We start from the raw sequence: 57,671 nt of genomic DNA, 5'->3' as shown, positions 1-57,671 counted from the left end.
TACAATATATTCATCCAGAAGTGTTGTAACGCCTTTCTTTCCTTTAGCCACGTTCTTTCTGCGGTCGCTTACAAGCTTATAAAGATCTTTGATGGCTACTTTATCAATCTCATCTTCTGTATGGTCAAGATCTCTCAAAAGTTTGTGCATCTGCTCGTTGTCCGTATTATGAGAAAGAGAAAGTTTGGCAAATTGTACAGCTTCGTCTTTTTTGTTCAGCTTTGCCAGATATTCTGCTTTTGCAGCCATCAGTGAATAAGAATATGGGAAGTTGGCTAAAGCATCTTCAAGTCCGGTCCCGTATTCAGGGTTCTGAACATTTTCGTCTAAAAGGTTCAGGTACTGGATTCTGAAAGAATTTACGGAAGGATATAATTCCATATATTTTTTAAGAATTTTTTTCTGATCTTCTACCCTGTTTGATTTCTGGTACAAGCTGTAAAGGGTGTTCATAATATCAGGACTGCTCTTCTGCGCATACACATCTTCAAATTTTTTGATGGTAGAGGTCTGGTCTTTTTTATCCATATCTTCCAGTGTGGTAAAAATACTGAAGAACCTTTCGTTATTGGCAAAATCTTTTTTTAGATTCGCAATGTGCGACTTGGCTTTTTCCATATCCCTGTTTCGCATTGCTATAACTACATCGAAAAAACCACCTATAGATTTAGCTTTCGTCTTATATAAAATATCCCTGTATTTTTCAAGCTCCTGAATAGACATATTCTGAAATTTATCTCCGTCCATCATTTTCAGAAGCGGCACGAGAAAATATTCCGAATCGTTAATCTCTATATTTTTATATATTTCGTTAACCTTCTCTTTATCCTCAAGATTGTTGTAATAGGAAGCCAGAAGACTCTGTACTATCGATGATTTGGGATAACTTTTCATCATCTGGTCTATAATTTCTTTTGCCTGATCGTTCTGAGAATTGTTAAGATAGCCTGAAGTCAATAGATATTTATAGAAAAAACTATCCGGATTCTCAGCAACTTTTACTTTTAATAATTTTTCAAATTTCAGGGGAAGCTCTTTTGCCTGCAGTTGTTCGGGTGGAGTTTTCTGATATGCTTTATACGTATTAAAATACTTCAGATCAGAAACCTTCTGGTAATTGGTATCATACGGTACCACCATAAATGCAGTTTTAGCATCTTTCACATCAAACTTCAGGAGAAGCCTGTTCATCCCTTTTGGTAATAAAACTTCCACCAGATGTGATCCCAGATTTGTATAGCCATCTGTTGTGCTTGCCAGGATTTCCGTATCATTCAAAAATAACCGGAATTCCGCATTGGTATCTACTTCCAGTAAAATTTTTCTTTCAACCGGATTTTCGATGAAACTTTGTGCATACATGATCCCTCTTCCGTATTCCGTTTCGTTGATGAAAAATTCAAACCCGTCATTAGATGGAAATTTTCTGTTGTACCAGCCAACATATCCGAAACTGTTGGCATTGAAGAGTTTGTCACTTTGGGCTATATTTTCAGGTTCATATTCATTGTAAAGTCCGCTTCCGTTAAGGTTTTCAAATACCCCTACAAACTGCCATTGATCAATGCGTTTAATTTTAGACAAAAAACCGTCTGCACTTTTATAGTTATTCCTGATTCTGTCTAGTGTTGCTTTAAATTCAATAACCGATACATTTTCTCCATATAACGGATGCTGTGCCAAGAAATCAACCTTTTTGTATGAGTTATCATCAAATCCCGAGTTTTCATAATCTGCCAGAAGAAATGTTTTTTTTAAGATCGGGTATAAATATGAATCATCAAGCTTAAAATCGGCAAAATTTTTAACAAATGTTTCATCAAAAATCATCTGTCCCATTTCTTCATCTATCATTGCATCGAGAAAGAGATTTTCGAAGTCTTTTGTTGTATTGTTTTTTAAATTTTTATCATAAAAGTTTCGTGCTTCTACTCTTTTATTGTTTAGCAAAAGTTCCCAGGTTTTAGACTGTTCTTTAGATTGTGCAAATGCACCAACGGACAAAAAGTAGACCGCGGAAATTAGTATTTTCCTCATGTTCGGATTAGTTTTATTAGGAATTAAGTATGGTATTCTGAATTTTCTTGGTTAATGATTTAAAAACAAGTTCATAAGAATGATCGATAAGCTTTAGAATGAGTTCTCTTTTTAATCCATCTATCTGAACAGAGTTCCAATGGGTTTTATTCATATGATAAGCACCGGTAATCTGCGGATATTGCTCCCGAAGTTCTGCACTCCATTCAGGATCCGTTTTTACGGCGATTTGCAACGGCTGCTTTTCTAAAGACATTAAAAGAAACATTTTTTCGCCAACTTTAAGAACAAGCGTTTCGTTATCAAAAGGAAAACCCTCTGTAACACTCTTTTTAGTATTGCAATACTCTAAAATTTCGTTGGCATCCATGGTCTATGAGTAATAATTGGTAATAAATAATTTTTTATTAATGATTGATTAATGATTCTTATTTAAAGTATCTTTTATCTAACTGTTTATTGTTCCAAATTTAGTAAATTTAAGAAGCAAACAAAATTTTACAAACAACATTATTATGAAAGCTTTAGTTATTGGTGCTACGGGCGCTACCGGAAAAGATTTGGTCAACCAGCTGCTTACAGATAAAGATTTTGAGGAAATTACTATTTTCGTGAGAAAACCGGTTGCTATTCAAAATGATAAGCTGAAAGTACATGTTGTGGATTTTGATCATCCTGAAGAATGGAAAGATAAAGTAAAAGGCGATGTCGCTTTTTCCTGTCTGGGAACAACCTTAAAAGCTGCGGGAAGCAAGGAAGCCCAAAGAAAGGTAGATTTCGACTATCAATATAAATTTGCCGAAGCTGCTAAAGAAAACAATGTGGAGGATTATATTCTGGTTTCTGCATACGGAGCCAACCCGAAATCCAAAATTTTTTATTCCCGAATGAAAGGCGAGCTGGAAGAAGCTGTTAAAAAATTGCATTTTGAAAAAATCACCATCTTTAAACCGGGAATGCTGGAACGAAAGGACTCGGACAGAACGGGAGAAGTTCTTGGGAGCAGGATTATCAAATTTGCCAATAAATTAGGCCTTTTAGAAAGCCAGAAACCATTACCTACACACGTTTTAGCAAAAGCAATGATTAATTCTTCCAAAATAAAAAGCAACGGCTATTCCAGTATAAAACTGGGAAATATTTTTTGTTTTGCAGAGAAGTGACAGATGATAGATATAAAAAGACAGTGTAACAAAGTCCGGATTTGAATTGGTCCATTGTTACACTGTATGTTTTTTATATTGAAATTTAACTGAACTCTGCAGCCAGCTTTTTTTTGATGTCCGGAACACCTTCTTTGTTCTTTATTTTATTATACATTTTATTGGCTTTCTTAATCATCTTTTCGTCATTTCTGCTTTTCCCGATTTTTATTAATGAGAGCGAATACAGTGAAAGATATCCTTCGTCATTTTTATAGGTACTATACGCGTTTTCAAGGTATGGAAGTCCAGCTTCATAATCTTCTTTCATGGCATAAAGCATTCCATACATATAGATTACATCATCTTTAACCTTTCCGGATTTTTTATATATTTCCTCTGCCTGCTTAAGATTTTCCAGGCCTTTGTCATAATCTCCTATCACAATGGAGGTATTCCCGATTCCATAATAGCCTTCAGGATTATCCGGAAAATATTTTACCATTTCCTCGTACTTCTCGCGCGCTTTATCCACTTTTCCGAATCTCATAAACTGTATGGCAAGATTTTGCTTAAATATCGAAGCTTTATTTTGGGCAAGGCTGTCTGCTGCATAATACAAAACCAATGCTTCTTTATGCAGATTTTGCAGTCTGGCATAATATCCTGCAAGAAAAAAAACATCACAATATTTAGGATCTTCTTTTGCCGTTTTTAATAAAGCCATGGTTGTTGGAAGATAGAGTTTGGGAAAATTAAGAGCAGTTATTGCGCCTTCAAATATTTGTTTTGAATCTGCTTTTTCCGGTGTGCAATAATTCGTCTTTCCTAAAAAATAAGAATCCTGAGAGAATCCTTTTATGGAAAGCATTAGGATAAAAATAATCAATAGTTTTTTCATGGTCTAAAATTAAAAAAGTGGATAAAATCCACTCAATAACGATATTTTTTGATATTTATTTCAAATACTTCGTAATCGCTTCATCCGTAGGCTTGGTTGTACTTACAAATGAATCAATCAGTTTTCCGTTTTCATCAACTAAAAATTTTGTGAAATTCCAGAGAATGGTTGTATTCTTTACGCCGTTGAGATCTTTTTCAGTTAAATATTTAAAGATCGGAGCGGTATCGTTTCCTTTTACAGAAACTTTTGCTGCCATCGGGAAAGTTACCCCGTAATTTTTCTGGCAGAAAGCCCCGATTTCCTTGTTGGTTCCAGGCTCCTGTCCTCCGAAATTATTGGCCGGAAATCCAACCACAACCAATTTGTCTTTATATTCCTGCGAAACTTTTTCAAGATCGGCATACTGAGGTGTGAATCCGCATTCGGAAGCGGTGTTTACGATGAGGATCTTTTTTCCTTTGAAATCTGCAAAGTTGATCTGCTTTCCTTCTTCCAGGGCATCTACCTTGAAATCATATATTGACTTTCCCATAAGTTGATTGGTTTTGGCTTTAGATTCTTGACTTTTTTTCTGAGCACAGCTGTTGAAAAATGTAACTACCGAAAGAAACATTAAAAATAACTTTTTCATAACTCCATTTTATTATTTGATTAAAATTTGAATGTATTGTCCGGAAATACTTTATTAATATCAACCCTGCTGATCAACATTACATAGTCACCGTCTTTTTTTGCACTTGATGATTCTATCCTGAAAGGCAGCAACAAATTTCCTACCTTTTTGTAATCTGAGTATAATAAAGTTTCATCTTTTTTTACTTCTTTTACAAGCATATAGCTTTTTGCATCAAAGTAATAGACATTGACATTAACATTTTTCGTTAATTCAACTTTATGACAGTAAATATTTCCAATTTTTTCCTTTCCTAAATATTTAGCTTCAAAACCTTTGCTTTCCCAGTCGATGAAGTCATTATCAAAACTTTCGGGGCTGTAATCCGGATATTCCTGAACTTTATTGGTTGCATAGTTCATAGCATATCCTTTCTTTCCGTCGTAGCCTTCAATAGCTGTATCTTTTCCTCCGATTGTAATGACGGTTTTTGTAAGATTTGGACGCTGCTGATAAATTTTGATCGGATATTCATCTCTTACGCCTAAAATTACTTTTCCCTGAAGTATTACGGAATTTAAAAGCTTCCAATTGGTTAGTCCTCCGGATAATTCTATATTTTTATCAATGATTTCCTTTGCGGTTTGGGCAAAAATGGAATGCGAAAATATCAGGACGAATACTAAGAGTAACTTTTTCATTAATTTCATTTTATCACGCCAAATATAAGGCTTTATTAATTTATCAATGTATCAGTTTAACAATTTACCAGTTAATTAGATAATAAGTTCCTAGCTTTTTTCAGATCTTCCGGCGTATCAATTCCCACTCCTACAAAATTGGTTTCTATCATCTTGATTTTCATGCCATATTCAAGATAACGGATGCATTCTATTTTTTCCGAAATTTCGAGAGGCTTCATATCCAGTTTTGAAAACTGTATTAATGCATGTTTTCTGAAAGCATAAACGCCAATGTGCTTAAAATACTCAACATTATAGGAAATTTCACGGTGAAAAGGAATGACGGAACGGCTGAAATACAGCGCAAAACCGTTGTTATCCGTAATTACTTTAACATTATTCGGGTTTTCGATTTCTTCTTTTTCGTGAAGTTTTATTTTTAAAGATGCTAAAGAAATTTCCTGGTTTTCATCGTGATGAAAAACTTCAATTAATTGTTGTAAGGGCTCTAATTTCAGAAATGGCTCATCGCCCTGAACATTAATGACGATATCACAGTCGATATTCTGTACGGCTTCAGCAATACGGTCGCTTCCGGTTTCATGCTGCCCCGTCATTACTGCTTTTCCGCCGTTTTTAGCAATTTCATCAAAAATAATTTCGGAATCCGTAGCTACAAAAACTTCATCAAATAAACCGGTCTCCACCACGTTCTGATATGTCGTTGTGATCACGGTCTTGTCTCCTAACATCTGCATCAGTTTTGCCGGAAAACGGCTTGCTTCGTAACGTGCGGGGATAACTGCAATGATTTTCATTGTAACTTTTTATGCAAATTTAAAGTAAATAATTAACCAGAAAAATAATTCCATAGATCCAGGATAGATATAAAAAAGAGTAAAATAACCCCAAACCTAAGCTTTTCGCTAAATTTCCTCTACAGTATTTTGAGTTTTTAAAAACCAATCGTAGAGCCCGGAAAAAAATCCAGTACAGCATGGCTGTGAACAATAAAACTACAACCCAGAAAAAAATACCGAGAAAATATAAAAGAAAAACAAGAACTATAGAGATTACAATCCAGGCAATAATTGATACAATAATCCCTCCGATTCCATCTCCTAAAGCAGGTCCATCAAAATCAATACTCCCAATTTCCGGAGTTTTGTCTGACAGCTTTTTTATATTTTCTTTTGTTAAAACATGCCCGATATTATCTTTCAGTTTTAAGCCATAATATAATCCTAAGCTGATAAAAAGTAAAAATGCTGTTCCTAAAATCGAGGTTGAAATAACAGAATTTTGAAATAAGGATCTGTGAGAACTTTGTCCTGAAATCCAGACACATATAATTACCAATAAGATAATTCCTACTGTTGAGCGAGACAGTAATTTTGTATCTATAAAATATCTTTGCGGAAATTTCATTGTTATGAAATACGGATTTGGATCTCAAAAAAACGCTTCGACTCCGCTCAGCGTGACATCTCTAAAAGCAAGCTGCCAATACTAAATAATCAGAATTGAATTTGTCATGCTGAGCTTGTCGAAGCATCTGTATATTTTAAATTATTTCAAAACATTCAAAGCATTCTCTAATTTCGGCATCATGGTAGAAATTTCTTCAGTAGCCAAACCTCCAACAGAAGCTCGGAACCAAGGCTCAGATTTATCTTCTCCGAAAGCAGAGAAAGGAACCAGCGCAACACCTGCTTCATTGATCAGGTAGAAAACAAGATCAGAAGAATTTTCGATCACTGTTCCGTCCGGTTTTGTTTTTCCGATATAATCCAATTTGATGGTAAGATAAAGCGCTCCCATCGGTTCGATGCTGTCAACCGCAAGACCTTTTCCTTTCAGATCCTGAATTCCTGAGTGCAGCACTTTCAGACTAGCTTCCAACTTTCCTTTAAAATCTTCAACAAATGCATTTACTTCTTCAGGATTTTCATAATATTTTGCGGTAGCTTCCTGTTCCGGTTTTGGCGCCCATGCTCCTACATGCGTAAGAAGCGCTTTCATTTTGTCCATAATGTGAGCAGGCCCAAATCCCCATCCTACACGAACTCCCGTAGCAGCAAGACATTTGGAAATACCATCGATATATACCGTATAATCTTTCATTTCAGGGAAAAGAGAAACCGGATCTATGTGCTCCGAACCGAAAGTAAGATTGGAATAGATCTGATCGTACATTAAGTACAAAGGCTTTTCATCTTCGCCTCTTTTTTTATTTTCTGCTAAAACCAATTCGCAGATTTCTGAAAGCTGATCTTTAGTAAACATCGTTCCCGTAGGATTCAGCGGTGAACAAAGAGCCAGTAAAACAGCTCCGTCCAAGTGTGGTCTTAGATCGTCCGCTGTTGGAAGGAAATTGTTTTCAGGGGTGGTTTTTACTTCTACTGCATTTGCAGAAGTAAGATAAGCGTAATGATTATTGTTCCAGGAAGGAATTGGGTAAACCACTTTGTCTCCTTCGTCTACGATAGTCTTGTATACGGCATAGATCAAAGGCCTTGAACCGGCTGTGATCAAAATATCATTGGGAGAATAATCAAGATTCCATCTTGTTTTAAGGTCTTTGGAAACCTCTTTTCTCAAAGATAAAAGTCCGTTAGCCGGCGGATAATTTGTCAGATTATTCTGATACGCTTTCTGAATTTCCTCCTTTAGTTTGGCAGGAATGGGATAAATATTAGAATTAAGATCACCAATCGTAAGGTTGGCAATCTCCGCTCCTTTTGCCTTTAAATCGTTTACTTCATTACCAATTTTTACAATTTCAGAACCGATCAGGTTCGCCGCTAATTTTGAAACTTTCACTTTATTTAATTTAAATTTATTTAATGTAATAATTTACCAATGTAATAATATAACAGTATAACAATGTATTAAATTTAAAAATCAAATAATCATTGGTAAACTGTTAGATTGGTACATTGTTATATTTAATTGAGTTGTAAATCCCTTCTTACCTCCTGGATTTTTGCTTCCAAAGATTTTAATTTATCCCTGAAATCTGCTTCAGAAGTGATGTCATCTTTTACAGAAATATAAAATTTGATCTTAGGTTCCGTTCCGGAAGGTCTTACGCAGACTTTCGTTCCGTCCTGGGTGTAATAAATCAGTACATTCGACTTTGGGATGTCGTCCATTACCTTTTTCTCATCCTTTGAAACGATGAAATTGGTCTGTTCTTTAAAGTCCTTCACTTCTTCAACCGGAGAACCAGCTAATGATTTGGGCGGATTTTCACGGAAATTTTTCATCATATTCAGAATTTCTTCTGCTCCGTCTTTTCCTTTTCTTACCAGATTCACCAAACCTTCGTAGTACATCCCGGTTTCCTGATAAATTTCGATAAGATATTGATACATTGTTCTTCCGTTGGCTTTGCACCATGCTGCAATTTCACAAGCTAAAACAATACTTCCGCAGGAATCCTTATCACGCACGAAATCTCCGGTCATAAACCCGAAGCTTTCTTCTCCTCCGCAAATGAATTTCTCTTTTCCTTCAAAATCACGGATCATTTTTCCGATCCATTTGAATCCGGTTAAACCAACTTTACAGTCAACCCCGAATTTCTGTGCAATGTCAAAGAAAATATCAGAAGTTACGATGGTAGAACCAATAAATTCTTTTCCGGTAATTCTTTCCTGTTTTCTCCATTCATTTAAAATGTAATAAGTGAGGATCGTATTGGTTTGGTTTCCGTTCAAAAGTTCGATTTCACCGTCAAGATTTCTTACGGCAATTCCCAGACGGTCACCATCCGGATCTGTTCCGATCACGATATCGGCATTGGTGATTTTAGCAAGATCCATTGCCATTTCCAGAGCTGCAGGTTCTTCCGGGTTCGGAGAATCTACTGTTGGGAAATTTCCACTTGGAATCATCTGTTCTTTTACCAGATCAATTTTTTTGAAACCTGCTTTTTCCAGCGCTTTCGGAACAGTTGTGTAGGTTGTTCCGTGGATGGAGGTGAAAACAATATTCAGGTTTTCCTTTCCTACATTCTGATAGGTGGAATTTTTGATGCATGCATCAATGTAGACCTCATCCTGCTCCTCTCCGATCCATTCGATTAAATCATCATTTCCGTTAAATTTAATTTCATCAAACTTTACGGAATATACTTCATTAATGATCGCTTCGTCATGTGGCGGAACAATCTGCGCCCCGTCATTCCAATACACTTTGTAACCATTGTATTCCGGCGGATTGTGAGATGCCGTTAAAACAATTCCTCCATGGCATTTTCTGTCTCTTACCGTGAAAGAAAGTTCCGGAGTCGGTCTGTGATTTTTGAAAAGCAATACTTTAATTCCGTTTGCTGTCAAAACATCCGCTACAAGTTTCCCGAATTCTTTAGAGTTATTTCTTACGTCATAAGCAATAGCCACTTTGATTTCTTCACCTTGAAACTGCTTTAACATATAATTCGCAAGTCCTTGTGTAGCTTGACCTAATGTGTATTTATTTAAACGATTGGTTCCGACTCCCATAATACCTCTCATCCCTCCTGTCCCGAATTCTAATTCTCTGTAAAAAGAATCTTCCAGGTCCGGCGAATTGCCTTCAATTAATAACTGTACAGCACTTCTTGTTTCTTCATCAAATGACTCGTGTAACCAAAGTCTTGCTTTTTCTAATGTTGTCATATTTGTATTTCGTGTATGTTTATTTGCTGGATGACGGGTGCCGGATGATGGATGTTTATCTTCATTCTTTTTGACTATTCCTTGAGAAAGAAGATGTTGGTATTCTTCCAACTTCAAACTCCCAGCTTCCAGCTTATTATTATTCTTTTATCTGACTTCTAAATGCTATAATCTGATTCATAAGAAAATAACTTTCATTATATATTTCTTTAAAATCTTCTTCTGTGATGTAATTTCTATTCTTTGCTTTGTATAAACATGTTACCACTTCAGCTAAGGAACGGATCGAATATCCCAGAAACTTTTTAAATTCCAGCTTCGACTGCAAAATACTTCCTTCAGAAATATTCAGGGCAATCGAATCCGAAGCTCTTCTTATCTGTGAAACTAAATTAAACAATTCACCTTTCGGAAAATCATGAGAAATCTCAAAAATTTTCTCGCCAAATTCCATGGATCTCTGCCATATAATCAGTTTCTCAAACTTAAAACTCATGAACTAATTTTTTTTCGATACATCGTGTTTTTTAAGTAAAGGCGAAATGCTGATAAACTTCCAGCCTCCAACATCCATCACCCAACATTTAATCCAACTTTTTATTTTCTACCCTCGTGCTTTTATCAATTTTAAATGCACGAATAGGATCATTATAGTAAGTAAATTTCGCCGTATTCTGGATATGCCCTTTCAAAGAATCCTTCACATTGACTTCAGCATAATTTCCATTTTTAGATTCAATATTCAGGTTTTCGATTTTCCAGTAAGGCGCAATGAGGCTTGCTGTATCAGAGATTTTGATCACCGCATCTTTAGTCTGCCCCAAAAAGTTGGCCCTGCTCCGGTTCTGCATCTCTACTTCTGCCCTCCTTGTATTTACCGAACCCATAAATGTAGCGTAATTTTTTAAATTAAGCCTAAAATTATCCGTCTTAATTTCACTGGAAATGTTCATTTCCACCGAATCTGAAATAGCAATTTTTTCAAGATTATATTTTGAATAGATCGTAATATTGTAAAAATCAACTCCTTTCGTTCCTCGTTTCTCTTTAATCATTAATGTTTTATCATCAACATCCACATCAAGATTATCGGCAACATTGGGATAGGTTTCAATTTCTACAAAGTTTTTAGTTCCTCTAGCATAAAAAACACGAAACTTTCCTTCCAGGTCGAGATTTACAAATTCCGGAACTTCTATATCTTTTCTTTCAATATTTCCTTTCGGAGAAATTTTTCCGCAGGAAACCACCACAAGCAATAATAATGTATAGAATGTATTTTTCATTTTAGCTGCATATTTCACATTTATTGACTTTCTATTGATCCTCCATAAATAATCAAAGCAATAAAAACTGCCGATAGTAAGATTCCAATAATAAGAGGAATCCAAATTGACTTTTTATGATATTGTTCTTCATTCGGAAAATATTTAGGAAAAAAATAGTTTGCCAGAATATACCCTCCAACAAAACCCCACAAATATGCGTAAGAACTTTTGGGGTTATCAAGCATCATTCCTACTATTACCTGTACTGTTGTCAATATAACAGAAAATCCCAGAACAGTATAAGCTTCGGTTTTCTTCTTAGTTTCGATTAGATTTTTATATAGCATAACTCCACCGAAAAGTGTTGAGAAAAATATAGAAAAGCCTAAAACAGAACGCTTAGAATAGATTTTTGACAAACGATCTTCCATACTAAATCACCTCATCAATATTATAGTTCTTATGTTCCCGGTTGGTTCTGATGATCATTTCTCCTAAGAATCCGGCGATAAAAAGCAATGTTCCCATAATCATCATCGTTAAAGCAATATAAAACCACGGATTGTCGGTAATGAGATGACCATACATTCCTCTTGCCACATCAATCAGTTTTGAAACCCCGAGCCAAAGCGCAGAAAGGAAACCGACAATAAACATCAACGTTCCAACGGCCCCGAAAAAATGCATTGGCCTTCCTCCGAAACGACTTACAAACCAAAGCGTTACCAGGTCCAGAAAACCTCTGATAAATCTTTCGGTTCCGAATTTTGAAGTTCCGTAAGGTCTTGCCTGATGCTGTACTTCTTTTTCCGTAATTCTTCTGAAACCTGCGTTGGCGGCCAAAACCGGAATATAGCGGTGCATATCTCCATATACATCGATGGTTTTTACAACCTGCTTTTTATAAGCTTTAAGTCCGCAGTTGAAATCATGAAGATACACTCCCGAAACTTTTCTGGCAGCTGCATTGAACAGTTTTGACGGTACATTTTTCGTCATCACATTATCAAAACGCTTCTTTTTCCATCCGGAAACAATGTCGTAATTTTCATTGACAACCATTGAGTATAATTCCGGGATTTCTTCCGGAAAGTCCTGAAGATCGGCATCCATCGTAATAATAACATCGCCGTTGGTTCTTTCAAAAGCCGCATGAAGCGCCTGGGATTTCCCGTAGTTTTTAGAAAATTTAATGGCATGGATTTGCGGGTTCTGAACCTTCAGGTTCTCAATGATACTCCATGACAAATCTGTACTTCCGTCATCTACAAACCAGATCTCATACGATAAACTGTTGGATCTGCACACTTTATCAATTCGTGAAAAAAGCTCTTCTAAAGAAGCCTCCTCGTTCAATAACGGAATAACTATAGATAAATTCATTTAATTCTGATAAAAAATTATTCTTTAATTTCTGTTTCCTGATATATCGTTCTTGTTCTGAAAAACGCCCCGAAAAACAACGACAAAACTACATAAAATATAAGTATTGCCGCAAAATATCCTGAAAAATGACTTGCCGTAAGCATATCTTTTCCTTTAACTGCCTCCGGCGTAAAACTTTGAAGCCTTTCTTTATATTTCTGATCAAGCTCATCAATGTCTTTCTGATGTTTTAAAATCTTTCTGGCAGAAGTATATTCTTTGTCCAATTCTGATTTTTGCCTGGTGACATATTGATAGTTCAGAAGCTTTTTAGCATCGGTATCTACGAAATTCAAAAAGGCATAAATACTGAAAATTGATAAAATACCGCCAATAAACATCGGTATAAAAGCTCTTTTAAAAGCTTCTTTGAAACTTACTGTCTTGTGACTGCTCCAATATGTTTTTACAGACCAGAATGCTGCTCCTGCATAAATAATGGGCAATACGAAAGCATTGGCTTTCAATGAAATATCAAAATACTCAACTCCTGAAAAGAAGTAATACACTACAAAAAAGACGATCATTGTAGCGGCAAACAGTAAAATTCCTATTGTGGAAGGGCTTTTTGTCATATTTAAATTTTTAGAAAATTTGTGAAAATTATTGCTCTAAATCTCAGCAATTTAGCACTGATAAAGCTTTTTTCCCGTTAATTTTCTTTACTAACACTTTTATTTTTATAAAATATTCCTATCTTTGCAACGGCAAGTCCTAAACAACCAGCTCCTGAGAATCCTCCAGGGTGGGAACGCAGCAAAGGTAATCGGTCGTAGCGGTGTGATTTAGGTAGCTTGCCATTTTTTATTGGTTTAAATTGAAGAGAGGTAATTTGAAAATTATCTTTTTTTGTTTCTAAAATCTTCAGCGTTTCCAATTCTGTTTTCAAATTACCTTTCCACATTTATTTAAAATTCGAACGTTTCTCCCAATTTTGGTAAAACAAGCTCAACATTTTTGTCAGCAAAATGCTTTAATGCAGTTTCGTGATTGATTTCAATTGCAGGAAATGTATCAAAATGGCATCCGATTACTTTTGGTGTCTTCAATAATTCTGCTGCTGCAAAAGCTGCCTTTCTCGGACACATTGTGTAGTGGCTTCCAATTGGAAGTATAGAAAGATCCAGGTTTCCGTATAATCTCGGAAAAAGCTCCATATCAGCCATTACTCCCGTATCTCCTGCCATATACAGATTTCTGCCTTCAGGTAGCCTAAAAATATAGCCTACCGGAACACCTCCGTAGCTTCCGTCTGGAAACGAACTTGTATGATGGGCCGGAACCATGGAAATTTTAAGATCGTCGATTTTTGCTGACCCTCCTAAATTCACGTCATCCGTATTTTTTGCGTTTTTAAAATATCCGCAAATTTCTGGAACCGCGATGAGCGTTGCTTCAGGATGATGCTGTAATACTTCTTCCACATCTGCAATATGATCTCCGTGAGCATGTGTCAACAGGATATAATCGATTTTCTGTGCAGCAATATCAAATCCTGATTCCACTTTTTTGTAGTTGTAAAAAGGATCCGATAAAATCGTTTTGTCTTTATAAGTGAACAAAAAACAGTTTTGTCCTAAGAATTTTATTTTCATTTTAATTTATTTGAATATTATTTAATCGAGATGCTTCGACAAGCTCAGCATGACACCAATACTTGCTAATTTTATCTTAGTGAAAAAAGTTAAGCCCTAAAGCAGTAAGGACAGCCATCATAAAAGTCATAATTCCTACCTGTTTTAAGAATGGATCAAGCTCTCTCGGATTTTTAACAGCCATGATCTGTCTTCTGATTTTCATTAACGGGAGCATCAGAATCATCACGATAAAAACATAATAATTCTGAGTCTGAAAAAATCCGTTTACCGCTAAAAACATCAATATCAAAATTAAAGGAAGCTGTAAGAGAATCATTTCGTAAATCATTGCATTCTTAAACCCGATTCTTAATGCAAAGCTGTTTTTTCCTGATAATTTGTCACTTTCGATGTCTCTCATGTTGTTTAGATTCAGGACAGCCATGCTCATCATTCCGATTGCCGTTCCGGGCAAAAGCATATCCCAGCTGAAAGATTTTGTAAACAGGAAATAACTTCCGCAAACAGAAACCAGTCCGAAAAATATGAATACAAAGATATCCCCCAATCCCATGTAACCGTACGGTTTTTTACCGATTGTATATCCGATGGCTGCCAAAATACTTGCAACACCAAGACCGATAAAAATATAAAATTCATTCATGTAATCCGGGATGAACGCTACATAAAGCAATGCAACCGTTGCTGCAAAAGACAGAATTGAAAGTATAATCACGGCATTTTTCATCTGTTTTGCCGTAATTCTTCCCGAGGCTACCGCTCTTGCTTCTGCTTCGGTTACTCTTTTGGCATCGGTTCCTTTTACCCCATCGCCATAATCATTGGCATAGTTTGATAAAACCTGGTACAGCAGCGTTACTAAAAGTGCCAGCGCAAAAATTCTCCAGTCCCAGGTTCCGCCTTCACCGTACAATCTCCATTTGGCAATGAAAGCGCCCATGATAATTCCGCTTAAAGAAAGCGGCAACGTTCTAAGCCTTGCGGCTTTTATCCAATCAGTCATATTTTATAATTGATAAGTGATAATTAATAAATGATAAGTGATAATCAATCATCATCTATCAATTATCATTTATATTTTTACGATATCCATTGATCTTCCCCGAAATTCGGCTTTCTTTTTTCGAGGAATGCATTTCTTCCTTCTTTTGCCTCTTCCGTCATGTAGGCAAGACGTGTTGCTTCACCGGCAAAAACCTGCTGGCCGACCATTCCGTCATCGGTAAGGTTCATGGCGAATTTCAGCATTCTGATGGAAGTTGGTGATTTAGCTAAAATTTCCTGTGCCCATTCGTAAGCGGTATCTTCCAGCTCGGCGTGAGGAACCACTTTGTTGACCATCCCCATTTCAAAGGCTTCCTGAGCAGAATAGTTTCTTCCTAAAAAGAAAATTTCACGGGCTTTTTTCTGTCCTACCATTTTTGCCAAATACGCAGAACCGTACCCTCCGTCGAAACTTGTCACATCAGCATCCGTTTGTTTGAAAATAGCGTGTTCTTCGCTGGCTAAAGTTAAATCGCACACTACGTGTAGAGAATGCCCTCCGCCAACAGCCCATCCCGGAACCACCGCAATCACTACTTTCGGCATAAAACGAATCAGTCGCTGAACTTCAAGAATATTCAGACGGTGCCTTCCGTCTTCGCCAACATACCCCTGATGTCCTCTTGCCTTTTGATCTCCACCACTGCAGAAAGCCCAGCCTCCGTCTTTAGGACTCGGTCCTTCTCCCGAAAGCAGCACAACGCCTATTGAAGGATCTTCATAAGCATCATAAAAAGCATCGTACAATTCTGATGTCGTTTTTGGTCTGAAAGCATTACGAACTTCCGGTCTGTTGAAAGCGATTCTTGCGACACCATTACTTTTTTTATAGGTAATATCTTCGTATTCTTTGGCGGTTTTCCACTCAATCATTTTTGTAAAAATTTTTCCCAAAGATACGGAATTGCCTAGAATTTTAACATTGATTTCGGATGATAATCATGGGAAATATGCCTTTTCCCTGAAAGTTTATACTGCTAGATCATGGATATAAAAAAAGACGCCTGATCCAGCGTCTTTATATCGTTAAATACTTTATCGTTAAAGCATTTTAAGATTATTCACCTCCAATTCTGTAAGAATTCTCCAGTGTCCTCTTTTGATGTTCTTTTTCGTAAGTCCTGCAAACATTACCCTGTCCAATGCTTCCACTTCATAGCCTAATCTCTGGAAAATTCTTCTGATGACACGGTTCCAACCGATATGGATTTCTATTCCGACTTCATTTTTAGGTTTTCCTTCGATAAAAGAAATCTGATCCACTACTGCCACGCCTTCATCCAAACGAATTCCTTCAGCAATAAGTTTCATATCTTCGTGTGTTAGTTTTCTATCTAAGGTCACGTGATAAATCTTCTTTGCATCAAAAGACGGATGGGTAAGCTTCTTGGTCATATGCCCGTCATTCGTTAAAAGGATAACTCCTGTTGTAGAACGGTCGAGTCTTCCTACAGGAAATAAACGGTATGGCGAAGCATTAGCTACAAGATCCATTACTGTTTTTCTGGCCTTATCATCTTTGGTGGTTGAAATATATCCTTTCGGTTTATTTAAAAGAACATATACCGGTTTTTCAGGGGTAATATTCTGTCCGTCAAATACCACTTTATCGGTTTTCTGAACCTGATATCCCATTTCGGTAACCACTTTTCCGTTCACCTCAACCAATCCTTGCGTAATCAGTTCATCCGCTTCCCTTCTGCTGCAAATTCCTGAGTTGGCAATATACTTGTTAAGACGGATGGTATCTTTGTGGATATCCTTATCAATTTTCGTTAACCTTCTTTTTTGTACAAAAGATTTATTTTTATCCTCGCGGTTTTCTGTTCCCGGTCTTTTTCCGTATTTCAGGCTGCCTCTTTCGTATTTATCTCTGGTATCAAAATTATTGGGTCTGCTTCCTCCTCTTTTCGGAGCAGACTTTCCGAAAGTATTTTTTCCTTCACCTGCACTGGTAATAAAGGGTTCCTGTTCCGTTTTTCCGTATTTCTTATCCATTCGGGCCTGGTAACTGGTGTCACCGCTTCTCCTCGATTCTGAATTTCTCTCTCCTGCTTTCGGAAAAGACTTTTTAAAAGGTTTTGATTCTGAAGAATTTCCAGATCTGGAAGCACGAGAATTATCAGAATTTTTCTTGGTTGAAATTCTTGGTCTCTTTGGTCGTTCTGAATTATTATTATCTCTGCTCATTCTAAAAATTTCTGCAAAGATAGTATATTTAATAACGAGTTAAAAATTAAGAATCATAACTTTGCATATCGTGATACGATAACATAAAAGAAAATCTCAAAATGATAACAATATTAAATGATAATTTTTCACAGCTCAACGATTTTTTAAGTACGAGATCATTCAGTAAAATTTTCATCCTGGTTGATGAGAATACGCATGAATATTGCCTTCCTGTTCTGTTGGGAAACCTGGAAACGGATCTGGCATTTGAAATTCTTGAGATAGAACCGGGCGAAGAAATGAAAAATATTCAGACTGCCAATCAGCTTTGGGAAATTCTTACGGAAATGCAGGCAGACCGTAAAGCTCTGGTCATCAATCTCGGTGGTGGCGTAATTACAGATATGGGTGGCTTTGTTGCATCTACCTATAAAAGAGGTATTCCTTTTATCAATATTCCTACAACTCTTTTATCGATGTGTGACGCTTCTATAGGCGGAAAAACAGGAATCGACCTGATGCATTATAAAAATATGGTGGGAACCTTTACTTTCCCGGAGCAGATTTTCGTTTATCCTAAGTTTTTAGAAACACTTCCTTATAAAGAACTGCGAAGCGGTTTTGCAGAAATGCTGAAACACGGGTTAATTGCCGATGAAAAACATTGGGAAAACCTTATCCATATTTCTAAACTTGATGCGGATACTGTTGTTCCTCACATCGAAACATCAATGGAAATCAAGCAAAGCGTTGTACAGCAGGATTTTCAGGAGAAAAATATCCGTAAGACCCTAAATTTCGGGCATACGATAGGACACGCTATAGAAAGTCTTTGCCTCAGCCAAGGAAATCCTATTCTACATGGAGAAGCTGTTGCTATGGGAATGATTACCGAAACGCATCTGTCCTTTTCAGAAAGTCTGATCTCCGAAGAAGACTGTACTATTATTATTGAAAATATTCAGAAATATTATCCTTATCTGGATATCAGTGATTTTAAGGATGAAGACATCTTTGCTCTGCTGATCAACGATAAAAAGAATACGGACAGTAAGATCAATTTTTCATTAATTTCGGGAATCGGATCCTGCACTTTTGATTATCAGTGCAGTAAAAAAAAGATCGCTTTATCCATAGAATATTATAGAAAATTGAACGATGCTTAACTGTAATTTTAATTAATAATTTACTTTAAAATTCATTTTTTTCGACAAAATTGTCATTTTAAATTATTTCTAAACGCTTGTTAAAATTGTTTTATAAAAATTTAATTATCAGACAGATAAATAACGAAGTATTTTATAAAAAAAGAGCTTTATATACTGACTTTTATCATGCTTTTATTTTTTGGCAAGCAATTTGAAAGATACTCCCCGTCAAATTAGTTTGACAGTAGTAAAATTTAAAATTAAAAAGTAAATTATTAAAAATTAAAGTTATGAAAAAGTTAATTTTAGGAATAGCACTTACAGCTGGTTCATTGGCATTTGCCCAGACGACGACTACCACTTCTACTTCATCTGCTTCTCCTGTAGCTTTTGGTGTTAAAGCAGGAATGAACGTTTCTTCTTTAACCAATGAATCAGGATTAGATGATCAGGGTTCTAAAATCGGTTTTAACGCTGGTGTTTTTGCCAACATCCCTGTAGCTACTTCATTCAGCATCCAGCCGGAGGTTTTATACTCTCAATATGGAGATAAGTATGATCAGACTATTGCAGGAACACGTTATTCAAGTGCAAGACATTTAGACTATATTACAGTTCCGGTAATGTTCCAATACAATATCATTCCAAATCTTTATTTAGAAGCAGGACCTGAATTCGGTTTCATGGTAAATGCTAAGAATAAATTAAAGAATGAAACGGATAATAATACAATTGATGAATCCGGAGACTACAAAGACAGCTTAAATAAATTCAACTTTGGTATCGGTCTTGGTGCAGGATACTATTTCACAGATAATATCGGTATTACAGCGAGATACGTTGCAGGTCTTACTGATATCGCTAAAGACAGACCAAGCAATTCTGATGCAATCAGAAACAATGTATTCCAGGTTGGTTTAGCTTTTAAATTCTAAAACAATTTTGATTTCAATACGAAAAAGGTCAGGTTTCAATGAAACCCGACCTTTTATTTTTACTATTATGAGATTAATTAAATAATTCCACTTCTTCTCCTTTACCTACAGGATATTGTTCTGTAAAACATCCGAAACAATGGTTGGCAGAACCCAAAATCTCTTTCAGGTTTTCAACACTTAAAAACTCAAGAGAATCTACACCCAGATAATCTCTAAGTTCAGCAGTTGTCATATTTGCTGAAATCAGATCATCTTTCGAAGGGGTATCAATTCCTAAATAACAAGGAGCAATAATTGGCGGAGAAACACTTCTGAAGTGTATTTCCTTCACCCCGGCGTCTTTTAAGATTTTAACCAGTCTCTTAGACGTAGTACCGCGAACGATAGAATCATCAATGATGACCACTCTTTTGTCTTTAATCTCGGAAATAATCGGATTTAATTTAAGGTTTACCACTCTTTCTCTCATTTCTTGGGTAGGAACGATAAAGCTTCTTCCGATATATCGGTTCTTGATTAAAACAGGACGGAAAGGAATCCCCGAAGCTTTGGCAAAACCAATAGCAGCCGGAACTCCGGAATCCGGAACTCCAATAACAACATCTGCTTCTACCGGAGCCTGATGCCAGATCTTCTCTCCCGATTTTTCCCTGATTTCGTATACGTTTATATTTTCTAAGGAAGAATCCGGTCTTGCAAAGTAAATATATTCAAATGAACAGATTCTCTGTTTTCCTTTTTCTTCATCGGCCATATAAGAATGAAGCTTTCCGGGCTCGTTTTCATTGGTGTAAACAATTTCGCCCGGTAAAATATCACGAACATACTGAGCGCCTACTGCATCCAATGCTACAGATTCTGATGCAACCACATACGATTTTTCATCTATCGCTCCCAATACAAGAGGCCTGATACCGTTGAAATCTCTGAAAGCAAAGAATTTATTTCTCGTCATTCCCACTACGGAATAAGCACCTTCGATCTTTTCCATCGTCACCTTAATTGCTCCGCGCAGTCCGAGGTCAAGATTTTTCTGGATAAGTCTCAAAATTACTTCAGAATCGGAAGTTGCCCTGAAAACCACGCCTTCCGCTTCAAGTTCCGCTTTCAGTTCTTTTGCATTGGTAAGGTTACCGTTATGCGCAATGGAAAGGATGATCTGGTCATATTCATTCTTTGCGAAAAAAGGCTGGAAGTTGTATTTTTTCTTATCTCCTGCAGTGGTATAACGGGTATGCCCGATTGCAGAGTTTCCCATAAAAGTTTCCGGATCCGGAATTTCTTTATAAACATCCAAAACCAGTCCCTCATCTTTCATGTTGGTGATTCTTCCGTTCTTCAGAACAGAAATACCACATGCTTCCTGGCCTCTGTGCTGTAGTGCAAAAAGCCCGAACTGTGAAAGCGAAAACGTGTCGAGGTCATTATCAGAATACATCCCGAAAATCCCACACTCCTCATTAGGAGCATCCAGTCTTTCTTCTTCCTGCGTCCTGAAAAGATTTCTTCCGTAGGTCTGGGTTTCAAACTGCTTTAAATATTCACTTTTATGAATGTCAAAACTTTTCATTTCTATTTTTTCTAATCTAGATTTTATTGGGTAGATCTTTTAATTAGATGAAAAATTAAATATTATGTTAAATAAAAAACTTACATCTCATTAGCGTCCGGAATTATTTACCAAGCGCTTCTTTCAGTCTGTTGTAGATCTCAACGTATGCTTCCGTAACTTCACCAAGATCTCTTCTGAATCTGTCTTTGTCCAGTTTCTTCATAGTATCCTTATCCCAAAGTCTACAAGTATCCGGGGAGATTTCGTCTGCTAAAATGATTTCGCCATCTGAAGTTTTTCCTAATTCGATTTTAAAATCAACCAGGATGATATTCATTTTGTCGAAAAGATCAATCAGGATATCATTAATATCAGAAGTCAGCTCGTACATTTCATCAAGCTCTTCATAGGTTGCAGCTCCTAAGAAAACCGCATGGTGATCATTGATCAGCGGATCTCCCAATTCATCTTTTTTGTAACAGATATCGAAAATGGTAACCGGAGATTTGATTCCTTCTTCTACTCCCAGTCTCTGAGCCATGCTTCCTGCAGAATAGTTTCTTACCACCATTTCAAGAGGAATAATAGATACTTTTCTTACGAGTTGCTCTCTTTCGTTCAGTTGTTTTATAAAATGAGTTTTGATTCCTTTTTCATTCAGGTATTCAAAGATAAGCGTAGTGATTGCGTTGTTCATTTCCCCTTTCAGATCAACAGATCCTCTCTTCTGAGCGTTGAATGCGGTAGCATCGTCTTTGAAACGCACGATTACGTGATCAGGATTGTCGGTAGCAAATACCTGTTTTGCTTTCCCTTCGTACAACATTTCTAACTTTTCCATTTTCTAAAATTACTTTTTATTAGATTTATATTATTTAATTAAAATTCCTGTTAAAACTGCCAGTCCAAAACTTAAAAGCGTTCCGATCAACACATACTCTGTTAACTTTCTCTGTTTTGCCTGAGCAAGGTCGCTAAATCTGAAAACAGACTTTGCAGCTACCATAAAACCTACCCCTTCCCAATGATTCACTATAATAAAGGTGAATACTAACAAACGTTCTAAAATCCCAATATATTTCCCTGCATTTGATAAAGATTCGGTCTGGATATTATTGGTTGTTTCCGGAACGGGTGTCCAAGAAGACAATAATATTTTAATAAAAATCGAAGCGGGCGCCGTTAAAAACAAAGCTGCCATTACAATTTTTAACAATTCCTGGTTTTGAAGAAATTCAAAATCAAATTCATTAAAGTAGAATGAAACTCCTGCGATCACCAAAACATGCAAAGTCTGATCGATAAAAAACCAGTTCTTTTTATTTTTATGAGTTTGAAAACTCAACTTTGCAGCATCTATGATAAAATGCGAAACCCCTACCAAAATAGCGACCCACCAAAGTTGTAAATCCCAAAGAAAAGCAAAGTTTAAAACCGTATGAATCAAAATATGAATATACAGATATATGCTTTTCAGTTTTTTGCTTTCTTTATCTGCAACCCATGAATCCGGCTGAAGAATAAAATCCCCGAGTAAATGTGCCAATATGAGTTTAATAAAAATCATGATTAGAGTTCTGAAATTTTCTTTCTGAAATATTGATTGGTTTCTACGATGAGTTCGTAATTGGCACGCTTCAGTCTCTGGCTTACCGAGGACTGTGAAATGGCAAATTTCTTAGCAAGATCTTCCTGTGTGATTTCTTTATTCATAATCATTTCATGAATAATTTCAGCAGTAGCCATCGTCCAGTTATCAAAATCTTTTGAAGACCACTTAAGCAGAATATTAAGATCCCTGTCTACAGAGTCGTTTGAAGTTTTTACGGAAACAGTATGTCCGTCGTTTTTAAGGTCATTGAGTAATCTTCCTGAATGAACATAAGCGGTTCCGTTGGATTCGGTGATTTTATTTGAGGAGAAATTTTCTTCGCCGATACCTATGGCAATTCGTACGTCTAAATTTTCCTGACTTTTGATGAGAGATTTTATCGCTAAAAAACGCCAGAATACATCATCAATATTGCATTTGAACTGAAATTCGTCGCCTCTGTAAATTTCCCATGTGTTGGGAGCACTTCCCCAATTTTCGAGAAGATTTTTCAGTCTGGTAATCCAAACTTTCGTATCCGCATGTTGTGAATTAATAATATCTCCGGTAATGACCGCTATCATTCTGCAAATATAAGCATAATTACTTATAAATAAAAAATATAAGCCGATTGACTTATAGATATTGCATATTGCTGTATCTGCTTATATCGATTGTATGGTTTTCCAGGATAATTTTTGGAGAAAAGTGATTATTATGTGATTAGCATAGCCCTGATTGAGCGGCATGTGTGAGCTCTTTTCTGTTTTCGGGTTGCGGCGGCTTCGCCGCCGCAACCCGAAAACAGAAAAAGCGAGTAGCGAAAGCAGGATAAAGCTCCAAAAAAAAGCTTTCCCAAATTTTTTGCTGAAGTTTTTATGATTAAGAATCTTAAGTAATTTACCTTTCAGATCTTCGCTGCGCTCAGAATGACAAAGCGGCTTTTTAAGGCTGTTCTTTCATTTATTCCTGAACTTTATTTTTTCTATTGATAAAATAATACACCGGCAGCCCGAGTAAAACCATCAGGAATCCCGGCCAGGTGTACTGCTGTTTGTAAATCAGCAGCAGAATACAGAAACCGGTTCCGATCAGAAGATAGATAACAGGCGTCACAGGGTACAGCCAGGTTTTATAAGGTCTTTCAAGTTCCGGTTTTTTAAATCTCAGATAAATGACTCCGAAAACGGTAATCATGTAGAACAGTACAATGACAAATGAGATCATATCCAGAAGATTTCCGTACTGGCCGCTGAGACATAATATTGAAGCCCAGATTCCCTGCATCCATAATGCATTTTCCGGAACTGCATTTTTGTTATTTTTTTCTGCCTGTCTGAAGAACATTCCATCTTTTGCCATGGTCTGAAAAACCCTCGCTCCGGCAAGAATCAAACCGTTGTTGCATCCAAATGTGGAAACCATAACAAGAACCGCGATGATGGCCGTTCCCGCACTTCCGAAAATAAAATGTGAGGCCGCAACCGCTACCCTGTCGTTTTCTGCAAATGCGATAGAATCTCTGTCGAGAGCGTTAAGGTAAACATAGTTTACGGCAATATATAAGATCATAACGGCCGTTGTTCCGTAGATCATTGATCTTACCACATTTTTCTTGGGATTTTCAATTTCTCCTGATACGAATGTAACGCTTTCCCATGCAATAGAGCTGAACACGGAACCGACCATTGCTGCGGCAATTCCTCCTAAAAGGGTCATTCCGCCGATGGGTTCCCAGCCTTCTTTTAAAAAATTCCCGAACCTGTCTGTGGTAAGGTTGCTAAATGATTCATATCCAAAGCTGAAATTTTCTGCCAAATGAGAAATGTCTACCAAAATAAATCCAGCTGCAATTAATCCTACCAATGCTATAATTTTTGATCCTGTAAAAATATTCTGCAACAATTTTCCGCTTTCCACTCCTCTTGTATTGATATAGGTGAGCAAAAGGATAATAGCGATGGCGAGCATCTGAATCCAAGTAATTTTGAATTCACCACTCTGGAAAATAGGTGCTGCATCATTGAGTGCCGGAACCAGATAAGCGGTAAATTTTCCGAATGCTACCGCTACAGCGGCAATGGTTCCGGTTTGGATCACCGTAAAAAGACCCCATCCATAGAGAAACCCCATTCTTTTTCCAAAGATTTCTTTAAGATAGGTGTATTGCCCACCCGCTTTTGGAAACAAGGCTGAAAGTTCGCCGTAGCTTATCGCTGCAGCTACTGTCATGATTCCTGTGATGACCCAGACGATAATCAGCCAGAAGCCTGAACCGAGATTCCGCATCATATCTGCGGTTACAATGAAGATTCCGCTTCCGATCATCGACCCCATTACCAACATAATGGCGTCCCAAAGTTTTAGTTTTTTCTGCATAGTGAAGTATAGGCTCCAAATATAATAATTATAGGATTAGTTTTTATTTTGTTTTGAATTAAAGATGAAATGTGCATCTTTTAACGCAACGGTCGCAAGGGTTTTATTGAATAACTATGCAATTATTTTTTGAGCGCGAAGGCATTTTATTCAGCGAATGATAGCACTGTGTAATGCAAGATGCTTTGGCGAATGGATGATGCAGCATCATGGATTAATTTTATTTTCTGGTGTTGCATTATAAGTTGAAAATATTCTTTTTTTTAACGCTAAGGTCGCGAGGGTTTATTGAATGATCAAGAGGCATTTATTGTTTTAACACGAAAGGAGCACTAAGGTTCATTGAATAACAGGGAGCATATTTTCGGTGCAAAGTCGTTCATTCAGTAAAGGCTTTACGTATAATAAGCTGCTATCATTTTGCTGAGTGAAACGCCCTTGCGAACGAACTATCAAGGATGACTGCCTATTTCCTTGCACATGTTGCGTTTAAAAATTAGAAATTTACCATTCGAAAAATGGCCTGCTTTTTATCAAGTTTACCGTCGTTTTGTCATTCAGATTTTATTAGTACTTTTGAAAAAAAATCAATATGAAATTCAAATCATTATTATTTGCAGTAGCAGTAAGTGTTTCAACTGTAGCTTTTGCCCAGGAATCAAAAAAATCCGGTCCACCGGCTGGAAGTGCTGTTGTAGGTGATGTTTACGGAGGTGGTGTTGCTTCTAATGCAGAATCTAAAGCAATTTCCGTAGATAAATTAAGTAAAAAATTAAAAAAAAGCGACAAGAAAGTTGAAAATGTTGCCGTAAAAGGTAAAGTAACCGACGTTTGTGATAAAAAAGGCTGTTGGCTGACGATCCAAACGGAAGATAACACCCAGTTTTTTGTAAAAATGAAGGATTACGGATTCTTCGTACCCACTGCACTGAAAGGGAAAAATGTTGTGCTTGAAGGTTCTGCCGAAAGAAAAGTAACTTCGGTAGACGAGCAAAAACATTACGCAGAAGATGCTAAAAAACCACAAGCTGAAATAGATGCCATCAAAACACCGAAAGAAGAAATCAGATTTGTAGCGAACGGAATTAAGGTGGTTAATTAATCACGATATCAATAATTAGTTGATTCTCCAATAAAAACATACATCAGCGGCGGAACCAAAGGTTCCGCCGCTGATTTTTAATCTTCAATGAAAAAATTTACTTCCGCATCAAGTTTGGGATATTTGGTCGGGCAAATAAACTTTTTGTTTGTACAGTCTATTTCTTTCCATCCTTTTCGTTTTTTAACATCGCCTACTTCCATAACATATGGGATAAAAGAAATTTCATCCCTACCTTCTTTTTTAAATTCCCGATACTGAACTGCAATATCCAGAACACATTCATAATCCGTGTTCAGCTTTACATTGCGGTAAATGATGTCATAATGCGTTTCTTTATTTTCAGGAATTTCCAGATAAGCTTCCCATCCATCCGTCCCGGAATTCAGTTCAGTTATCGCACTTAGTGCATAATAAAGCGCGATGGTGTAATATTTCCGGGTTCCTGTTCTTATGTAATCGTCTATAAAATGTCCGCCTTCAAAAAGAATAGTTGGCATTCCGGCCTTGATAAAATTATCTCCGGTAGAAGCAGGATAAAACTCATCAGAATATCTTCCGATCTGGTTTGGTATCATTTCTTTCAGCTTATCGTAAACAGAAGCTATTACGGCCATACATTTTTTTCTGTTTTCAGTGATAGTCCGTTCAACATTTTCCGATGGGGCCAGAAATGAAAGCGTAGCAGGATGAATTCCGTCTGTGGTAAAAATCGTTCTCTGCTCATGAAGATTTAGTGCGTAATCATATTTCTTCTCTGCAACAGCTTCTTTTAATAATTTGATTTCTTTACTCGCTTCATTATGAAAATCCCTGTTCAGATCAATATCCGATGCATTAAGCCTGGTCCATCTTTCGGATCCGTCAGGATTAAGCATCAATATAAAATCAAGCTTTATTTTGCTGAACAAATCAGCTTTTACATCGGGATTGTTATCTAAAGTCGTAAGAAGATCAAGCATGGCATGCGTTGCATTGGATTCGTTTCCATGCATCTGCGACCAAGCAAGAACATTGATTTCTCCATTTCCTATAGTCAATTTATAAACCGGTTTCCCCAAATAAGACGTTCCGATCTCATGAATATAACCGCTGAGGTTGGTCTGTAGGTACGAAAATAATTTTTCGGGAGCAATATAACGATTTGGGAAATTAGGATTTTGCTGGTAAAGCTTTTCAAAGTTCATTATGTAATAATTTACAAGAGTCAAAATTAGCAAAAATTTTACGGATAAATTAAATTAACATTTGTAATATTGCTAAACAAGTAAAATTGCCATTTTGTCTGTGGATAAAATTGTGGATTAACAATAATTTAATTACAAACATTCAAAAAACTTAAAATCAGTATTTTACAAAATCTAACTAAATTTAAATTTGAATTATGCTTTAAATACTATAAAGTGTAGTTATCTACATTTGCTTGTAATTCTATTAAACAAATATTAGTGTGGAAAAAGATCAAATTCTTTCAGTATACAAATGTGAATTGTTGATAATGTAGAACTTTAAACTGTCAAAAAAGACAAATTTTTATGACCATTTAAAAATGTAACTTAATAAGCCGACTATTAAAACAGTATTGAATAATTTATTTTCAGTACTGTTTAAGATCTTCGTGATAATGGCACCTACTGAAGATATAGGTGTTAAATGAGAGCTATAATAATGTGGTTTTTACTTATAATCAGATATATATTGACTCTACTCTATCTTTCTGGTATTTTAGTCATAAAAAAGCTTCTTATAGCTCATGAATACGAAGATGATTGGCCGTATCTGATATGAAAATCAACATTACTCCATTTACTTCATCTATTACTTTAAGTTAAGAAATTTATTTGATCATATGTGGAAAATATGTTAAATAAAAATTCTTGCATTTAATAAGAATAATTGTAATATTCTATTAATCAATAGTTTATAAGTTTACATTTGTATACTATCAGTTCGAGAAATAATTTACTTTTGCATTTGTCAATTGTAAATTTAATCTTTACATTTGTAAATCAATTAAAAAGTTTGTTATATGAGTTTAAATGAAAGAATTTCTAAGGTTATTGAGTATTCCGGGTTAACTCCGTCAGAGTTTGCCGACGAAATTGATGTACAGCGCTCTTCCATTTCACATGTGACTTCCGGAAGAAATAAACCCTCCCTGGAATTTATCATCAAAATAAAATCCCGTTTTCCTGAAATTCTTTGGGATTGGCTCGTTACCGGTGAAGGTCAGATGCTGAAATCAGAATTACCTGAAATTCATGAAACCGAAATGAAAGCTCCCGAATTCAATGAAGAGGAAAAATCTAAGCCTACTTCACTTCCGGATCTTTTTACCATGATGAATGAAGACGAAGATTTTGGTGCAGAAGAAAGTGAAATTAAGAGTCCGAAAGAAACGTCCGGAGAATCATTTGTACCTCTCACAAGTCAGGCACAGGAAAAAATAAACGATTCTCAGCGATTAGAAAATTTCATCCCGCAGAATACGAATCAATTTGCTGAAAATAAAGGAGTTGCGATTAAACGTATTGTTATCTTTTATGAAAACGGGAAATTTGAAAGTTTTGAGCCTTAAATAAAATAATCGGGCATAAAAAAAGCCTTACAAATTGTAAGACTTCTTATTTATTTTTAATGAAAATTACCTCCCGGCTTTTCTTCTTTCCAGTTCTTTTTTAATAAGGCCGAGTTCCCTTCCGGTTTGCCCTGCAACAGAAGTATTCTCCTGGGCTCGTCTTGTAAGATATGGAACAACGTCTTTTACCGGTCCGTATGGAAGATATTTTGCAACATTATAGCCTTTATCTGAAAGATAAAATGTAATATTATCACTCATTCCATAAAGCTGTCCGAAATGCACATGCTCATTTCCGTTTTCAAGATTTTTAGCCTTCATTTTGTCCATTACCAGCTCAGAAGAAATTTCATTATGGGTTCCGAAAAACGCCGAAACTTTATCAAGATGATTCATCACAAAATCAATACCTGCATTATAATTTTTGTCTGATGCCTCTTTTGTTGGCTGAATCGGATCCGGATAACCTCTTTCTGCAGCTCTTGCCCTTTCTTTTTCCATGTAAGCGCCACGAACAATCTTATAACCGATAAAATATCCCTTTTCCTTTGCTCTCTGTACATGCTCCTCCATATATTCAAGCCTTCCGGTACGGTACATCTGAATGGTATTCCACACAATAGGTTTTTCCTGATTGTATTTTTCCATCATGTCTTCACAGAGCTTATCTGCAGCATCCTGCATCCAGGTTTCTTCTGCATCCACCATTACTTTTTTGTCATTTTCGTGACACAATTTGCATACTTCATCAAATCTTTTCACTACCCTTTCCCATTCTTCTTTCTGGCTTGAAGTAAGCTCATTATTTTTTCCGACGGATTCATATAAATCAATTCTTCCAAAAGCGGTAGGTTTAAAGACAATAAAAGGAATTGCCGGGTTTCCCACAGAAAATCTTACGATGTCTTTAATCTCTTTGCAAACGGCATCAAAAGTTTCTTCATCTTCTTTGCCCTCAATGGAATAATCAAAAATACTGCCCACCCCTCTTTTAAAAAGCTGTTTTACCACTTTCATACTTTCTTCACGGGTTTCACCGCCGCAAAATTGTTCAAATAAAGTATTTTTGACGATTCCGGTAACGAGAGGGAAATTGTTATGAACGGTAAAATTAAGAAGAGAAGTTCCTACTTTTGTGAGTGAAGGCTGCTCAATCATCTTAAACATCCAATACGCTTTTCTTAACTGTGAATCAGATTTATCCGCAAATGCGATTTTAGTATCGTTGAAAATGGGCATTACTTATTAGATTTATAGTTCTGCAAAGGTAAGGATAAGGAAAGGTTTTTTAAAGAAATTTTTCTACAATTTACCTTCCAGTCCGCTAAGAAGCATGGCTATAATTCCCGCAAAAACCCAGAATCTTAAAATATTAATAATGAAAAACTTATTGCGCCTTGTATTATTGATAATGAGATAGATACATATAATGAAAACGAAAAGTCCTGCTGCAAAATAATAAGCCATAAATCCTGCAATGCCAGTTCTGGTAATTAATTTCATGGAAACAGCCATCGTGATAATCAGCAAAGAAATAATAATCCTGTTTACACTCTTAGACTCAAAATAATTAGGGATCGTAATATACCCGAAGGTCTCATCTACTCTTTTTGTCAGTGTATCTTTCACAATGTCAATACATAACAAAATAAGGAAAAGAAATACAGCCATTAAAAGAACTTTCTTTGAAAAAGTCTGATAATAAACCATCATGCCGAAAAAAGGATACAGCGTAAGACTTACAAAAGTCAGGTTATTGAGAATTAAAATCCGGCTCAGCTTATGGCTGTAAAACCACATGAAAAACTGATAAATAATGAAAAAAATAAATACATTATGAGAGATCATCCATGCAACACCAAGAGAAATCAAACTTAAAATAAGATAAGCATACAAAAAATATTTCTGCTTGATAAAACTCTGAATTCTTGTCCTGAAAGGCTTTACAAGATGATCCTTTTCAAAATCGTAAAACTGGTTGATAATTCCTCCTGCCAGAATTGTTAAAACGGTACAGAAAATAATTCCGTGCACTTTAAAATCAAAGACAAATTTCCTGAAGCTTTCATCCTGATTAAAAAGAAAAAAAGTAGAAACATAAAGGGCTAAAGTAAGGAGTGCAGCAACAAAAAAGCGAGCTCCCAAAAGAAAGCCCACAAATTGTGAAAATCTGTAAATCAAAGATTTTTTAGTATAATTTTTCTCCTGGAAATTTTCTTTTTCAGAATTCATTTCCAAGTCTTTAGAATCTGTAAATGACTTCTTTATTGAAGCCTTCAAGCATTTTTTCCGCTTTGTCGTAATCTTTGGTGAAACCTAAAATATAGCCGCCGCCACCGCTTCCGCAGAGTTTTAAATAATAAGCATTAGAATCAAGGCCTTTTTTCCATACGTTAAACAAACTTTCCGGGATCATTGGCCTGAAATGCTCATATGCCCAATGAGAAAGCTTTTTTAGATTTCGGAAGAAAGGATTCATATCTTTCTTAAGGAAAGCATCGATACAAGCATTGTTGTAGCGAATAAATTCTTCTTTAAGCGTTTTTCTGAAACCTTCGGTTTTCATTTTTTCGAAGAAAATCTGAACCATTGGCCCGGTTTCGCCAGTCATTCCGGAATCGATCAGAAAGATAGCGCCTTTTCCTGCTTCGCTTGCAGGAATTGCCACTTTATCAACACTTTCCTTACTTTCTATCAGGATAGGAAGATTCATATAGCAAATCAATGGGTCAATTCCCGAACTTTTACCATGAAAATAGCTTTCCATTAATCCAAAAACATATCGAAGATTTTTCAATTCATCTTTAGATATATTTTCAGGATTATGTTTGGAGATTGAATAGCGTTCAAATATGGCGGCAACCAGTGCGCCTGAACTGCCTACTCCGTATCCCTGAGGAATATTGCTGTCAAAAAATAATCCTGATGAAATTTCTTTCTTAAATGTTGATACATTAAGCTCAAAAGTTTCAGGAAGTTTCAGATCTTCAAGATAATCGGCGTATTTCTTTAGGTGTTCATTAGACTTTTTTTCAAATTCGGAATCTAATGATGAGAACTTGAGGGTACCTTTATAAAAGCTATAAGGCAATGTCAAACCTTGGGAATCTTCAATGATTCCGTATTCTCCGAACAAAAGAATTTTTGCGTAAAATAATGGGTTTGTCATTTAATTAAATAAATTTTTTTGCAAATGTAAAATTATTCTTCTGAATACAAGCAAAAGTTGAGCCGAATTCTGACTATTTTTTACATCTGTCATTAAAATAATTTTTAAAATTTCGAAAAAACGGCTTTCTTTTATTAAAGTTAATAAAAAAGCCTGAAATAATCAGGCTTTCATTATAAAATAATTAATTATTGTTTTATTAATTTTTTGGTTACTTTTTGTTTTTCCGTTTCTACTGTTACCACATAATTTCCTGTTTGCATGGTCGAGATATTAACGTCTAATCTGCTTCCTTTTAATGAGGATTCAGACTTTATCAACCTTCCTGCTTCGTCGTAAATTTTGAATGATTTCAAAGTTTCTTTAGAAGATATGGTTATACTATTTTTTGCGGGATTAGGATAAATGCTTACGATATTGTCTTTCGTATTAATATCTTCAACAGCTAAGACAGAACATGAGAAATTTGCTTTCCAGCCGATATCGTTTATTGCTTCATCTGACACAAATCTAACGGTAATAGCTCCGGAAGGATGTGTAGAAGCAAATGTTCCGGGTAAGGTTGTTCCTGTTAAAGCATTTCCATTGGCAAATAACGGAGAGCTTGTAGAAGGTCCGTTATAGATATATATAAAATCATAATCTTCTTCCAGACCGAATTCCGTAAATGTCATTGATAATGCTCCGGAAGACGGGTAAAAAGTTTTTACGATGGTCTGGTTGTCTCCATAATTTCCCGCTGTTCCTCCGGTATCTGTGAAAACAGCAGCATTACACCAGTTTCCATCGGTCATAAAAAGCTGAGTTCTCTGGTATGCTGCAGAACAGTCTGTTCCTACGGATAACAAATAATACGTTGCAGGTTGAAGATTTGAAAAATTTAAAGACTGGGTGGAACTATTGCCGCTGGCAATGGGTGTTCCGTCAAATTTCGTCAGTTTGTATTTCCATGAAATTGATGTAGCATCATTAAAAGTGGCACTGGCAGAAGTCTGAGTGATATTTGAAACGGACAACCCCGAAATTGTAATGCTGCAAACTGTTATACAGTTCGTACCCAGACACGCCTTTGAATCTACCGTATTTCTGATCAACGCGGCAGGCTGAGGACCAAAACCATTGGCAAAATTAATTCCCACTCCTGAAACCAAATGGCAGTAGCTCATAATTGTTCCTTTCACACTTGGTGCAGGAATCGGACCAGTAGGACATGTTCCTTCAGGATATCCGGCTACTGTTCCGCACCCGTCGATTGCCGTGGAATTTCCGTTCCATGCGCAAGCATGGGTGTGGGGAGAACCTAAACTATGTCCCATTTCATGGGTCATTGCTTCTATTGTCCACGAATAGACAGGAACGTTGCTGTAAGTCTGGGATGCTCCCGAATAAGCGTGTCTGCTTGTTGTACAAAGTGAATTTACATATGCCACACTTGTAGTAGAAGGCTGATTTACCAAATGCGCGAGATCACCGTTAAAAGATTGCCTGTTTGCCCTGAAACTTGCGAGGTTGGCGCTCGGAGTACCGGTATAGGGGTCTGCTGAAGTCCAGACAAAAACCTCATTCAGTGCAATTTTTATATCGTCGTTGTTATAAAGTGTAGCAATATTGTTGTGAATGGCAGTAAGCCAGTTTGTTGTAGTGGTAACACTAGAACCGTTGTTTACAAAAGGTGTATAACATATTTCATAATATATCCTTACGCAGTTTTGCGTCATTACCTTCCCTGCATTTTTTTGTACATTCGGGTCAAATGATATTTTCTGATTCTGATTCTCTGCCAATTCATCTACGCCGCATACGAATGGATTGATTCCTGTAAGCTTTGAATCTGAATAACTTACAAAGTCTGAAGAATTTTTTGCTTTCCCCACAACAATATTTCCCAGTTCAGGAGTAGAGGCAACCCCCACAATATCAGCATCAAAAAAACTGAATGCAACCACCGACTGGTTATCTCCCTTTACAATTCCCTGGTAATACACTCCCGGAGTATAATCTACTATTTCTCCTTTGCTGGTAGTAACTTTGAAGTCTTTAGTGAATATTTCATTTTTATAAAGCTCCATGGTGATTTGTTTTCCGTCAAAGGGAAAAGATACTTCCAGGAATTCCGGTTTGTCATGAACCAGCTTTTTAAGTTGTCTGCCATCTATATTCAGGACAGAAATATCTGTAGCTGCCCTTTTATATTCAGTAAGTTTTTCTGAATTATTATTAAGGGTAAACAGATCATATTTTTCAAAAGTTTTTTTCTGACTGTGGTATTCAGAAACTTTCGCTGCAACAGGGCGAAGACTCTGAGAAAACCCCAATACCGCACATTGCAAAATGCAGATCGCTAGTAGCTTTTTTATCATCATTCTAATAGATTTAAATAATTTGCAAATAAACGAAAAAAAACGCATAATTAATGTTAATATGACATGTATTATATAATAATCACTCTAATTAACATAATTGATGTATTAAAAAAGACACTCTCTTGTAAGTGTCTTTCTATATTTTTATTTGTATTAATCGTTTTTAGGAGGATTGAGTTTCAAAAATCTTATGAGAATTAATCCTACAAAGAAAAAGATTGCCATTGAAAAGGCTGCAAACCTCATCCCGGAGGCAGATGGAAGCATCACATCAATTTTAGCAAAGATAGACCGTAAAGCATCATACTTATCAATAAATAATGCAAAAACAAAAGTTCCTACAATAATGGCAATTTTTTCCAGTACATCATAAAAGCTGAAAAATGTGGTATTCTCCATTGAGTTTTCCGGTAAAAGCTTTGAATAAGTGGATCTTGACATGGCCTGAAGCCCTCCCATTACAAGTCCGACAACCCCTGCAACACCATAGAACTGGTATTCAACCGTAGGATTTTCCTTATTAAGAAAGTATGCCCAGATACAGGCCACAATCCACAAAACCACGGCAATTGATATTACATTTTTATTGCCGATTTTTCTTGATAATCTTGAGAATATAACTGCTCCTATAATGGCTTCAATCTGAATAATGAGAAGTGTTCCTATAAGTTTATCCTGAGGAAGGTTGATCTCACTTTTTCCAAACAGGGTCGCCATCAGGAAGATCGTCTGCATCCCTACACTGTAGAAAAAGAAACTGGACAGGAAAAACTTAAGGTTTCTGTGTTTAAACAACTCCTTTCCTACTTTAAATAGTTCATTAAAACTTTCCTTCCCAATATCCTTATAGAAGCATAGATTATCTTTCAGCACTTCAAAAAAACCGCCCTGCTCTTCGTGTTTTTTAAAGATGTTTTTATAATTTAATAATACAAGATCTTTCGGGAGCTTTTCTTTAACGTCACCAAACTGAGGCAAGTGTTTAAAGGTGTATTGTGAGAAACCAAACCACCACGCTCCTGTCAGCAGGAAGCTTACTCTTGTGAACAAAAGCTGTTTTGCAGGATCTCCTTTTGCCACCACCTGTATTAATAATAAACAGATGATAACCAGCACCACAGAACCTATATAGCCATAAACATATCCTTTTGCGGAAAGTGCATCCTGTTTATCTCTTGTAGCGATATCCGGAAGGAACGAATTATAAAATACAAGACTGCCCCAAAATCCGACACTTGCCGTAATGCTGAACAGAAGTCCGAGGAAGACATTGTGCATCCCGGTAAACATGGCTAATCCCATACAAGAGGTTGCTCCAAGATAACAGAAAAACTGCAGAAAGGATTTTTTATTCCCGATCGTATCTGCCAATGAAGAAAGAAACGGAGACAGCAATACCACGATAAAGAAAGAAATCGTTAAGGAATATCCGTACACGGCGTCCGGCTGGTATTCTTTACCGAAAATGGTAATCATGTGTCTTACCGGAACATCAATCCAGGACTTTGTTTCTTCCACATATTCCTTTTTCTCGTACGCTGTGGTAAGAATGGAATAGTAAATGGGGAAAATGGTAGAGGTAATAACCAGAGAGTATACTGAATTGGCCCAGTCGTACACCGCCCAGGCTTTCATAATCTTCGGGTTATTCTTTATGTTTTGAGTTTCGTGGTTCTCAATTTCAGACATTTCAAATAATATTAGTTGCACAAAAATAGGAAAACGATCGAATATTTGCAGGTTTTTATTTTGATTGGTAGAAATTTTATTATTGTGTTAAAACTAAATTCTCTCATACCCTTTTACTGTCACTGTGAAAAGTATTTTTATCGCTAGGATAAACAAAGAATGTTTTATTGTTTTGAATGTTTTTAAAGATAAACAATGCCACTACGTTTAGTGAATTAATACAAAGTATGGTATCCTTGAATATTGTCAAAGATTGAATAACTGTCAAAACCTAGCCCTGATCGAACGGCATGTTTGAGCTCTTTTCTATTTTGTGTGGGGTTGCGGCGGCTTCGCCGCCGCAACCCCACACAAAATAGAAAAAGCGAGTAGTGAGAGCGGGAATAAGCTCCTAAAAAATGATAAAAAAACAGTCTCACAAAATCGAAAAATTACATCAAAAAATCCGGAAGTTTTTGCTTCCGGATTCTGAATTGTATCAATAAAAATAATTATTGTAGATTTTCGATAACGATTGCAGAAGCACCCCCACCACCGTTACAGATGGCAGCAGCACCGTATTTTCCGTTATTCTGCTTTAAAACGTTGATTAACGTAACAATAATTCTTGATCCTGAGCTTCCAAGCGGGTGACCAATAGCCACTGCACCACCGTTTACATTCACTTTAGCAGCATCCAGCCCTAAGATTTTATTGTTTGCCAAACCTACTACAGAGAAAGCCTCATTAAATTCGAAGAAATCGATATCTGTAAGCTCCAATCCTGCTTTTTTAAGAGCGATCGGTAACGCTTTTGAAGGAGCCGTAGTGAAATCTTCCGGAGCCTGAGCCGCATCTGCGTAAGAAATGATTTTTGCCAATGGCTTGAGTCCCAGTTCTTCCATTTTCTCTTTAGAAACGAGGATCAAAGCAGAAGCCCCGTCATTTAAAGTAGAAGCGTTTGCTGCTGTTACCGTTCCTTCCTCTTTTTTGAACACAGTAGGAAGCGTTGGAATCCTGTCGAAGTTTACGGTTTTGTATTCTTCATCTTCAGTAAAAACTACAGGTTCTCCTTTTCTCTGAGGAATTTCCACAGGAACAACCTCATCTGCAAATTTTCCTTCGCTCCATGCTTTTGCTGCTCTTTTATAAGATTCAATGGCAAAATTATCCTGTTCTTCTCTTGAAATGCTGTAATCTGCTGCACATTTTTCTGCACAAACTCCCATGTGAACTTTATTATACACGTCGGTAAGCCCGTCCAGAACCATTCCGTCCTGCATTTTAACGTCCCCTAATTTGGTGGCGTTTCTGGCGTTATAATAATGTGGTACTGAAGACATGTTTTCCATACCTCCGGCTACGATTACATCTGCATCGCCCGCTTTTATCGCCTGTGCTGCCATGGTTACGGCCTTCATCCCTGAAGCACAAACTTTATTAACCGTAGTAGAAGGAGTTTCATTTGAAAGACCGGCTCCCAAAGCAACCTGACGTGCAGGTGCCTGTCCTTCTCCAGCCTGCAATACATTTCCCATATAGATTTCCTGAACCAGTTTCGGGTCAAGATTAATTTTATCTAATGCGCCTTTTACGGCAACAGCTCCAAGCTTTGTAGCCGGAACAGCTGATAAACTTCCGAGAAAGCTTCCCATTGGGGTTCTTACTGCGGAAACAATGAATACTTCTTTCATTTTTATAATTCTATTTTTATTCTAAATATACTTTACAATTTTACATTTTTAAAATTTATGCCTGTGTTTGTATGAATCATTATTATCATAAGAATCAATCATTTATTTTTTGCCGGATGCAAAAATGATTATAAAAGCTCCTAAAAATTCAACGATCCATCCCCATTTCAGTTTTACAATACCGGCGAGCTTATCCTGCCAAGATTTAAAGGGCATAAAGCTGAAATACTGCGACGCCTGAAATTTAACCGCAAAAAGGGTAAATAAAAATAACAGAACCAAAAGTATGGCAAAAATTCTTGCTGTTTTGGTACTGTTGTTGACAATACCGAACAGCGTTCCAGCGGCAAGAACCCAACATGCAATGGCCAGAAAATGGTCGAGCTTCCAGTAGTTCCAGTTACCGATCACGGGAACGTGCACCAACGGCAGAAAACTTCCCGCCACTACCAATATTAGCCCTAATAACTGAATATTTTTCATAAATCTTAAAGTGCCAAAATACAAAAAAAAACACACTTACAATAAGTGTGTATTAAAAGTAAATTTTATCTAACTATCATTCATGAATGATAATACAATTAATAAAAATTTAACTATTATGTAATATAAAATCAAAATCATTATATAATTAAAAATTTATATTCATTACTTCTATACCAATCTGAAGTCCGTATTTGTGGGTGAGGGTTGTATTATTGTTAAATGCAGGTGTAAAATCTTTCTGAACAAAGATGTTGAATCCTCCATATCCTATTCCTAATTTCGCTCCGAAAATCAGATCATTAACCCCGTGATTGATCGTTTCTCTTTCTACAATTCTTTTGCTGTACTCATTGGAGTAACGGTTATAAATATTGCTGGCAACCCTTACTCCACCATATACTCCGGCAACGACAGTGAACTGATTGGCTTTGTTGTCCAGATATTGGGTCCCATTATACTCCACATATTTAGGGTTAAGTACAAACTTTAACTCTACAGGAACAAAAATATAGTGGTTGTTGATATGCGTATCTTTAAGATTACCTTTTGTGAAATCTTTGATATCTAAGATTTTACTTTCCTGGGTAAAAGTTCTTCCGTACTTAGCTTTCGACTGATCCCAGCGGTAACCCAGTCCGATACGATAAAAAAACGGACTTTTGTAGTCACCGAGCTGATTTTCGTAGCGTACGAGATATATTCCGGAATTGAAAACCGTATTTTTAAATTCTGAGCTGTTATTCAAAAAAGCAAAAGGCTTGTCTTTCGTGGTATAGCTTGTTCCGACAATGGCAACGGAATATTCCCATGATTTCAGATAATCGGCAGGTGTTATTTTATCTTCGGACATTCTTATTTTTATTCCTCCAAGTCCCATCATTATTTGATTTTTATCTTTTCTCAGCGAATCAATGGGTCTTAAAACGGCTTCTTTTACCATTTCGCGGGTTGCCTCTTCAAATTCCGTTTTTCGGGCGTCTATTTTTTCATTGATGGATTGTTCATATTTTGAAGCAATATCAGCTTTGAGCTTCTGTTTTTCATCTGCCCCGATTTTATTTTTTTTAAAGTCTTTATCCACCTCATCCAGTTCCTTGTTCATTTTTATTTTCTCAGAAACCACAATGCTGTCGATTGTTCTGGAATATAGTGTTAAGGAATTCTGTTCGGACTGATTTTCCTGTGAAAATACATAAGAAAACGCCATCAAAGCAGCCATTAAAGCAATTTTTGTTTTCATATAATTGATTATTTTTAAGCATTATTTTAGCGCTGGACATTTTCTGACCAGTATCTATTTATAAAAAGATGATTATTTTATTTTGGATCTACGTAAACGGTTACTCCGAGAACGGTTACATTTTCCACTTTAGGTTTGGGCTTTTCAAAATTAAAAATCCCAAGTTTGATATCATTTTTCTGAGAAGTTTCTCTTGCCTTATCAAATTCTCTTCCCAGTAAAAGTTCGTTTGAATTGATATAAGTTGGCTTACCCGATTTTTCCTGCGCAATTACCGGTATATGGTTTTCTATTTTGGCAGATGTAATATCTGTTTTTATGTCTTGTTCCGCAGCTAAATGTTCTAGTCTGACCTCTGTAGTTAAGGTTTTAAACTTTTTCTCTGTTGTTGTTTTATCTAAAGATGAGTCCGATTTCTTTTTCTGATATCGGGTAATCTTAACTTTGTTTGCTTTACTATTAATTATTGTCTCAGATTTATCAGAACTTACTTGGTTTTGCAATTCCGGATTGATAGGATTTACCGTTTTTTCCAAACCTTTCTTTACAATATAATCCGTCTCCTTATAGTTAAAACTCTTTTTTTCGGTGTTAAAATAAAAAACAATACCTACGGAAACGAAAAGCAACAATACCGCCGCATATTTCCACCATTGAAGGGATTCTTTAAAAACTCCTTCCGGCTTATTCCCTAGTTTATCGTCCAATCTGCTCCAAAGATCGGAAGAAGGTTTTATTTCAAGATCTTCGTAGTGGGATTTTAATTTATTTAGCATATTGTTTTTCATCCTTTTTCTGTTTTAAAAAATCGGTAATCCATTTTTTGGATTTGCTGAGCTGACTTTTGCTTGTGCCTTCAGAAATATTAAGAATTTCCGCTATTTCATAATGTTTTTTTTCTTCAAAAACATAAAGGTTAAAAATAATCCTGTAGCCATCCGGCATTTTAGAGAAAATTTCATCGAGATTGATATCCTGTACTTCTTCGTTCCATTCATCGTCCTGATACTCGATTTCACTAATCTCCACGTCCGAGTACAATATATTTTTTCTTTTCCTGATAAAATTGATGGAATTATTAACTACTATTTTTCTCAGCCAGAATGGAAAACTTTTCCACTCCTTACATTCTTCAATCTTTGAAAAGCAGACAAAAAAAGAATTCATTACAATGTCTTCTGCATCATGGATATTGCTGACATATGAATTTGCAATGGCGAGCATTTTTGCTGAAAACATTTCGTAGAGGGCCTTCTGGCCTTTCCGGTCATGTTTTTTTGCCTGTTGGAAATTCTTTTCTAAATGCTTCATGTATCTGTTTCTATCTATAAGACGGAACCTGTCTAGAATAGTTGCCTGAAAAATAAAAAAAATTGCACTTTTTTACAAAGTGCAATCTAATATATTCATTGTCAATACTATAACTTTAATGTTTTATTTTTGAAATTTCCTGCGGGTTATGTTTATGTTTAAATAACACCGCAAATAAAACAGCAAGGATTAGTGCATATGCTGCAAATGAAAGCCAGATATTGTGCCAGTCTTTCACCATTACCACTGATGAAAGTGTTCCGTCCGGGTTTACTGCTGAATTAAAACTTTTCTTTAAAATTTCAAGAAATGTAGGGTTGTCCGGAGAAGTCTCAAGATAAGTTGATAATGAAGATGCCGTGGTAAATTTGTGGGTAAAGAATTTATCGATTGCCCATCCTGCAGCATAGCTTCCGAAAACGGCTCCAAAACCATTGGTCATCATCATAAACAATCCCTGAGCAGAGGAACGGATTTTTTTATCTGTGGTTGTTTCCACGAAAAGTGACCCGGAGATATTGAAAAAGTCGAATGCCATTCCGTATACAATACAGGAGAGTATGATTAAGCTTAGCCCAAATCCTTCAGGAACACCATATGCAAAGAATGCAAACCTTAATACCCAGGCGATCATAGACATAAGCATTACCTTTTTAATTCCGAATTTTTTTAAGAAAAACGGAATTGCTAAAATAAACAATGTTTCAGACACCTGAGATATCGACATAATAATGGTTGAACGTTTTACAACGAAAGAATCCGCATATTTTGGAAAATGTTCAAATTCGCTTAAGAAAACATCACCATAAGCATTGGTAAGCTGTAGTGCCGCTCCCAATAACATCGAAAATAAAAAGAACAATGCCGTCTTATAATCTTTAAATAATTTAAAAGCGTTCAGTCCCAACTGTTCTGTTACCGGCGCATCTTTATCAATTAATTTCTGAGGTGGACATTTCGGAAGCGTTAACGCATAAATTCCAAGAAATACCGCAACTCCGCCTGCAATGTAAAATTGTCCTTCCGTAGCTTTACTTCCGGTAAGATTGGTAATCCACATGGCCACGATAAAACCTATCGTTCCCCAAACACGGATTGGTGGAAAATCTTTCACCACATCCAGATCACTGTTTTTAAGAACCGTATAGGAAATAGAATTGGCTAATGCAATTGTAGGCATGTAAAAACACATGGCTAAAAGCATGACGTAGAAAAACGAATCAGGGTCTGCTGAATGCGGTAAAAAGAAAAGAACAATTCCATAAAGAATATGCAAAGCTGCAAATATCCGTTCTGCATTCACCCACCGGTCCGCAATAATACCGGTGATGGTAGGCATAAATATGGAAGCAATTCCCATAGTCCCGAAAACGGCTCCAAATTGTGCTCCATCCCAGTGTTTTGTCCCAAACCAGAAATTGGCCATTGTAATAAGCCAGGCTCCCCAAACGAAGAACTGAAGAAAACTAAGAATGGTAAGTCGTAATTTTAAATTCATCTTTTATATAAATAGCTCTTAATCGATTTTCTTTTTCCTTCTTTTAATTTCTTCCTGAATTTCCAGCGCGGTATCGTAATCTTCTTCTTTCACAGCTTCATCCAGCAATTTTTGCAGTTCCTCCATGGAAACTGACCTCAGGCTATCTTCCGTATTCACTGTTTCCGAGAAGGTCTCTTCTTCTTTGGACACATCTTCCAGTTCCAGAAGAATCCCTGCTTCATTGAGAACCTGCTGTGTGGTAAATATAGGCGCATCAAATCTTACGGCCATTGCCACGGCATCAGAAGTTCTTGCGTCAAGAATAAGCTCTTCTTCCGTTGTTTTATTTTTAAAATTAATATTAGAGAAGAAAACGCCGTCCACAATCTGATAAATGATAACGGAAACGAGTTCGTAATTGGCAGAAACTATAAATTTTGTAAATAAATCGTGTGTAAGAGGGCGAGGCGGATGTATGTCTTTCTCAAGACCCAGAGAAATGGATTGTGCCTCGAAATTTCCTATAACAACAGGTAATTTTATATGTGTTTCTTCATGTTCCAATAATAATGCGTACGCCCCTGATTGGGTCTGGCTGTACGATATTCCGCGAATAATTAGCTGCTTATAATCCATAAGTACAAATATAGATTAATTTTTGAAAGTTTTTTTTACTTTTTAGACAAAAATAAAAGCCCGAAAGGGGCTTTTATAAGTGAATAGTGAATAACTTCTTGTCAATTTTGCTTCGCAAGTGAATTTCTAAAATATTCTTTTAAAAATTGACGAGTAAAACGGGATTGACCATTGCCAATTCACTTTTTTATCCTTTTATGGCTTTGATTTTTTCCGTTAATGCAGGGATAATCTGGAAAGCATCTCCAACCACACCGTAATCAGCCGACTTGTAGAATGGTGCTTCCGCATCGCTGTTAATTACTACGATTGTTTTTGAAGAGTTTACTCCAGCCAAGTGCTGAATGGCTCCCGAAATACCTACTGCAATGTATAAATTCGGGGAAATCGCTTTACCTGTTTGTCCAACGTGTTCTGTGTGAGGTCTCCATCCGATATCAGAAACAGGCTTGGAACATGCTGTAGCAGCTCCTAAAACGTTTGCCAGATCTTCGATCATTCCCCAATTTTCAGGACCTTTCATTCCTCTTCCTGCAGAAACTACGATCTCTGCTTCTTTAAGATCCAGTTTTCCGGAACTCTGCTCGTGAGAGATCACTTTCGTATCTTCATTGGCAACAGAAAGATTTTTCACTTCTTCTGTTCCTGAAACCGGGTTTTCTTTAACCCCGAAAGCATTTTGCGAAACGGTAATGATAACACCCGCCGATTCAGCTTTTGCATGCATGAAGCCTTTTCCTGAGAAAGCTCTTCTTTTCACCTGGAATGGCGAAAGGCTTTCCGGAGCAGACAATACATTGGTAATTAAAGAATGACCGTTCATTACAGCCAGCATAGGAGCAATAGATGAAGCATCAGTAGTGTGAGGGAAAACAATGATATTGCCGCCTGCCACTTCACTTACTGCCTGAGCATAAGCTTTTGCCGAGAAATTTTTAAGACCTTCGTCTTTGATGTTAATTACATTGGATGCTCCATATTTATATAACAAATCTGAAGAATCTGTTGGGTTCACAGAGATTGCCGTTACGGTATCTCCAGCCTGGTCTGCAACAGCTTTTGCGTAAGAAACTGCTTCAAAGGCTGCTTTTTTGTAAACTCCGTTTATATTTTCTGCGTATACGAATACTGCCATTTTAATTTTGTTTAAGGTTTAATGTTCAAGATTCAAGGTTTTAATATATTAAGTGCTGAAATAAACACTTTGTTTTGAAAACAATTTTCCTGAATCTTTTTACTTTTTACTTGGTTCTTACTAAATTACTTTCGCTTCTTCGTGAAGTAATCTTACCAGCTCGTCAAGATTGTCCGGAGATACCATTTTTACGGCAGCTCTTGGCGGAACACTGTCAAAAGAAACACCCTGAACTTTTACTTCTGATGAAGAAGGTTCTACTACCTGCAAAGGTTTTGTTCTTGCCGACATAATTCCTCTCATATTCGGGATAATCAGATCTTTTTCATCTACCAATCCTTTTTGTCCTGCGATTACTGCAGGAAGCTTCACAGAAATCGTTTCTTTACCTCCTTCAATTTCTCTTACAGCAGTCGCCTCGCTTCCATTTACGTCAAGTCCTACGGAAGCATTTACAAAAGGTTGATTTAATAATTGAGCAACCATTCCCGGAACCGAACCACCATTGTAATCGATAGATTCTTTACCGCAAAGGATTAGATCATAGCCGCCATTCTGAGCTACAGCAGCGATTTCTTTAGCTGTAGAGAAACTGTCTTTAGGATCAAGATTTACTCTTACCGCATCATTTGCACCGATAGCCAATGCCTTTCTTATAACGGGCTCGGTAGTGGCATCCCCTACATTGATTACCGTTACTGTTGCGCCTTGAGATTCCTGTAATTTAATTGCTTTTGTTAATGCAAATTCATCAAGCGGATTGATCACCCACTGAATTCCGTTTTTGTCGAATGCGGACTTATCCGCCGTAAAGTTAATTTTAGAAGTAGTATCAGGAACACTACTAATGCAAACTAATATTTTCATATGTTGTTTTAATTTTTTTATTACCCTGAAGCCTTAAAGTTTCAATCGCTAATATAATTAAAAAATATATTATGCATGCATAATACTTATTAATTTATTATTCAGCGCATTAGATGTATTTAATTGGCTGGTTTTGTTGCCCTAAATTCGATCTTGCTTGGTAAAACCCTTGAATTCATACTTAAAATATCAATAACAAGGTTCCCCATATCTTCCGGCTGGATCTTCCATGAATCTTTCTCGGAAGGAATATTACCGTTGAAATGAGTTGCCACCGAACCCGGCATAATGACAGTAGATTTGATATTATATTTTCTGAGGTCGATCATGGCGGCCTGTGTAAATCCTACTACTCCAAACTTGGAAGCATTATAACCTGCTCCGTTCTCAAAAAAGTTAGCTCCTGCCAAACTTGAAATGGTAATATAATAGCCTTCCGTTTTTTTCAGTTCCTCCACAGAAGCTTTTAATGTATAAAAAACTCCCGTTAAATTCGTTTCGATCATATCATTCCATTCTTCTGCTGACAACTTATCTACAGGTTTGAAAACACCAAGTCCTGCATTAGCAATAACAAAATCCAACTGCCCGAATTTTCCAACCGTATATTTCACGGCTTCCTTTTCGCTTTCGAGGCTTCTTACATCAGAAACGATTCCGAGAACATTTTCAGAGTATTTTTTTAATTCCTGTTCCGCTTTTTCCACATCGTCTCTTTTTCTCCCTGAAAATGCAACAGAAACACCGTTTTCGAGTAAAACTTTTGCAATTCCGAATCCTATTCCTTTGGTTCCGCCTGTAATATAGGCCACTTTATTTTTTATCATATTTTTTGATTTAGTTCTTAAAAATAAGAAAAACGCCCCGTTTGGAGCGTTTTATGAATACTAATATTTGTCAGTATATTTATTTTTTGATGAATTTTTCTGTGACAACACCATTAACTGTTTCTACAGAAAGAAGATATGTTCCTGCTGAAAGATGTTTCACATCAACAGTGTTACCGTTCAATTTAACCTCAACTTTTCTTCCAGTCATATCAACCACAGAAACTGCATTGATTTTTGAGTCTGTTTTGATGTTTAAAATGTCAGATGTTGGATTAGGAGAAACAGATAATAAAATATTATTGTGAATAGTTTCTTTGGTTCCTAAAACAGATGTTAAACTTACATTGTCTAGCCTCAATGAGGTTGAAGTAGTTACAATTGGTGTTTCATTACTAAAGATTAAATAATAAGTACCTGCTGACGGTGCAATAAAATTTCTAGATTGCTGAACATATGTAGTACCAGTAACTGTAATTGTAGAGCCAATTAAAGTTGCTCCCGTTAAAGACGGTGTCGTATTATAGTACACTTTTAATGTCTGTGCAGTTCCAACAGCAGTTCCTAAACGAGTCCAGAAATTAAATGACACATTTTCTCCCGTTGATAAATTAAGGGCACGAGAATATAATTGAGCATTAGTGACTGCAGTAGTACTTGAATTTGAAAAATAATATACTGTTCCATTTTGGGCTCCTCCTGTTGCATTTCCAAGAGACCATGTTGAACTACTAAAGCCATTACCATAATCAGGAGCTTCAAAACTATTAGAGAATGGAGCAGCTTTTGCTAAGAAAATTGAGAAAGGTCCAGTCCAACTACTTTGAGTAGCTCCGCAATTACTTCTTACATAATAGCTATGATTACCTCCTGAAGGTAATCCTGATAGAGATGTATTAATTGTTGTTGTGTTTTTTATAGTTCCTGTTCCTAAAGAAAAACCACTAGGACCATGTTGTACATCATAAGAAGAAGGACTACCAATTGCTGCGGTCCAGCTAACCGTTGCTGAATTAGCTGTGATATTTGATGCTGCATTTATCGAGAAGTCATTTGGTTTAATACATGTTGGCGCAGTAAAATTAAATGTAAAATCAAAACCTAAAGAAGAATATGCATTATCCCACACAATATAATACGTTGTTCCCGCAGAAACAGGAAAAGTAATCGATGAAAGATAGTTTGTACTAGAAATGTCATCATTTCCATTATAACATGATAAAGCACTACAAGCACCAGTAATTATAGAAAGACTTGTATCATCACTTTTTGTTACCCCATCATTTTGGGGCAGGTTTGATGATATTGTAACCTCACCATTTACGGTAGGAGTATAAGAATACCATATCGCTTTAGGGGTAGTTGCTGGTGCACTACCAGCACAAGTTCCTACATAGGTACCTGTTAATGTAGGACAAGTTAAAGTTCCATTTCCGGTGATTACTGTAGGTGCGGCACAGGATAACTGTCCGAATGCATGGGAGCTTGCCATAAAAAGGAAAGACAATAGAATTTTTTTCATAATATTTTTATTTAAATTAATTTCATGTAAATATAAATTTTACTCTAAAAATAAGCAAGCATTATTAAAAAAATAAAAAATCCCCAAGAATAATATCTAAGGGATCTATTTTTATCATTTTGAATAGTTTTCAAAAAATTGTGGTATGCTTTCAATTCCCTTATAAAAATTGAATAACCCGTAATGTTCATTTGGTGAGTGAATCGCATCAGAATCAAGCCCGAATCCCATCAATACAGATTTTGCTCCCAAAACCTGCTCAAACATTGCGGTAATAGGAATACTTCCTCCCCCTCTGTACGGAAGAACTTCTTTTCCAAAAGCAGATTCCATAGCTTGTTTTGCAGCTAAAAATTCTTTTGTATCAGTTGGCAAGACATACGGCATTCCTCCGTGATGTGGCGTAACTTTTACTTTTACATTTTCCGGAGCAATTTTTTTAAAATAATTTGTGAATTTCTCTGTAATTTCTTCAGGAGTCTGATAAGGAACAAGACGCATCGAAATTTTAGCAAAAGCTTTTGATGGAATTACCGTTTTGGCACCTTCGCCTGTATATCCGCCCCAGATTCCGTTACAGTCTAATGTTGGGCGAATAGATGTCCTTTCCAGGGTTGTATATCCTTTTTCGCCTTCCACACCGTTCAGTCCGATTGATTTTTTAAATTCTTCCGGATTGTCTTTCAATTTGTTCATCTCTGCTCGGTCAGCATCCGAAACAGTTTCTACGTTGTCATAAAAACCATCTATGGTGATGTGTCCGTTTTCGTCAATAAGATTAGCAATCATTCTTGAAAGTACATGGATAGGATTTGGAACCGCACCACCGTACAATCCTGAATGCAGGTCTCTGTTTGGCCCCTCCACTTCTACTTCCACATAACTCAGCCCTCTTAAACCTGTAGTAACCGTTGGCTGCTCATTGCTGTAAATATGGGTATCGGAAATTAAAATACAGTCGCAGGAAAGTTTTTCTTTATTTTCGTTTACAAAATCTCCAAGACTTACCGAGCCTACTTCTTCTTCCCCTTCCAGAATAAATTTAACATTGCAAGGAAGCGTATTGGTTTTCATCATAGCTTCAAACGCTTTGAGATGCATGAAGAACTGTCCTTTATCATCGGCAGAACCTCTGGCAAATATTGCTCCTTCCGGGTGAAGTTCCGTTTTTTCAATATAAGGTTCAAAAGGTGGTTTTGTCCAAAGCTCTAAAGGATCAGCCGGCTGCACATCATAATGTCCGTACACCAGAACAGTCGGCAGGTTTTTATCTAACATTTTTTCTCCGAAAACGATAGGATATCCTTTTGTCTGACAAACTTCTACATTGTCGGCTCCGGCATTTTTAAGGTGTTCTGCCACAACATCTGCACATTTTAAAACGTCATCTTTATACGCCGGATCTGCAGAAATAGAAGGAATTCTCAGTAATTCAAACAATTCATCCACGAAACGCTGTTTGTTTTCATTGATGTAATTTAATGTCTCTTGCATTGTAAAATATTATTTCGTTAAAAGTAAAAAATTTGCCCCGCCGGAACAAACAAAAAGATATAATTTTCCTCAGGTCTAAAGTAATCCTACAAGAATTTCATTTGGAAAATTAATTACGAATTAATGAAACAATCTATTGTTGTTTTTAGAGTTACGGCGGCGGCTTTGCCGCCGCCGTAACTCTAAAATTACTGAAAGTAAATAAAAAATGTCCCACAGAAATGAGGGACATTTTTTATTTCGCCTAATAAATTAGTGTTCAGCTTTTGGATTCTGAGAACCTTCGGGTATCGGAGTAGCATCAGAATGCTTATTATCTTCTTCTTTATGCTTCGGAGCACCGGCTGTATCTGTTTTTACAGGAGTTTCATGACCGTCGTGTGCATCGCCTCTGTATTCAGAAAGATTATCCTGTTCGCCGCTTGTCTGTTCGTCATCAGAATATCTTTCCACGCCTTCCTCAAGTTTGATAACTTTTTTGTTACCACCTGCCTGGATCTTTTTACAGCTTACCGCAACAGTAGCAAGGGCTAAACATATAACTAATTTTTTCATATGGAAAATTTATTTTTTAAAGGTATATGAAATCGCATTATTGCAGCTATTTACCTTATTTCAGCCGTCAGCGATTGCATGCTTATTTTTTTAATTGCCCAAAATTAAGAAATCTTGCATTTTACAGCAACATTTTTATACTGATTTTAATATTATTTTCCCTTTTTTGGATTGCGTAAAAATAAGGTAATTTTCACCTCCGTCTTTTATGCTGTACTTTTTCTTGATCTCTTCCGGTTTCAGGGGATAATTTTTTGAAATAATGTTGTACTGGCTTTTCTTTTTAATGTTTTTAGCATCAATACTTTCCATTTCAAATATTCTTCCAGGAAAATCCTGCATCAATGAATCTGAAGTATAAATATGAGTGTTAGGATGAAGCTTTTTCAATCCTGTTTTCTGTGAAATAAGATTAAAAATCCCTGCTTTTAAAATAGTATTATTAGGTATATAGATATATTTTTCCGGCTCCCCATATTCTGCAACGGCATTTTCTTCATCTCCAAATATAAATTCAAAAACCGGATCATCGCTTTCGAGGTTTATGCAATTGCAGAAAATTCTATTATCTTTTTGATTGGATAAAAAAATCACAATTTCTTTTACATCATTTTTAACGGCAATAATATCGATCCTAAAAATAGAAGGTACAACAGATACCAGATATTTTATATCTATTAAAGGAGATAGTTTAATGACCACTTTATCAGCGGACGAAACTAATTTCTCCTGAATGGCAAGAATATCCGGCGATAGGTCTTCCAGCAGGAAAACCTTGTTTTTATTGTTATCTCTGCGAGCCGGATCCATGTAAATTACGTCAAATATTTCGTTATTTTCTTCTAGAAAGTTTTCAAGTTTTTCGTTGATGAATGTCGCTTTTTTCCCTAAAATATTCCAGTTATTACGAACAATTTCCAGAAGATCCGGATTTTGCTCGACAAGTGTAATTTCATTAAAATTTTCAGATAAATAATAAGCATCAATTCCAAATCCTGCAGTAAGATCGATAAATTTTTCACCCTGCAGAAGTCTGGATTTATATTGAGCTGTTTTTTCTGACGATGACTGCTCCAGATTCAGCTGTGGTGGAAAAACGATGCCTTCCTTTAATAAAAAAGAAAACTTTTTCAGTGCAACCTGTTTTCCTTTAATCTGCTGTACAATCTCGTGCATGGAAACTTCCGGAAATGGCGATTTTTTCAATAACAAAGCATGTAAATCTGTATTGAGATTTGCATTGATATAGTCCTGAACTTTTATATTTAATAATTTGTCTCCCACAGATTTCTCAGATCGCCCAGATTTTATTAGCTAATATTTCCGTTTATTTTTCTGATTATACTTTTATCAATATAATCTGTATTAAAATTAACTAATAATCCTAATTTAAGACCTGTTAGTTTTAGATAAGTTAATAATTGTTTGTGATGAACATTACTGATCTCCGGAATTGATTTTATTTCAACAATTACTTTATTTTCAACATTAATATCGGCAATAAAACTTGTATCAATAACAAAGCCTTTATATTCAATGGGAATTTGGACTTGTGTTTTAACAGCTAAGCCATTATTTTGTAATTCGTAAGTCAAAACTTTTTCATAAACCTTTTCCAAAAGTCCTGGTCCAAGTTCATTATAAACAGAAAATATAGATTTTCTGATGTAAAAACTAATTTCATTTTCATTCATTTGTGTATGCAGTACTATTAATTTGTGTTATCTGTGAGATCCGTGGGATAGATTAAAAACTATCTTTTATAAAAAATATAATCCGTTAAGATTGGGTTTATTCCGTTTTGCTTCAGTAAAGAATTGATTTGTCCACGGTGATAGGTAGAATGATTGATGGCCTGAAACAGCATTTCAAAAACGGTATTTTCAAAATTTGTTTCCTTCGAGTTCTGATAGTTGACTTTTTGATCCGCATCAAAATTTTTGATGATTTCAATACTTTTCTTAAAATTGCTTTGATTGATCTCCTCCAGCATTTCAAAAGGATTGATCTGCCATACTTCAAATGGCTGTTCTCCTGAAATTCTTGAATTCCAGATTTGCTGAGCATTTAAAATATGATTGATAAGACTGATAGTCTTTTCGTCAACTTTTTCAATATTTTCACCAATAACTCTGATCATTTCACTATTAAAGTGAAGAGTATACTCAAATAAATCAATTAATTTTTCTTTCATTACTCAAACATCTGAGCCCAACGTACCGGTTTTATTTCGCTCTCATGATAAAGGTCTTCTGCAGATTTTTTAACTTCTAATTTCGGGTACAGATTAACGCCAATCAGTTTTATTTTGCCCTCTTCCACCCACTTTTGTTCTTTCAGGGCATGATCATAAACCTGTTTCTGGATCATTCCTTGTTTCATAAGTTCAAGATAACCGCCAGCTTCCTCGATTTTAACAAAATAATTCCAGGATTTTTCTGCGATCTGACGGGTGATATCTTCTATAAAATAACTTCCGTTTGAGGCATCTTCAAAAACATTGATGATACTTTCATAAGCAAGAACAATCTGCTGCTTAAAAGAAATTTCTTCGGAGTTTTCTGTTGATCTGTCTACCAGATAATTATTGCTGAAAACTGCATCTGCTCCGCCAATCATTGCCGCAGCGAGCTCCAGGGTAGAGCGGATCAGGTTATTTTCATTATCTGATACTGCTTTATTTCTCAAGGATGTTTCTGCGAAAATATAAGGAATTTCATCGGCATCATATTCTTTGGAAAGCTGGTTAAAAACAAGCTTAAAAGCTCTTAATTTAGCCATTTCGAAGAAATAATTTGCTCCTATTGCCATTCTGAAGATCAGTTTATTTACAATTTCGGGACCGTACCGTTCAATCAGTTCTTTGGTTTTGGCCAACGCAATTCCCAATTGCTGATAAATGGCTGCTCCTGCATTCTGATGAAGAGATATATCAACGCATATATTTCTTCTAAATTGTTTTGCCAGTAATTCTTTAACCAACTGATCATTAATCACTGTCTCTTTTTCATCAAAAACATCAATTAAAGAAAAGTATTGATCCTCTTCTTTAGGACTGATATGTCCTGCGAGATCAGCATTATCAACAAAAATAGTCTTCTGTAAAAGGTTTTCCACATTATGATCCAGAAGAAATGCATATACATCTTCTTCAACGCTTTCGTGATATCTTGCCACAAGATGGGTATTTTCTTCAACTTTCGGAAGGTTGATCAATGGCTGCGGAATTTCATCGTAGAAAGGTTTCACGGTGATTCCTTCTAAATTTTCTTTAGTAAGAACAGAATAGATATCTTCGGTTTTAAGTTGTTTCTTAACTAAGTTTTCCCAAGCTATGTTTGACATGGATAATGAATTGGATTATTTTGAATGATCAATAGTGAATTTAACTTGACAGCAAGGCGAATTGACAATTCACATATTGATTTAAAATTATTTTTTAGCAATATTTGTACTGTCTACCACGAGAATAAAAATCTCTTCATTCGGTTTTTTCATGAAGTAATTTTCCCTGGCGTATTTTTCTTTTTCAGATTTGTTGTTCATCAGCTTTTTATAAAAAGCGTCATTTTTCTCATATTCGGTTTTATAGTACTGAAGCTGTTCTTCATATTTGTTGATCTCGCCATTCAGTTCATTAATTACCAAAAATGAAGTTTTATCGAAAAAAATCATCCAGACCAAAAACAGACAGATCGTAATGGTATATTTATTCAGCAGATATTTCTGAATGAATTTAAAGGTTTCCGATTTCGGCTGAATATCTTTGATAAGTTTGCTTCCTTTCATTTTATTAGTGTTTTCTCAAAGAATTTTTTATCACAGTCGTTAAAAAATCAATCGCTACGGAATTCTGCCTCATATTAGGGATAATAAGATCCGCTTCATTTTTTGAAGGCTCAATGAATTCCTGATGCATCGGTTTAAGTGTCGTCTGATAACGGTGAAGTACTTCATTAAGATCCCTTCCTCTTTCCTGAGTATCTCTTTTTATCCTTCTGATCAGTCTTTCATCGGAATCGGCATGTACAAACACTTTCAGATCAAATTCCTTTAAAAGTTCTTTATTCGTGAGAACAAGAATTCCTTCCACTACCAATACGTTTTTAGGTTCTACCGTAACGTGATCTCCGGTTCTGGAATGCGTTACAAAGCTATAAATCGGCTGCTCAATAGGTTCGTTGTTCTTTAAAGCTTTTACATGTTTTATCAGTAAATCAAAGTCGATGGACTTCGGATGATCATAATTTAAAGCTTCTCTTTCCACTAAGGTAAGATTATGATTATCATGATAATAATTATCCTGGGAAAGGATGTTCATTCCTTCAATATCAAGCTGCTGTATTATTTTGTCAACAACCGTAGTTTTGCCGGATCCGGTGCCTCCTGCAATTCCTATTACAAGCATTCTGTTTGTTTCTTTATAGTTTTTTACAAATATACTATTTTAGTTGAATGCAAATAAAATAATGCTCCCTGAAATTATTCAAAACAAAAATCCGATGTACAATGACACCGGATTTTGATTTTTATTTTTTGATGAATTTTGTTGATAATTCCAAACCTTTTATCCTCAGAATATAGTCTCCAACTGCCAAATGAGAGACGTTGACTGTATTCCTTCCGTTGGCAATGGTTGTTTCCATTACTTTTCTTCCTTCCATATTATAGATTTCAACTTTTTCTTCTTTGCTGATTTTCATGGAAATATGTAAAATCTCTGAAACCGGATTTGGATAAATGGCAATGATTTCTTTTTTAGAAAGATCCTCTACACTTAACTGACATGAGTAAGCCGGCAATGTATATCCTGCAGCTGTAAATTCTGCCGTGATCTGGTCAATATCATTACAATTAAATCCAAATGTTCCCAGCATATCAATTGCAGCCTGTCTTACGGCAATCGCAGCATTTTGCTGATTGGTATTGGAAGTAGTGAGGCTGAGCCCTTCCAGAAATGCTCTGTCTGTTTTTTGTTTTCCGATGGCATCATAAATCCGCATCAATGCAGATGCCCAAATTTGTCCGTTTGTATGAATAGAACTGGTTAATCCGCTTGGATATATTGCAGCATAATCTGTAACTCTTCCATTCCAGAAAGAATTGTGACCGTCCCAATTGAACATCCACTGGTAAGCAGCATCAGTGGGCTGCCACTGATTAAGGCTTCTACTGTATGACTGCGCCCAATAGTCTCCGCAACCTTCGCTCAAACCGTTAACCTGTGAAAGATTTCCGTTGGTAAGCCAGTCGTGAATTCCGTGACCCAACTCATGCAGGATAACATCGGCATCTTCAGCGTCGTCAACCCCTCCTTCCCCGAATACCAAAACCTGGCTGTTGGGATCATAGTGAGAGTTGTCGGCACCGTTTTCTCCATGAGGATCAAATGCAAGAACACCATTATTCATAACCGGAATGCAAGGAATTCCCAGTGTTAGATTAATATAGCGAAGATTGTTGTCAAGATGCCAATACGCATTGGCGGCTTCAAAACCATCCTGATTTCTGTTGAATAAAAATTGGTTGCTAGTCTGGGTGAACAGTCCTTTGTTAGGCGCTTCCAATTCCTTAATCTCTACATAGGTACCTTTTAGCTTGTATACACCTGCTGTCAGCTCCAATTCGGGGATGGTAACCAACGTTCTCGCCGCATCCAGACTGGCGTTTGTAGCATCATTTCCGTCTACATATTGTCCGCCGTATGCAACCTGCATTTTGGAAAGAGGATCGGGATTAAAGATATATGCAGAACCTGTTACCAATACATTTTTTTTAACTTCCTTCTGTTTTTTGTTTTTTTCGGGTTTTTCTTTCTCTTTGTGTCGAAAAGAAATATCTTTCACACTGATTACTTCACCCGTTTTTGCGTCAATGATGGTTTGCCAGCTTCCCGGATTTTCATAAGAATTTGTCAGGGCACGGTAAACCAGCTTTGTTTGACCCTGCTCTGTAACATACACATAAATTTTGGCTTCTTCAAAAGTAACATCTCCTTTAGAATGCGAGGCAAGATGCGCTTTTTTGAGAGCATCAACTGATGAAATGACAGGATCAGTGTTTATCTGCTGAACATTTTTTTTGAAACTTTCAGTAGCCGTATAGCTTATCTGTCCACTTTTATTGAAATGCATCACAATTTCTGATTGAAAGACAGGCACATTTCCTATCATCTGCTGAAAACGAAGCGTTTCTCCCGAATTTCCTTTTCTCACATAGTTTAATTTCAGTGTGGTGAAATCCTGAAGTCCAATACTTCTTGAATTTTGAGTGATCCAGTTTCTTGCAGAATTTTCCAGTGATGACTGCTGACCATATAAAGCCGTGCATGACATTAAACAGCCAACAAACAAAGAGGTAATTTGTAATTTCATCTAAATAATTATAATTAGCGGCAACAAGTTACAAATTTTTAATAAATTTTTATGGATCTGGCAAAAAATCTATAGATTTTTATAAAAGAAGAGCTTCGGCATTTGCTGAAGCTCTTCTTTTATACGATTTCACTGGTCAATTCTCTTGAAAGCAGCTTTTCATGCATCGGTTTCAACAGATCCATAGACCCTGTTTTTACAGTACATTTACCTTTAAAATGAACAAGAATGGTACACTGTTCTGCCTGTTCCTGTGTATGTTTGCAAATTTCAATCAGGCAATCAATTACATAATCGAAGGTATGAACGTCATCGTTATGTAAAACCAATTTATACACTTCATCCGTATCATCCAGCACAAGCACCTCTTCTTCATACTGTCGTTTCGGATCTTCGTAATCTCTGATGCTGTTATAAAAAATCATTACAATTTATTTAAATTAGATCAGACCTCGCCTATTTTTTCAGCGAGATCATGGATATTGTTAGGTTCTTCATATACCAGTTCTACTAATTCCACACTTTTATTATTCATTTTTAATATTTTAAAATGATAACTTTCAAGATCAAATTCCTGGTTTTCTTCCGGGATATCTTCTAAAGCATGAAGAATAAATCCTGCAAGAGTATTGTATTCGCTTTCTTCCGAAAGAGGAAGTTTTTTAGGTATGAATTCATTGATTTCGTCAAGTGGCTGGGTAGCCTGTACCCAATAGGTATTCTCTCCTATTTTATCAACAATTTTTTCTTCATCATCCTCTTCATCCTGAATTTCACCTACCAGTTCTTCCAGAATATCTTCAAGGGTAATAATTCCTTCTGTACCTCCGAATTCATCTATCACAATGGCAAGATGCTGTTTTTTCTGCTGGAAAATTTTAAGAAGGTCTGAAATCTTTTTACTTCCCACTACAAAAAATGCATCACGCATCAATTCTTTAAGATCATCATGGCTGAGTTCACCTTTTCTTTTAACAAATTCCCTGATAATTTCTTTGGTGTAAAGAATACCAATCACATTATCGATAGAATCAACATAGACCGGAATTCTGGAATACCCACTCTCCATAATTTTATTGATGATTTCATTCACATCTTCTTCAAAATCGATAGAGGTAATATTTTGTCTCGGCACCATGATCTGTTTGGCGGAGTGATCCGTAAAATCGAATGCATTCTTAATGATCTCATAGTTTTCCTCTTCAATTTCTCCACTGTCTGCACTCTGTTTTACCAAAAGCTGAAGCTCTTCAGTAGAGTGTATTTCGTGTTCGGAAGCAGGGTGAATTTTCACCAATCTTAAAAAAGTGTTGGACATTAGGTTCATTAACCAGATAAATGGCTTAAAAACAGTATAGAACACTCTTAAAGGAATAGCCGTTGCCATTGTGGTAGATTCCGATTTCCTGATTGCAATAGATTTAGGAATAAGTTCTCCGAAAACAATATGCATAACGGTGATCAAAACGAAACTGGTGATTACGGAAATTGAGGTAACCGTTGTTTCTGTAAGATCAATATTAAGTGAGCTGAAAATATTTTCAACAATATGATGCAATGCGCTTTCTCCTACCCAACCAAGAGCAAGGGAAGCCAAAGTAATACCAAGCTGTGTTGCAGACAGATATTCATCAAGATGTTTGATAATATGTTCTGCCTGTTTCGCCATAGAGTTTCCTTCTGCGGCTTTTAACTGAATTTGTGAGTAACGTACTTTAACAATTGAAAATTCTGCGGCTACGAAGAAGCCATTTAATAAAACAAGTAATAAGGCCAGCAAAAGCCTGACTATGTCCGAATCCATTTAGAAATTGTATATAATTTATTGATACAAATATATACAAAATAAAAATAACAAAAAGAAGCCGTCTCACAACTGAGGCGGTTTTTTTTATTAAAAAAAGTTGTAATATTAGCGAGTATTTTGTATATTTATCTGGTAATCAGTCATATATATGGGATTTAGACATTATAATCAAAATCAGCTGGTTTTGTTTCCGCACACTTTTGAG

The 57,671-nt window shown here is 36.2% G+C and carries 56 protein-coding genes and 1 other RNA gene (1 of these 57 running past the window's edge); 6 read left to right on the top strand and 51 right to left on the bottom strand.

Annotated elements, in window-relative coordinates:
- Both BUA76_RS00285 and BUA76_RS00280 read right to left on the bottom strand, forming a co-directional pair.
- Window positions 1-2,037, bottom strand: the 5' portion of a protein-coding gene (locus BUA76_RS00285) for a transglutaminase domain-containing protein (protein ID WP_083573120.1). Its footprint begins 1,716 nt before the window's first position; the window shows 2,037 of its 3,753 coding nt (coding positions 1-2,037); the start codon lies at window positions 2,035-2,037; its stop codon lies off the left edge, out of view.
- 16 nt (window positions 2,038-2,053) lie between these two features.
- Window positions 2,054-2,407, bottom strand: a complete 354-nt coding sequence (locus tag BUA76_RS00280) for an MmcQ/YjbR family DNA-binding protein (protein ID WP_072882484.1) — start codon at window positions 2,405-2,407, stop codon at window positions 2,054-2,056.
- A gap of 145 nt (window positions 2,408-2,552) precedes the next feature.
- Here BUA76_RS00280 and BUA76_RS00275 point away from each other — a divergent pair, with 145 nt between their 5' ends.
- The gene (locus tag BUA76_RS00275) at window positions 2,553-3,200 is read left to right on the top strand and encodes an NAD(P)H-binding protein (protein WP_072882481.1); all 648 of its coding nucleotides are present in this window, start codon (window positions 2,553-2,555) and stop codon (window positions 3,198-3,200) included.
- 85 nt (window positions 3,201-3,285) lie between these two features.
- Here the strand turns inward: BUA76_RS00275 and BUA76_RS00270 are convergent, their stop codons facing one another.
- From BUA76_RS00270 to BUA76_RS00215, 12 genes are all read right to left on the bottom strand, one after another.
- Window positions 3,286-4,080, bottom strand: a complete 795-nt coding sequence (locus BUA76_RS00270; RefSeq protein ID WP_072882479.1) for a tetratricopeptide repeat protein — start codon at window positions 4,078-4,080, stop codon at window positions 3,286-3,288.
- Window positions 4,081-4,135: 55 nt separating this feature from the next.
- Window positions 4,136-4,714: a glutathione peroxidase gene (locus BUA76_RS00265; protein ID WP_072882477.1), complete on the bottom strand. Its 579-nt coding sequence runs from the start codon at window positions 4,712-4,714 to the stop codon at window positions 4,136-4,138.
- A 20-nt stretch (window positions 4,715-4,734) separates the two neighbouring features.
- On the bottom strand, window positions 4,735-5,397 hold the full coding sequence (locus BUA76_RS00260) for a histidine kinase (RefSeq protein ID WP_072882474.1): 663 nt from the start codon (window positions 5,395-5,397) through the stop codon (window positions 4,735-4,737).
- Window positions 5,398-5,468: 71 nt separating this feature from the next.
- Window positions 5,469-6,197: a 3-deoxy-manno-octulosonate cytidylyltransferase gene (gene kdsB, locus BUA76_RS00255; protein WP_072882472.1), complete on the bottom strand. Its 729-nt coding sequence runs from the start codon at window positions 6,195-6,197 to the stop codon at window positions 5,469-5,471.
- Between the two features lie 19 nt (window positions 6,198-6,216).
- Window positions 6,217-6,807 carry a hypothetical protein gene (locus BUA76_RS00250; protein ID WP_072882470.1) on the bottom strand — a complete coding sequence of 197 codons (591 nt, stop codon included), beginning with the start codon at window positions 6,805-6,807 and terminating at the stop codon, window positions 6,217-6,219.
- A 141-nt stretch (window positions 6,808-6,948) separates the two neighbouring features.
- Window positions 6,949-8,202, bottom strand: coding sequence for a pyridoxal phosphate-dependent aminotransferase (locus BUA76_RS00245; RefSeq protein WP_072882468.1), 1,254 nt, complete (start codon window positions 8,200-8,202; stop codon window positions 6,949-6,951).
- Between the two features lie 125 nt (window positions 8,203-8,327).
- Entirely contained in the window at window positions 8,328-10,043 is a 1,716-nt protein-coding gene (locus BUA76_RS00240; RefSeq protein ID WP_072883345.1) for a phospho-sugar mutase, read from the bottom strand.
- Between the two features lie 139 nt (window positions 10,044-10,182).
- Window positions 10,183-10,539, bottom strand: coding sequence for a four helix bundle protein (locus tag BUA76_RS00235; RefSeq protein WP_072882465.1), 357 nt, complete (start codon window positions 10,537-10,539; stop codon window positions 10,183-10,185).
- 88 nt (window positions 10,540-10,627) lie between these two features.
- On the bottom strand, window positions 10,628-11,329 hold the full coding sequence (locus BUA76_RS00230) for a GIN domain-containing protein (protein ID WP_072883344.1): 702 nt from the start codon (window positions 11,327-11,329) through the stop codon (window positions 10,628-10,630).
- A gap of 20 nt (window positions 11,330-11,349) precedes the next feature.
- Window positions 11,350-11,742, bottom strand: coding sequence for a hypothetical protein (locus BUA76_RS00225; protein ID WP_072882463.1), 393 nt, complete (start codon window positions 11,740-11,742; stop codon window positions 11,350-11,352).
- 1 nt (window position 11,743) lies between these two features.
- Window positions 11,744-12,694, bottom strand: coding sequence for a glycosyltransferase family 2 protein (locus BUA76_RS00220; protein ID WP_072882461.1), 951 nt, complete (start codon window positions 12,692-12,694; stop codon window positions 11,744-11,746).
- Between the two features lie 17 nt (window positions 12,695-12,711).
- Window positions 12,712-13,311, bottom strand: a complete 600-nt coding sequence (locus BUA76_RS00215) for a DUF4199 domain-containing protein (protein ID WP_072882459.1) — start codon at window positions 13,309-13,311, stop codon at window positions 12,712-12,714.
- 130 nt (window positions 13,312-13,441) lie between these two features.
- Between BUA76_RS00215 and ffs the strand changes: the two genes are divergently transcribed.
- Window positions 13,442-13,539: signal recognition particle sRNA small type (gene ffs, locus BUA76_RS00210), an RNA gene on the top strand.
- A gap of 105 nt (window positions 13,540-13,644) precedes the next feature.
- Here the strand turns inward: ffs and BUA76_RS00205 are convergent.
- The 4 genes from BUA76_RS00205 to BUA76_RS00190 form a co-directional block, all read right to left on the bottom strand.
- Entirely contained in the window at window positions 13,645-14,331 is a 687-nt protein-coding gene (locus tag BUA76_RS00205; protein ID WP_072882457.1) for a metal-dependent hydrolase, read from the bottom strand.
- Between the two features lie 76 nt (window positions 14,332-14,407).
- Window positions 14,408-15,337: a 1,4-dihydroxy-2-naphthoate octaprenyltransferase gene (menA, locus tag BUA76_RS00200; RefSeq protein WP_072882455.1), complete on the bottom strand. Its 930-nt coding sequence runs from the start codon at window positions 15,335-15,337 to the stop codon at window positions 14,408-14,410.
- Window positions 15,338-15,414: 77 nt separating this feature from the next.
- Window positions 15,415-16,251, bottom strand: a complete 837-nt coding sequence (locus BUA76_RS00195) for a 1,4-dihydroxy-2-naphthoyl-CoA synthase (RefSeq protein WP_072882452.1) — start codon at window positions 16,249-16,251, stop codon at window positions 15,415-15,417.
- Between the two features lie 168 nt (window positions 16,252-16,419).
- The gene (locus tag BUA76_RS00190; protein ID WP_072883343.1) at window positions 16,420-17,376 is read right to left on the bottom strand and encodes a pseudouridine synthase; all 957 of its coding nucleotides are present in this window, start codon (window positions 17,374-17,376) and stop codon (window positions 16,420-16,422) included.
- A gap of 293 nt (window positions 17,377-17,669) precedes the next feature.
- On the opposite strand from BUA76_RS00190, the gene aroB reads away from it, so the two are divergent.
- Complete coding sequence (aroB, locus tag BUA76_RS00185) at window positions 17,670-18,716, top strand: 3-dehydroquinate synthase (protein ID WP_072882450.1); 1,047 nt, start codon at window positions 17,670-17,672, stop codon at window positions 18,714-18,716.
- A gap of 272 nt (window positions 18,717-18,988) precedes the next feature.
- Complete coding sequence (locus tag BUA76_RS00180) at window positions 18,989-19,633, top strand: porin family protein (protein WP_072882447.1); 645 nt, start codon at window positions 18,989-18,991, stop codon at window positions 19,631-19,633.
- 73 nt (window positions 19,634-19,706) lie between these two features.
- Here the strand turns inward: BUA76_RS00180 and purF are convergent, their stop codons facing one another.
- The 5 genes from purF to BUA76_RS00155 all read right to left on the bottom strand — a co-directional run bounded on the left by purF (window position 19,707) and on the right by BUA76_RS00155 (window position 25,158).
- Complete coding sequence (gene purF / locus BUA76_RS00175; protein ID WP_072882445.1) at window positions 19,707-21,206, bottom strand: amidophosphoribosyltransferase; 1,500 nt, start codon at window positions 21,204-21,206, stop codon at window positions 19,707-19,709.
- Between the two features lie 103 nt (window positions 21,207-21,309).
- The gene (gene purC / locus BUA76_RS00170; protein WP_072882443.1) at window positions 21,310-22,029 is read right to left on the bottom strand and encodes a phosphoribosylaminoimidazolesuccinocarboxamide synthase; all 720 of its coding nucleotides are present in this window, start codon (window positions 22,027-22,029) and stop codon (window positions 21,310-21,312) included.
- A 30-nt stretch (window positions 22,030-22,059) separates the two neighbouring features.
- Window positions 22,060-22,755, bottom strand: a complete 696-nt coding sequence (locus BUA76_RS00165) for a DUF3307 domain-containing protein (protein WP_072882441.1) — start codon at window positions 22,753-22,755, stop codon at window positions 22,060-22,062.
- Between the two features lie 2 nt (window positions 22,756-22,757).
- Entirely contained in the window at window positions 22,758-23,363 is a 606-nt protein-coding gene (locus BUA76_RS00160) for a SatD family protein (protein WP_072882439.1), read from the bottom strand.
- Window positions 23,364-23,742: 379 nt separating this feature from the next.
- Window positions 23,743-25,158 carry an APC family permease gene (locus BUA76_RS00155; RefSeq protein WP_072882437.1) on the bottom strand — a complete coding sequence of 472 codons (1,416 nt, stop codon included), beginning with the start codon at window positions 25,156-25,158 and terminating at the stop codon, window positions 23,743-23,745.
- A gap of 592 nt (window positions 25,159-25,750) precedes the next feature.
- On the opposite strand from BUA76_RS00155, the gene BUA76_RS00150 reads away from it, so the two are divergent.
- Window positions 25,751-26,260 (top strand): DUF4920 domain-containing protein, encoded by a 510-nt coding sequence (locus BUA76_RS00150; protein ID WP_072882434.1) that lies wholly within the window; start codon window positions 25,751-25,753, stop codon window positions 26,258-26,260.
- Window positions 26,261-26,337: 77 nt separating this feature from the next.
- On the opposite strand, the gene BUA76_RS00145 is transcribed toward BUA76_RS00150, so the two are convergent.
- Window positions 26,338-27,447 carry a M14 family zinc carboxypeptidase gene (locus tag BUA76_RS00145; RefSeq protein ID WP_072882432.1) on the bottom strand — a complete coding sequence of 370 codons (1,110 nt, stop codon included), beginning with the start codon at window positions 27,445-27,447 and terminating at the stop codon, window positions 26,338-26,340.
- A gap of 842 nt (window positions 27,448-28,289) precedes the next feature.
- On the opposite strand from BUA76_RS00145, the gene BUA76_RS00140 reads away from it, so the two are divergent.
- Entirely contained in the window at window positions 28,290-28,838 is a 549-nt protein-coding gene (locus tag BUA76_RS00140) for a helix-turn-helix domain-containing protein (protein ID WP_072882430.1), read from the top strand.
- A 66-nt stretch (window positions 28,839-28,904) separates the two neighbouring features.
- Here BUA76_RS00140 and BUA76_RS00135 read toward each other — a convergent pair whose 3' ends face one another.
- The 27 genes from BUA76_RS00135 to BUA76_RS00005 form a co-directional block, all read right to left on the bottom strand.
- A complete protein-coding gene (locus BUA76_RS00135) occupies window positions 28,905-30,077 on the bottom strand; it encodes a proline dehydrogenase family protein (protein ID WP_072882428.1) in 1,173 nt (390 codons plus the stop codon).
- A 63-nt stretch (window positions 30,078-30,140) separates the two neighbouring features.
- On the bottom strand, window positions 30,141-31,070 hold the full coding sequence (locus tag BUA76_RS00130; RefSeq protein ID WP_083573119.1) for a UbiA family prenyltransferase: 930 nt from the start codon (window positions 31,068-31,070) through the stop codon (window positions 30,141-30,143).
- Between the two features lie 10 nt (window positions 31,071-31,080).
- Entirely contained in the window at window positions 31,081-32,007 is a 927-nt protein-coding gene (locus tag BUA76_RS00125) for a mevalonate kinase family protein (protein ID WP_072882424.1), read from the bottom strand.
- Between the two features lie 188 nt (window positions 32,008-32,195).
- On the bottom strand, window positions 32,196-34,370 hold the full coding sequence (locus BUA76_RS00120; protein WP_228408430.1) for a T9SS type A sorting domain-containing protein: 2,175 nt from the start codon (window positions 34,368-34,370) through the stop codon (window positions 32,196-32,198).
- Window positions 34,371-34,523: 153 nt separating this feature from the next.
- Window positions 34,524-36,059: an MFS transporter gene (locus tag BUA76_RS00115; protein ID WP_072882422.1), complete on the bottom strand. Its 1,536-nt coding sequence runs from the start codon at window positions 36,057-36,059 to the stop codon at window positions 34,524-34,526.
- Between the two features lie 491 nt (window positions 36,060-36,550).
- Window positions 36,551-37,732, bottom strand: coding sequence for an acetyl-CoA C-acyltransferase (locus tag BUA76_RS00110; RefSeq protein ID WP_072882419.1), 1,182 nt, complete (start codon window positions 37,730-37,732; stop codon window positions 36,551-36,553).
- Between the two features lie 102 nt (window positions 37,733-37,834).
- The gene (locus tag BUA76_RS00105) at window positions 37,835-38,215 is read right to left on the bottom strand and encodes a hypothetical protein (protein ID WP_072882417.1); all 381 of its coding nucleotides are present in this window, start codon (window positions 38,213-38,215) and stop codon (window positions 37,835-37,837) included.
- 148 nt (window positions 38,216-38,363) lie between these two features.
- Window positions 38,364-39,458 (bottom strand): hypothetical protein, encoded by a 1,095-nt coding sequence (locus BUA76_RS00100; protein ID WP_072882415.1) that lies wholly within the window; start codon window positions 39,456-39,458, stop codon window positions 38,364-38,366.
- A gap of 77 nt (window positions 39,459-39,535) precedes the next feature.
- The gene (locus BUA76_RS00095; protein ID WP_072882413.1) at window positions 39,536-40,246 is read right to left on the bottom strand and encodes a hypothetical protein; all 711 of its coding nucleotides are present in this window, start codon (window positions 40,244-40,246) and stop codon (window positions 39,536-39,538) included.
- Window positions 40,224-40,769 carry an RNA polymerase sigma factor gene (locus BUA76_RS00090; RefSeq protein WP_072882411.1) on the bottom strand — a complete coding sequence of 182 codons (546 nt, stop codon included), beginning with the start codon at window positions 40,767-40,769 and terminating at the stop codon, window positions 40,224-40,226. Before BUA76_RS00090 ends, BUA76_RS00095 begins: the two co-directional genes overlap by 23 nt.
- 115 nt (window positions 40,770-40,884) lie before the next feature.
- A complete protein-coding gene (locus BUA76_RS00085) occupies window positions 40,885-42,267 on the bottom strand; it encodes a nucleoside permease (protein WP_072882409.1) in 1,383 nt (460 codons plus the stop codon).
- Between the two features lie 18 nt (window positions 42,268-42,285).
- The gene (locus BUA76_RS00080) at window positions 42,286-42,885 is read right to left on the bottom strand and encodes a bifunctional nuclease family protein (RefSeq protein ID WP_072882407.1); all 600 of its coding nucleotides are present in this window, start codon (window positions 42,883-42,885) and stop codon (window positions 42,286-42,288) included.
- Between the two features lie 187 nt (window positions 42,886-43,072).
- Entirely contained in the window at window positions 43,073-44,020 is a 948-nt protein-coding gene (locus BUA76_RS00075; RefSeq protein WP_072882404.1) for an electron transfer flavoprotein subunit alpha/FixB family protein, read from the bottom strand.
- A 120-nt stretch (window positions 44,021-44,140) separates the two neighbouring features.
- Entirely contained in the window at window positions 44,141-44,887 is a 747-nt protein-coding gene (locus BUA76_RS00070; RefSeq protein WP_072882403.1) for an electron transfer flavoprotein subunit beta/FixA family protein, read from the bottom strand.
- A gap of 119 nt (window positions 44,888-45,006) precedes the next feature.
- Window positions 45,007-45,714: an SDR family oxidoreductase gene (locus tag BUA76_RS00065; protein ID WP_072882401.1), complete on the bottom strand. Its 708-nt coding sequence runs from the start codon at window positions 45,712-45,714 to the stop codon at window positions 45,007-45,009.
- Window positions 45,715-45,793: 79 nt separating this feature from the next.
- A complete protein-coding gene (locus BUA76_RS00060) occupies window positions 45,794-47,236 on the bottom strand; it encodes a T9SS type A sorting domain-containing protein (protein ID WP_072882399.1) in 1,443 nt (480 codons plus the stop codon).
- A gap of 114 nt (window positions 47,237-47,350) precedes the next feature.
- Entirely contained in the window at window positions 47,351-48,730 is a 1,380-nt protein-coding gene (locus BUA76_RS00055) for a dipeptidase (protein WP_072882397.1), read from the bottom strand.
- A gap of 252 nt (window positions 48,731-48,982) precedes the next feature.
- Window positions 48,983-49,285: a hypothetical protein gene (locus BUA76_RS00050; protein ID WP_072882395.1), complete on the bottom strand. Its 303-nt coding sequence runs from the start codon at window positions 49,283-49,285 to the stop codon at window positions 48,983-48,985.
- A gap of 135 nt (window positions 49,286-49,420) precedes the next feature.
- The gene (locus BUA76_RS00045) at window positions 49,421-50,569 is read right to left on the bottom strand and encodes a class I SAM-dependent methyltransferase (RefSeq protein WP_072882393.1); all 1,149 of its coding nucleotides are present in this window, start codon (window positions 50,567-50,569) and stop codon (window positions 49,421-49,423) included.
- 26 nt (window positions 50,570-50,595) lie between these two features.
- Window positions 50,596-50,979 (bottom strand): GxxExxY protein, encoded by a 384-nt coding sequence (locus BUA76_RS00040; RefSeq protein ID WP_072882391.1) that lies wholly within the window; start codon window positions 50,977-50,979, stop codon window positions 50,596-50,598.
- Window positions 50,980-51,038: 59 nt separating this feature from the next.
- On the bottom strand, window positions 51,039-51,479 hold the full coding sequence (locus BUA76_RS00035; protein ID WP_072882389.1) for a DinB family protein: 441 nt from the start codon (window positions 51,477-51,479) through the stop codon (window positions 51,039-51,041).
- Window positions 51,479-52,630, bottom strand: a complete 1,152-nt coding sequence (locus tag BUA76_RS00030) for a methylmalonyl-CoA mutase family protein (RefSeq protein WP_072882387.1) — start codon at window positions 52,628-52,630, stop codon at window positions 51,479-51,481. Before BUA76_RS00030 ends, BUA76_RS00035 begins: the two co-directional genes overlap by 1 nt.
- A gap of 87 nt (window positions 52,631-52,717) precedes the next feature.
- Window positions 52,718-53,074, bottom strand: coding sequence for an FtsB family cell division protein (locus BUA76_RS00025; RefSeq protein WP_072882384.1), 357 nt, complete (start codon window positions 53,072-53,074; stop codon window positions 52,718-52,720).
- A 4-nt stretch (window positions 53,075-53,078) separates the two neighbouring features.
- Window positions 53,079-53,693: a uridine kinase gene (gene udk, locus BUA76_RS00020; protein ID WP_072882382.1), complete on the bottom strand. Its 615-nt coding sequence runs from the start codon at window positions 53,691-53,693 to the stop codon at window positions 53,079-53,081.
- 121 nt (window positions 53,694-53,814) lie between these two features.
- Window positions 53,815-55,659 carry a T9SS type A sorting domain-containing protein gene (locus tag BUA76_RS00015; RefSeq protein WP_072882380.1) on the bottom strand — a complete coding sequence of 615 codons (1,845 nt, stop codon included), beginning with the start codon at window positions 55,657-55,659 and terminating at the stop codon, window positions 53,815-53,817.
- Between the two features lie 119 nt (window positions 55,660-55,778).
- Window positions 55,779-56,084 (bottom strand): ATP-dependent Clp protease adaptor ClpS, encoded by a 306-nt coding sequence (locus BUA76_RS00010; protein ID WP_072882378.1) that lies wholly within the window; start codon window positions 56,082-56,084, stop codon window positions 55,779-55,781.
- 20 nt (window positions 56,085-56,104) lie between these two features.
- Window positions 56,105-57,463 (bottom strand): hemolysin family protein, encoded by a 1,359-nt coding sequence (locus tag BUA76_RS00005; protein ID WP_072882376.1) that lies wholly within the window; start codon window positions 57,461-57,463, stop codon window positions 56,105-56,107.
- Window positions 57,464-57,671 lie beyond the last annotated feature (208 nt).

It is taken from the genome of Chryseobacterium takakiae (assembly GCF_900129385.1).
Classification (GTDB): Bacteria; Bacteroidota; Bacteroidia; order Flavobacteriales; family Weeksellaceae; genus Chryseobacterium; species Chryseobacterium takakiae.
Note: the sequence above shows the minus strand (reverse complement) of the source record. Positions and strands in the feature narration are given on the sequence as shown.

Bases quoted from the DNA above. Each gene is read 5' to 3' on its own strand.
- BUA76_RS00280 (WP_072882484.1), bottom strand. From the start codon at position 2,407: ATGGATGCCAACGAAATTTTAGAGTATTGCAATACTAAAAAGAGTGTT.
- BUA76_RS00275 (WP_072882481.1), top strand. From the start codon at position 2,553: ATGAAAGCTTTAGTTATTGGTGCTACGGGCGCTACCGGAAAAGATTTG.
- BUA76_RS00270 (WP_072882479.1), bottom strand. From the start codon at position 4,080: ATGAAAAAACTATTGATTATTTTTATCCTAATGCTTTCCATAAAAGGA.
- BUA76_RS00265 (WP_072882477.1), bottom strand. From the start codon at position 4,714: ATGAAAAAGTTATTTTTAATGTTTCTTTCGGTAGTTACATTTTTCAAC.
- BUA76_RS00260 (WP_072882474.1), bottom strand. From the start codon at position 5,397: ATGAAAAAGTTACTCTTAGTATTCGTCCTGATATTTTCGCATTCCATT.
- kdsB (WP_072882472.1), bottom strand. From the start codon at position 6,197: ATGAAAATCATTGCAGTTATCCCCGCACGTTACGAAGCAAGCCGTTTT.
- BUA76_RS00250 (WP_072882470.1), bottom strand. From the start codon at position 6,807: ATGAAATTTCCGCAAAGATATTTTATAGATACAAAATTACTGTCTCGC.
- BUA76_RS00240 (WP_072883345.1), bottom strand. From the start codon at position 10,043: ATGACAACATTAGAAAAAGCAAGACTTTGGTTACACGAGTCATTTGAT.
- BUA76_RS00235 (WP_072882465.1), bottom strand. From the start codon at position 10,539: ATGAGTTTTAAGTTTGAGAAACTGATTATATGGCAGAGATCCATGGAA.
- BUA76_RS00230 (WP_072883344.1), bottom strand. From the start codon at position 11,329: ATGAAAAATACATTCTATACATTATTATTGCTTGTGGTGGTTTCCTGC.
- BUA76_RS00225 (WP_072882463.1), bottom strand. From the start codon at position 11,742: ATGGAAGATCGTTTGTCAAAAATCTATTCTAAGCGTTCTGTTTTAGGC.
- BUA76_RS00220 (WP_072882461.1), bottom strand. From the start codon at position 12,694: ATGAATTTATCTATAGTTATTCCGTTATTGAACGAGGAGGCTTCTTTA.
- BUA76_RS00215 (WP_072882459.1), bottom strand. From the start codon at position 13,311: ATGACAAAAAGCCCTTCCACAATAGGAATTTTACTGTTTGCCGCTACA.
- BUA76_RS00205 (WP_072882457.1), bottom strand. From the start codon at position 14,331: ATGAAAATAAAATTCTTAGGACAAAACTGTTTTTTGTTCACTTATAAA.
- menA (WP_072882455.1), bottom strand. From the start codon at position 15,337: ATGACTGATTGGATAAAAGCCGCAAGGCTTAGAACGTTGCCGCTTTCT.
- BUA76_RS00195 (WP_072882452.1), bottom strand. From the start codon at position 16,251: ATGATTGAGTGGAAAACCGCCAAAGAATACGAAGATATTACCTATAAA.
- BUA76_RS00190 (WP_072883343.1), bottom strand. From the start codon at position 17,376: ATGGATAAGAAATACGGAAAAACGGAACAGGAACCCTTTATTACCAGT.
- aroB (WP_072882450.1), top strand. From the start codon at position 17,670: ATGATAACAATATTAAATGATAATTTTTCACAGCTCAACGATTTTTTA.
- BUA76_RS00180 (WP_072882447.1), top strand. From the start codon at position 18,989: ATGAAAAAGTTAATTTTAGGAATAGCACTTACAGCTGGTTCATTGGCA.
- purF (WP_072882445.1), bottom strand. From the start codon at position 21,206: ATGAAAAGTTTTGACATTCATAAAAGTGAATATTTAAAGCAGTTTGAA.
- purC (WP_072882443.1), bottom strand. From the start codon at position 22,029: ATGGAAAAGTTAGAAATGTTGTACGAAGGGAAAGCAAAACAGGTATTT.
- BUA76_RS00165 (WP_072882441.1), bottom strand. From the start codon at position 22,755: ATGATTTTTATTAAACTCATATTGGCACATTTACTCGGGGATTTTATT.
- BUA76_RS00160 (WP_072882439.1), bottom strand. From the start codon at position 23,363: ATGATAGCGGTCATTACCGGAGATATTATTAATTCACAACATGCGGAT.
- BUA76_RS00155 (WP_072882437.1), bottom strand. From the start codon at position 25,158: ATGCAGAAAAAACTAAAACTTTGGGACGCCATTATGTTGGTAATGGGG.
- BUA76_RS00150 (WP_072882434.1), top strand. From the start codon at position 25,751: ATGAAATTCAAATCATTATTATTTGCAGTAGCAGTAAGTGTTTCAACT.
- BUA76_RS00145 (WP_072882432.1), bottom strand. From the start codon at position 27,447: ATGAACTTTGAAAAGCTTTACCAGCAAAATCCTAATTTCCCAAATCGT.
- BUA76_RS00140 (WP_072882430.1), top strand. From the start codon at position 28,290: ATGAGTTTAAATGAAAGAATTTCTAAGGTTATTGAGTATTCCGGGTTA.
- BUA76_RS00135 (WP_072882428.1), bottom strand. From the start codon at position 30,077: ATGCCCATTTTCAACGATACTAAAATCGCATTTGCGGATAAATCTGAT.
- BUA76_RS00130 (WP_083573119.1), bottom strand. From the start codon at position 31,070: ATGAATTCTGAAAAAGAAAATTTCCAGGAGAAAAATTATACTAAAAAA.
- BUA76_RS00125 (WP_072882424.1), bottom strand. From the start codon at position 32,007: ATGACAAACCCATTATTTTACGCAAAAATTCTTTTGTTCGGAGAATAC.
- BUA76_RS00120 (WP_228408430.1), bottom strand. From the start codon at position 34,370: ATGATGATAAAAAAGCTACTAGCGATCTGCATTTTGCAATGTGCGGTA.
- BUA76_RS00115 (WP_072882422.1), bottom strand. From the start codon at position 36,059: ATGTCTGAAATTGAGAACCACGAAACTCAAAACATAAAGAATAACCCG.
- BUA76_RS00110 (WP_072882419.1), bottom strand. From the start codon at position 37,732: ATGAAAGAAGTATTCATTGTTTCCGCAGTAAGAACCCCAATGGGAAGC.
- BUA76_RS00105 (WP_072882417.1), bottom strand. From the start codon at position 38,215: ATGAAAAATATTCAGTTATTAGGGCTAATATTGGTAGTGGCGGGAAGT.
- BUA76_RS00100 (WP_072882415.1), bottom strand. From the start codon at position 39,458: ATGAAAACAAAAATTGCTTTAATGGCTGCTTTGATGGCGTTTTCTTAT.
- BUA76_RS00095 (WP_072882413.1), bottom strand. From the start codon at position 40,246: ATGAAAAACAATATGCTAAATAAATTAAAATCCCACTACGAAGATCTT.
- BUA76_RS00090 (WP_072882411.1), bottom strand. From the start codon at position 40,769: ATGAAGCATTTAGAAAAGAATTTCCAACAGGCAAAAAAACATGACCGG.
- BUA76_RS00085 (WP_072882409.1), bottom strand. From the start codon at position 42,267: ATGAATTTAAAATTACGACTTACCATTCTTAGTTTTCTTCAGTTCTTC.
- BUA76_RS00080 (WP_072882407.1), bottom strand. From the start codon at position 42,885: ATGGATTATAAGCAGCTAATTATTCGCGGAATATCGTACAGCCAGACC.
- BUA76_RS00075 (WP_072882404.1), bottom strand. From the start codon at position 44,020: ATGGCAGTATTCGTATACGCAGAAAATATAAACGGAGTTTACAAAAAA.
- BUA76_RS00070 (WP_072882403.1), bottom strand. From the start codon at position 44,887: ATGAAAATATTAGTTTGCATTAGTAGTGTTCCTGATACTACTTCTAAA.
- BUA76_RS00065 (WP_072882401.1), bottom strand. From the start codon at position 45,714: ATGATAAAAAATAAAGTGGCCTATATTACAGGCGGAACCAAAGGAATA.
- BUA76_RS00060 (WP_072882399.1), bottom strand. From the start codon at position 47,236: ATGAAAAAAATTCTATTGTCTTTCCTTTTTATGGCAAGCTCCCATGCA.
- BUA76_RS00055 (WP_072882397.1), bottom strand. From the start codon at position 48,730: ATGCAAGAGACATTAAATTACATCAATGAAAACAAACAGCGTTTCGTG.
- BUA76_RS00050 (WP_072882395.1), bottom strand. From the start codon at position 49,285: ATGAAAAAATTAGTTATATGTTTAGCCCTTGCTACTGTTGCGGTAAGC.
- BUA76_RS00040 (WP_072882391.1), bottom strand. From the start codon at position 50,979: ATGAATGAAAATGAAATTAGTTTTTACATCAGAAAATCTATATTTTCT.
- BUA76_RS00035 (WP_072882389.1), bottom strand. From the start codon at position 51,479: ATGAAAGAAAAATTAATTGATTTATTTGAGTATACTCTTCACTTTAAT.
- BUA76_RS00030 (WP_072882387.1), bottom strand. From the start codon at position 52,630: ATGTCAAACATAGCTTGGGAAAACTTAGTTAAGAAACAACTTAAAACC.
- BUA76_RS00025 (WP_072882384.1), bottom strand. From the start codon at position 53,074: ATGAAAGGAAGCAAACTTATCAAAGATATTCAGCCGAAATCGGAAACC.
- udk (WP_072882382.1), bottom strand. From the start codon at position 53,693: ATGCTTGTAATAGGAATTGCAGGAGGCACCGGATCCGGCAAAACTACG.
- BUA76_RS00015 (WP_072882380.1), bottom strand. From the start codon at position 55,659: ATGAAATTACAAATTACCTCTTTGTTTGTTGGCTGTTTAATGTCATGC.
- BUA76_RS00010 (WP_072882378.1), bottom strand. From the start codon at position 56,084: ATGATTTTTTATAACAGCATCAGAGATTACGAAGATCCGAAACGACAG.
- BUA76_RS00005 (WP_072882376.1), bottom strand. From the start codon at position 57,463: ATGGATTCGGACATAGTCAGGCTTTTGCTGGCCTTATTACTTGTTTTA.